Source organism: Turicimonas sp. TL08 (assembly GCF_054660695.1).
This window is the reverse complement of the sequence record NZ_BAAGDP010000017.1, coordinates 1-55,954: the sequence shown is the minus strand read 5'-3', so window position 1 is coordinate 55,954 and position 55,954 is coordinate 1. Positions and strand designations below refer to the sequence as shown.

Annotated in this window: 53 protein-coding genes, 1 tRNA gene, 1 rRNA gene and 1 pseudogene; 29 read left to right on the top strand and 27 right to left on the bottom strand. The window is 42.9% G+C overall.

Annotated elements, in window-relative coordinates; all coding sequences use genetic code 11:
* The first annotated feature begins 233 nt into the window (after nucleotides 1-233).
* Nucleotides 234-3,470, top strand: coding sequence for a hypothetical protein (locus ACYQ4O_RS09375; RefSeq protein ID WP_460175442.1), 3,237 nt, complete (start codon nucleotides 234-236; stop codon nucleotides 3,468-3,470).
* Between the two features lie 433 nt (nucleotides 3,471-3,903).
* Here the strand turns inward: ACYQ4O_RS09375 and ACYQ4O_RS09370 are convergent, their stop codons facing one another.
* The 13 genes from ACYQ4O_RS09370 to leuC all read right to left on the bottom strand — a co-directional run bounded on the left by ACYQ4O_RS09370 (nucleotide 3,904) and on the right by leuC (nucleotide 21,267).
* Nucleotides 3,904-5,418 carry an efflux transporter outer membrane subunit gene (locus ACYQ4O_RS09370; protein WP_460175441.1) on the bottom strand — a complete coding sequence of 505 codons (1,515 nt, stop codon included), beginning with the start codon at nucleotides 5,416-5,418 and terminating at the stop codon, nucleotides 3,904-3,906.
* Nucleotides 5,418-8,900: an efflux RND transporter permease subunit gene (locus ACYQ4O_RS09365; protein WP_460175440.1), complete on the bottom strand. Its 3,483-nt coding sequence runs from the start codon at nucleotides 8,898-8,900 to the stop codon at nucleotides 5,418-5,420. Before ACYQ4O_RS09365 ends, ACYQ4O_RS09370 begins: the two co-directional genes overlap by 1 nt.
* A gap of 15 nt (nucleotides 8,901-8,915) precedes the next feature.
* Nucleotides 8,916-10,217 carry an efflux RND transporter periplasmic adaptor subunit gene (locus ACYQ4O_RS09360; protein ID WP_460175439.1) on the bottom strand — a complete coding sequence of 434 codons (1,302 nt, stop codon included), beginning with the start codon at nucleotides 10,215-10,217 and terminating at the stop codon, nucleotides 8,916-8,918.
* A gap of 515 nt (nucleotides 10,218-10,732) precedes the next feature.
* A complete protein-coding gene (purF, locus tag ACYQ4O_RS09355) occupies nucleotides 10,733-12,244 on the bottom strand; it encodes an amidophosphoribosyltransferase (RefSeq protein ID WP_308514000.1) in 1,512 nt (503 codons plus the stop codon).
* 26 nt (nucleotides 12,245-12,270) lie between these two features.
* Nucleotides 12,271-12,759 (bottom strand): CvpA family protein, encoded by a 489-nt coding sequence (locus tag ACYQ4O_RS09350; RefSeq protein WP_308513999.1) that lies wholly within the window; start codon nucleotides 12,757-12,759, stop codon nucleotides 12,271-12,273.
* A 3-nt stretch (nucleotides 12,760-12,762) separates the two neighbouring features.
* Nucleotides 12,763-13,854 carry an SPOR domain-containing protein gene (locus tag ACYQ4O_RS09345; protein WP_460175438.1) on the bottom strand — a complete coding sequence of 364 codons (1,092 nt, stop codon included), beginning with the start codon at nucleotides 13,852-13,854 and terminating at the stop codon, nucleotides 12,763-12,765.
* A 23-nt stretch (nucleotides 13,855-13,877) separates the two neighbouring features.
* The gene (gene folC / locus ACYQ4O_RS09340) at nucleotides 13,878-15,149 is read right to left on the bottom strand and encodes a bifunctional tetrahydrofolate synthase/dihydrofolate synthase (protein ID WP_460175437.1); all 1,272 of its coding nucleotides are present in this window, start codon (nucleotides 15,147-15,149) and stop codon (nucleotides 13,878-13,880) included.
* 32 nt (nucleotides 15,150-15,181) lie between these two features.
* Nucleotides 15,182-16,057: an acetyl-CoA carboxylase, carboxyltransferase subunit beta gene (gene accD, locus ACYQ4O_RS09335; RefSeq protein WP_308513996.1), complete on the bottom strand. Its 876-nt coding sequence runs from the start codon at nucleotides 16,055-16,057 to the stop codon at nucleotides 15,182-15,184.
* 79 nt (nucleotides 16,058-16,136) lie between these two features.
* The gene (gene truA / locus ACYQ4O_RS09330) at nucleotides 16,137-16,910 is read right to left on the bottom strand and encodes a tRNA pseudouridine(38-40) synthase TruA (protein WP_460175436.1); all 774 of its coding nucleotides are present in this window, start codon (nucleotides 16,908-16,910) and stop codon (nucleotides 16,137-16,139) included.
* A gap of 2 nt (nucleotides 16,911-16,912) precedes the next feature.
* Entirely contained in the window at nucleotides 16,913-18,043 is a 1,131-nt protein-coding gene (gene asd, locus ACYQ4O_RS09325) for an aspartate-semialdehyde dehydrogenase (protein ID WP_460175444.1), read from the bottom strand.
* Nucleotides 18,044-18,084: 41 nt separating this feature from the next.
* Entirely contained in the window at nucleotides 18,085-19,161 is a 1,077-nt protein-coding gene (leuB, locus tag ACYQ4O_RS09320; protein ID WP_460175435.1) for a 3-isopropylmalate dehydrogenase, read from the bottom strand.
* Nucleotides 19,162-19,173: 12 nt separating this feature from the next.
* Nucleotides 19,174-19,821 (bottom strand): 3-isopropylmalate dehydratase small subunit, encoded by a 648-nt coding sequence (leuD, locus tag ACYQ4O_RS09315; RefSeq protein WP_460175434.1) that lies wholly within the window; start codon nucleotides 19,819-19,821, stop codon nucleotides 19,174-19,176.
* A 9-nt stretch (nucleotides 19,822-19,830) separates the two neighbouring features.
* Nucleotides 19,831-21,267 (bottom strand): 3-isopropylmalate dehydratase large subunit, encoded by a 1,437-nt coding sequence (gene leuC / locus ACYQ4O_RS09310; protein ID WP_460175433.1) that lies wholly within the window; start codon nucleotides 21,265-21,267, stop codon nucleotides 19,831-19,833.
* Between the two features lie 367 nt (nucleotides 21,268-21,634).
* On the opposite strand from leuC, the gene ACYQ4O_RS09305 reads away from it, so the two are divergent.
* From ACYQ4O_RS09305 to ACYQ4O_RS09200, 22 genes are all read left to right on the top strand, one after another.
* Nucleotides 21,635-22,009 carry a hypothetical protein gene (locus ACYQ4O_RS09305; protein ID WP_460175432.1) on the top strand — a complete coding sequence of 125 codons (375 nt, stop codon included), beginning with the start codon at nucleotides 21,635-21,637 and terminating at the stop codon, nucleotides 22,007-22,009.
* 203 nt (nucleotides 22,010-22,212) lie between these two features.
* A complete protein-coding gene (locus ACYQ4O_RS09300) occupies nucleotides 22,213-22,626 on the top strand; it encodes a hypothetical protein (RefSeq protein WP_460175431.1) in 414 nt (137 codons plus the stop codon).
* Between the two features lie 439 nt (nucleotides 22,627-23,065).
* Nucleotides 23,066-24,130, top strand: coding sequence for a methyltransferase (locus ACYQ4O_RS09295; protein ID WP_460175430.1), 1,065 nt, complete (start codon nucleotides 23,066-23,068; stop codon nucleotides 24,128-24,130).
* A gap of 170 nt (nucleotides 24,131-24,300) precedes the next feature.
* Nucleotides 24,301-24,984, top strand: coding sequence for a beta-ketoacyl synthase chain length factor (locus ACYQ4O_RS09290; RefSeq protein WP_308513988.1), 684 nt, complete (start codon nucleotides 24,301-24,303; stop codon nucleotides 24,982-24,984).
* A gap of 80 nt (nucleotides 24,985-25,064) precedes the next feature.
* The gene (locus ACYQ4O_RS09285; RefSeq protein ID WP_460175429.1) at nucleotides 25,065-25,775 is read left to right on the top strand and encodes a lysophospholipid acyltransferase family protein; all 711 of its coding nucleotides are present in this window, start codon (nucleotides 25,065-25,067) and stop codon (nucleotides 25,773-25,775) included.
* Nucleotides 25,776-25,789: 14 nt separating this feature from the next.
* The gene (locus ACYQ4O_RS09280; RefSeq protein WP_460175428.1) at nucleotides 25,790-26,056 is read left to right on the top strand and encodes a phosphopantetheine-binding protein; all 267 of its coding nucleotides are present in this window, start codon (nucleotides 25,790-25,792) and stop codon (nucleotides 26,054-26,056) included.
* Nucleotides 26,056-26,322 carry an acyl carrier protein gene (locus ACYQ4O_RS09275; RefSeq protein WP_308513986.1) on the top strand — a complete coding sequence of 89 codons (267 nt, stop codon included), beginning with the start codon at nucleotides 26,056-26,058 and terminating at the stop codon, nucleotides 26,320-26,322. The genes ACYQ4O_RS09280 and ACYQ4O_RS09275 overlap by 1 nt, the downstream gene beginning before the upstream one ends.
* A gap of 568 nt (nucleotides 26,323-26,890) precedes the next feature.
* Nucleotides 26,891-28,174 (top strand): AMP-binding protein, encoded by a 1,284-nt coding sequence (locus ACYQ4O_RS09270; RefSeq protein ID WP_460175427.1) that lies wholly within the window; start codon nucleotides 26,891-26,893, stop codon nucleotides 28,172-28,174.
* The gene (locus ACYQ4O_RS09265; protein ID WP_308513984.1) at nucleotides 28,167-28,514 is read left to right on the top strand and encodes an ApeI family dehydratase; all 348 of its coding nucleotides are present in this window, start codon (nucleotides 28,167-28,169) and stop codon (nucleotides 28,512-28,514) included. Before ACYQ4O_RS09270 ends, ACYQ4O_RS09265 begins: the two co-directional genes overlap by 8 nt.
* On the top strand, nucleotides 28,514-30,226 hold the full coding sequence (locus ACYQ4O_RS09260) for a glycosyltransferase family 2 protein (protein ID WP_460175426.1): 1,713 nt from the start codon (nucleotides 28,514-28,516) through the stop codon (nucleotides 30,224-30,226). The genes ACYQ4O_RS09265 and ACYQ4O_RS09260 overlap by 1 nt, the downstream gene beginning before the upstream one ends.
* Nucleotides 30,201-30,641 carry an acyl-CoA thioesterase gene (locus ACYQ4O_RS09255; protein ID WP_308513982.1) on the top strand — a complete coding sequence of 147 codons (441 nt, stop codon included), beginning with the start codon at nucleotides 30,201-30,203 and terminating at the stop codon, nucleotides 30,639-30,641. The genes ACYQ4O_RS09260 and ACYQ4O_RS09255 overlap by 26 nt, the downstream gene beginning before the upstream one ends.
* Entirely contained in the window at nucleotides 30,634-31,245 is a 612-nt protein-coding gene (locus tag ACYQ4O_RS09250) for an outer membrane lipoprotein carrier protein LolA (protein ID WP_460175425.1), read from the top strand. The genes ACYQ4O_RS09255 and ACYQ4O_RS09250 overlap by 8 nt, the downstream gene beginning before the upstream one ends.
* Nucleotides 31,205-33,502, top strand: a complete 2,298-nt coding sequence (locus ACYQ4O_RS09245) for an MMPL family transporter (RefSeq protein ID WP_460175424.1) — start codon at nucleotides 31,205-31,207, stop codon at nucleotides 33,500-33,502. The genes ACYQ4O_RS09250 and ACYQ4O_RS09245 overlap by 41 nt, the downstream gene beginning before the upstream one ends.
* The gene (locus ACYQ4O_RS09240; protein WP_460175423.1) at nucleotides 33,495-34,076 is read left to right on the top strand and encodes a DUF3261 domain-containing protein; all 582 of its coding nucleotides are present in this window, start codon (nucleotides 33,495-33,497) and stop codon (nucleotides 34,074-34,076) included. The genes ACYQ4O_RS09245 and ACYQ4O_RS09240 overlap by 8 nt, the downstream gene beginning before the upstream one ends.
* A gap of 74 nt (nucleotides 34,077-34,150) precedes the next feature.
* Nucleotides 34,151-34,537, top strand: a complete 387-nt coding sequence (locus ACYQ4O_RS09235; RefSeq protein WP_460175422.1) for a hypothetical protein — start codon at nucleotides 34,151-34,153, stop codon at nucleotides 34,535-34,537.
* Nucleotides 34,538-34,579: 42 nt separating this feature from the next.
* Nucleotides 34,580-35,329 (top strand): beta-ketoacyl synthase N-terminal-like domain-containing protein, encoded by a 750-nt coding sequence (locus tag ACYQ4O_RS09230; protein ID WP_460175421.1) that lies wholly within the window; start codon nucleotides 34,580-34,582, stop codon nucleotides 35,327-35,329.
* Nucleotides 35,316-35,777: an ApeP family dehydratase gene (locus ACYQ4O_RS09225; RefSeq protein ID WP_460175420.1), complete on the top strand. Its 462-nt coding sequence runs from the start codon at nucleotides 35,316-35,318 to the stop codon at nucleotides 35,775-35,777. Before ACYQ4O_RS09230 ends, ACYQ4O_RS09225 begins: the two co-directional genes overlap by 14 nt.
* A gap of 14 nt (nucleotides 35,778-35,791) precedes the next feature.
* Entirely contained in the window at nucleotides 35,792-36,532 is a 741-nt protein-coding gene (locus tag ACYQ4O_RS09220; RefSeq protein WP_460175419.1) for a 3-ketoacyl-ACP reductase FabG2, read from the top strand.
* Entirely contained in the window at nucleotides 36,532-37,764 is a 1,233-nt protein-coding gene (locus ACYQ4O_RS09215; protein ID WP_460175418.1) for a beta-ketoacyl-ACP synthase, read from the top strand. Before ACYQ4O_RS09220 ends, ACYQ4O_RS09215 begins: the two co-directional genes overlap by 1 nt.
* Before the next feature lie 123 nt (nucleotides 37,765-37,887).
* A complete protein-coding gene (locus tag ACYQ4O_RS09210; protein ID WP_460175417.1) occupies nucleotides 37,888-39,060 on the top strand; it encodes an alpha/beta hydrolase in 1,173 nt (390 codons plus the stop codon).
* Between the two features lie 436 nt (nucleotides 39,061-39,496).
* Nucleotides 39,497-39,868 carry a hypothetical protein gene (locus tag ACYQ4O_RS09205; protein WP_460175416.1) on the top strand — a complete coding sequence of 124 codons (372 nt, stop codon included), beginning with the start codon at nucleotides 39,497-39,499 and terminating at the stop codon, nucleotides 39,866-39,868.
* A 131-nt stretch (nucleotides 39,869-39,999) separates the two neighbouring features.
* A complete protein-coding gene (locus ACYQ4O_RS09200) occupies nucleotides 40,000-40,353 on the top strand; it encodes a hypothetical protein (protein WP_460175415.1) in 354 nt (117 codons plus the stop codon).
* 131 nt (nucleotides 40,354-40,484) lie between these two features.
* On the opposite strand, the gene ACYQ4O_RS09195 is transcribed toward ACYQ4O_RS09200, so the two are convergent.
* Nucleotides 40,485-40,904 (bottom strand): YolD-like family protein, encoded by a 420-nt coding sequence (locus tag ACYQ4O_RS09195; RefSeq protein WP_460175414.1) that lies wholly within the window; start codon nucleotides 40,902-40,904, stop codon nucleotides 40,485-40,487.
* On the bottom strand, nucleotides 40,901-42,412 hold the full coding sequence (locus tag ACYQ4O_RS09190) for a Y-family DNA polymerase (protein ID WP_460175413.1): 1,512 nt from the start codon (nucleotides 42,410-42,412) through the stop codon (nucleotides 40,901-40,903). The genes ACYQ4O_RS09195 and ACYQ4O_RS09190 overlap by 4 nt, the downstream gene beginning before the upstream one ends.
* A 414-nt stretch (nucleotides 42,413-42,826) precedes the next feature.
* Here ACYQ4O_RS09190 and ansB point away from each other — a divergent pair, with 414 nt between their 5' ends.
* On the top strand, nucleotides 42,827-43,870 hold the full coding sequence (gene ansB / locus ACYQ4O_RS09185) for an L-asparaginase 2 (RefSeq protein WP_308513969.1): 1,044 nt from the start codon (nucleotides 42,827-42,829) through the stop codon (nucleotides 43,868-43,870).
* Nucleotides 43,871-44,156: 286 nt separating this feature from the next.
* On the opposite strand, the gene ACYQ4O_RS09180 is transcribed toward ansB, so the two are convergent.
* Nucleotides 44,157-44,666: a Fic family protein gene (locus ACYQ4O_RS09180; protein ID WP_460175412.1), complete on the bottom strand. Its 510-nt coding sequence runs from the start codon at nucleotides 44,664-44,666 to the stop codon at nucleotides 44,157-44,159.
* Nucleotides 44,667-45,290: 624 nt separating this feature from the next.
* On the opposite strand from ACYQ4O_RS09180, the gene ACYQ4O_RS09175 reads away from it, so the two are divergent.
* The 3 genes and pseudogenes from ACYQ4O_RS09175 to ACYQ4O_RS09165 form a co-directional block, all read left to right on the top strand.
* Nucleotides 45,291-45,644: a hypothetical protein gene (locus tag ACYQ4O_RS09175; protein ID WP_460175411.1), complete on the top strand. Its 354-nt coding sequence runs from the start codon at nucleotides 45,291-45,293 to the stop codon at nucleotides 45,642-45,644.
* Between the two features lie 256 nt (nucleotides 45,645-45,900).
* Complete coding sequence (locus tag ACYQ4O_RS09170) at nucleotides 45,901-46,314, top strand: ATP-binding protein (protein WP_460175410.1); 414 nt, start codon at nucleotides 45,901-45,903, stop codon at nucleotides 46,312-46,314.
* A 58-nt stretch (nucleotides 46,315-46,372) separates the two neighbouring features.
* Nucleotides 46,373-46,558 (top strand): annotated as a pseudogene (locus ACYQ4O_RS09165) (tyrosine-type recombinase/integrase); the annotation flags it as partial.
* 5 nt (nucleotides 46,559-46,563) lie between these two features.
* Here ACYQ4O_RS09165 and ACYQ4O_RS09160 read toward each other — a convergent pair.
* From ACYQ4O_RS09160 to ACYQ4O_RS09140, 5 genes are all read right to left on the bottom strand, one after another.
* Nucleotides 46,564-47,166 (bottom strand): hypothetical protein, encoded by a 603-nt coding sequence (locus tag ACYQ4O_RS09160; RefSeq protein ID WP_460175409.1) that lies wholly within the window; start codon nucleotides 47,164-47,166, stop codon nucleotides 46,564-46,566.
* Nucleotides 47,159-47,392, bottom strand: a complete 234-nt coding sequence (locus tag ACYQ4O_RS09155) for a hypothetical protein (protein ID WP_460175408.1) — start codon at nucleotides 47,390-47,392, stop codon at nucleotides 47,159-47,161. The genes ACYQ4O_RS09160 and ACYQ4O_RS09155 overlap by 8 nt, the downstream gene beginning before the upstream one ends.
* Before the next feature lie 9 nt (nucleotides 47,393-47,401).
* A complete protein-coding gene (locus tag ACYQ4O_RS09150; RefSeq protein ID WP_460175443.1) occupies nucleotides 47,402-47,989 on the bottom strand; it encodes a recombinase family protein in 588 nt (195 codons plus the stop codon).
* Nucleotides 47,990-48,002: 13 nt separating this feature from the next.
* On the bottom strand, nucleotides 48,003-48,842 hold the full coding sequence (locus tag ACYQ4O_RS09145) for a Fic family protein (protein WP_460175407.1): 840 nt from the start codon (nucleotides 48,840-48,842) through the stop codon (nucleotides 48,003-48,005).
* Between the two features lie 194 nt (nucleotides 48,843-49,036).
* Nucleotides 49,037-49,128 (bottom strand) — tRNA-Ser (locus tag ACYQ4O_RS09140).
* A gap of 100 nt (nucleotides 49,129-49,228) precedes the next feature.
* On the opposite strand from ACYQ4O_RS09140, the gene paeA reads away from it, so the two are divergent.
* Nucleotides 49,229-50,575, top strand: a complete 1,347-nt coding sequence (gene paeA, locus ACYQ4O_RS09135) for a polyamine export protein PaeA (protein WP_460175406.1) — start codon at nucleotides 49,229-49,231, stop codon at nucleotides 50,573-50,575.
* Here paeA and ACYQ4O_RS09130 read toward each other — a convergent pair.
* From ACYQ4O_RS09130 to ACYQ4O_RS09110, 5 genes are all read right to left on the bottom strand, one after another.
* Entirely contained in the window at nucleotides 50,572-51,105 is a 534-nt protein-coding gene (locus tag ACYQ4O_RS09130; RefSeq protein ID WP_460175405.1) for a GNAT family N-acetyltransferase, read from the bottom strand. The genes paeA and ACYQ4O_RS09130 overlap by 4 nt on opposite strands.
* 48 nt (nucleotides 51,106-51,153) lie before the next feature.
* Nucleotides 51,154-51,855, bottom strand: coding sequence for a DUF4198 domain-containing protein (locus ACYQ4O_RS09125; protein WP_460175404.1), 702 nt, complete (start codon nucleotides 51,853-51,855; stop codon nucleotides 51,154-51,156).
* 409 nt (nucleotides 51,856-52,264) lie between these two features.
* Nucleotides 52,265-53,152 (bottom strand): aromatic amino acid DMT transporter YddG, encoded by an 888-nt coding sequence (yddG, locus tag ACYQ4O_RS09120; RefSeq protein ID WP_308515176.1) that lies wholly within the window; start codon nucleotides 53,150-53,152, stop codon nucleotides 52,265-52,267.
* 2 nt (nucleotides 53,153-53,154) lie between these two features.
* Nucleotides 53,155-53,973 (bottom strand): ABC transporter permease, encoded by an 819-nt coding sequence (locus ACYQ4O_RS09115; protein ID WP_460175403.1) that lies wholly within the window; start codon nucleotides 53,971-53,973, stop codon nucleotides 53,155-53,157.
* Between the two features lie 9 nt (nucleotides 53,974-53,982).
* The gene (locus ACYQ4O_RS09110; protein ID WP_460175402.1) at nucleotides 53,983-54,690 is read right to left on the bottom strand and encodes an ABC transporter ATP-binding protein; all 708 of its coding nucleotides are present in this window, start codon (nucleotides 54,688-54,690) and stop codon (nucleotides 53,983-53,985) included.
* 222 nt (nucleotides 54,691-54,912) lie between these two features.
* Here ACYQ4O_RS09110 and ACYQ4O_RS09105 point away from each other — a divergent pair, with 222 nt between their 5' ends.
* Nucleotides 54,913-55,713 (top strand): aspartate dehydrogenase domain-containing protein, encoded by an 801-nt coding sequence (locus ACYQ4O_RS09105; protein ID WP_308515170.1) that lies wholly within the window; start codon nucleotides 54,913-54,915, stop codon nucleotides 55,711-55,713.
* A gap of 117 nt (nucleotides 55,714-55,830) precedes the next feature.
* Here ACYQ4O_RS09105 and rrf read toward each other — a convergent pair.
* Nucleotides 55,831-55,945: ribosomal RNA gene (rrf, locus tag ACYQ4O_RS09100) — 5S ribosomal RNA — on the bottom strand.
* Between the last annotated feature and the right edge of the window lie 9 nt (nucleotides 55,946-55,954).

The window sequence follows — 55,954 nt, the reverse complement described above, 5'->3', positions numbered from 1 at the left end:
CGCCGTTTTGCCAGATTAGGGTTGTATTCTCTCCGCTTTATGGCGATTTGTTAGTGAAGCGCCCACTACGGAACCGTACGGTGGGTGCTGTGAGAGGGGGACGGGGCAACCCAACCCTCTACTCGATTTGAAAATCAGGCTTAACTTTTTGTTTTCATCCGTGAAATCCCTTTCAGGAAATTGGCTCCCAACGTGCTCTAGTACAATAAAAGCATTAATAGAAAGAGAAAAAAATGCACGCCTCTATCCAATTTGATAAAAAAGACAGAGAACTATTAAAAATGATTAATGACGTGTTGGACAACGGTCTTTCCACGTCTGCAGAAAAAGAAGTCTTGTCTACTTCTCTCCATCCTCACGGCATCCAAAACATGGTGGACACGCACGAGGTCAGAATGGCTTTGGCTGTGATTAATCTTTTGGAGAGATTGGGAAACAACGATGGTTCTAGAGAACGCCTGGCAGCATTAAAAACTTTGCATAACGAAGTTGTCTACAGTGCTCAGACTTCGTTTAAGTTCAATACCTCACGCGTACTCATCCAGATCATGAAAGATCTTGTGAGAGCTCGCGGAAATGATGAAGAACAGTTAAAACTAATCCATGACTTCCAAAAGGCAGCCGCTGGCAATCCAAGAATTGTCCGCCATTATCTGACCAAGTATTTCTTGTTGGAAATGCCGGAAGAATGGAACCAAAAGACGTTGGATGATCACGTCCACGATTCCTCAACCCGCGGCAGAAAAAATCCTACCTATCTCGTTATGGATGCCAGAGTTAAAGGCATCAGAAGATTGTCCGTTGTCTATTACAACTTTATTGATCCGAATGTCGCCTTTGAATTGATGGAAGCAGCTTCCATCATGGGAATTACCGTACGCATCGGCATCAAGCTCAAAGCCGTACATAACGGGAAATATGTTGAATTTATTTGGACGCCGAGAGGATTTACCGGGCCTCACAGCGTTATGGAGTTTTTGCAGGATCCTAAAACCAGAGTATTTCTTGAAAAAGGAAGAAAAGCGGAAGAATGGGCCTCCAAACAGGTTATCAAAACACTGCATCACTTCAATCAGGTCCATGTTCCTTCAATTTGCTCTGAATACAAACTACCTGAATTTGAGTTAGATGAACAGAACTTCATGAACTTCATTGCAAGTTCCCAAATATCCTTGGTGCACTTAGCAGAGTTTGCCCATATCTCTCTTCTTCCTTTGCTTACGGCAAAGGCAGATGCGATCAAGGAAGAAATGGAAACAGTTGACCAAGATAAAAAGGAACTGCTCCGGGAAGAATTAGATAAACTTGATGCCCTTTCTCCACAGACAATTTATCTGCGTTGGATACATCCTAAACAGAATCCCGATATTCCTAACTTGATTGTTCCTCAGGACGACGACAGGCCCGATTTTCTCAAATATACGATTGAGGAGTTCTTGTGCGCTCTCAAGAAGCTTAGGCCCAATTCACGAGTCACTCTCCTCACCAGCTTCTTAGAGGCTAAGGACGTACTTGAACTTTTATGGGATAACAAAGGATTAATTACACACTTAGAAGTCTTCAACCTTAAAGATTGGCTGAACGGCAGACTCACCCATCTAGAAGAGATCAATGACCTTCAAGCTGCCATCAATCAAAAAAATGTTTTAAAAATCAAGCATATTATTCTCAAACTTCTACAGAGAGAAGATATCAAGCATGATGCTCAGTTGTTTGCAAAGCTCAACGAAATCCTTCAAAACATCCCCAAACTGATTAACTTCTACAGCAAAGAAGCTCTCGGAAGCCGTTTCGGAACCGACTCCACAAACTCACTCGGGACCAGATTCGGCATGGGCTTGGCAGTGCCGGAGACTCTTCCCAGAAGTGCTCAAAAACTCATTGGAAAGAAAGGCAAACTCAACCCGATAAAACTTCCGTTGAGCGTCCCCCTCTCCTTCTCCGATATTTATGAGGAACCTCTTCATCAGTCCAAACTGCAAAAATGGATCAGACATTCTATGGGCTGGCTTTGTTTCGGGCTAAAAAGAAAAAGAGATTGGAAGGCCAGTTACGCAAATACTTATATTTCTGATGATGGCAACATCATCACATTAGGCGGAAGAACTGACCCCTTAAAAAATGGCTTTGTTCCTAATGAATCAAAAGAAGCCAAAAAAGAGACTCGCGCAGCTCCATTCGCGTATATGAATACAACTGTACTCAATGTAATTAAAGTTACTTTGGGGTTCCTACCGGCGTTTCTTACCTTTATGCTTACGCAGAACTGGTGGGTCTTGGCTTGGTTCGGGGCATTAATTTGGTTCAGCATCACGGGTATTCGGAATATTATCCAAGCAATTATCTCCGGAGGCGGATTCCAAAAAGGCGCTCGGATTGATTGGAGACAACTGATTAATTGGTCACGCATTAGTGATTCCCTAATGTATACCGGCCTGTCAGTCGTGCTGCTAGAAGGATTTACAAGAAATGTTCTGTTAGGCCATATTCTCGGCATTACGGTAGATAAAGCGCCGTTACTTGTTTTCTCAATCATTGCGCTTGCTAACGGACTTTATATTTCTTCGCACAATATATTCCGAGGTTTTCCTAAAACGGCTGTCGTCGGAAACCTTTTCCGCAGCATTTTGGCAATTCCGGTAGCCATGGTCTATAACGTGATCCTGGCCATGATTCTTCCTGTGATTACAGGTATGTCAGCTGCCGCTATCTTGGTTCCGGCTGCTGCCATCGTTTCCAAGTTCGCTTCAGATACCGTGGCAGGCGTCATCGAAAGCTTTGCCGACAGAAGAAATAACTACAGACTAAGAACAAGCGACTTTTCAATGGCCGTTAGTTCCTTATTCTCATGTTTCACTCATCTGGAGCTGTCTTTTCCGGAGAAAGACATTCTTCAGCTCATGAAGAAACCGTCAGAATTCGTCCGAATGCTATCAGCTAAAGCTCCTTCGCTGGAAATAGAGTGCTTCATCATCTCTCTGGACTTGATGTACATGTGGTACTACCAGCCATGTGCAAGACAGGCTTTCTTAACCCAGTTGAAAAGAATGACACCGGAAGAAAGATTGATTTACGTCCGATTCCAGCGGCTCTTGTCCGAGTATAAAGAAGTCTCTCGTCTCTTCCTCTCAGGAATGTTAGGCAACAATTTTTCTCATGCTCTAGCTTTCTATCTGGATAATTACAAAGATTACCTCCGCTCGATCGATGAAATCCGCTTAACTCTAGATAGCAAAGAAATATCCACCTCAGAAAGTTCAACTCAACAATTACTTTCTGAGAAGTCAAAAGCATTGTTAGCAGAAGTCAAAGCGACTTTTAACAGAGCCCTCTTCTTCATTAAAGATTGCCGTATTAAAGCAAACTATTTAATTCAGAAAGTCTCCAATAAGGAACCGTACAGAACAAGCCTGGAGACCGATAATGGTGAGATAGCTGAAATCAAAGATAAAGATTCGGCTACAAGATAACCATACTTTTTACATTGCGCCTCTTCTGCAAGTCCGAAGAGGCTTTTTTGTTGTCGAAAATTTCTCCTACACCCAACTATGAATGATAAATATTTAATTTATTTTCAAATAGTTATCAAAGAAATCCAAGTTAACAATTTTTGCAAATTTAGTTTGAATTACTTTCTCAAAAGGAATACTCTACCAAGGTCGTAGAAGCAGTTACTTATCGTCGTTTCAGAGAAGAGAAACGGCGTTTTGGCAAATCAAACGGTAGTGAGTCAAGAATTTTTTCCTCCTATGTCTATTTTGGCTCCTGGTCAACCGCATCTTGCCTCTCCGGATCTTTGACGGATCCGGAGAATTTTTTTATTCCACCTTCCTATTCCCAGTTGAGCTAAACAAAACAAAAAGGCCACGCCGCCAGCATGACCTCTTTTACTCTCGCTGAGTTTTACATCATTGAGTTTTCTTCTCTTTCTTCAGGAGATGCTTCTTGAATTTCTTTCTTCAGTTGCTCTTCTCTTTCCAAATCTGCAATTGCTTGTCTTTCCTCTTGAAGAGCTAAATCAATCCATCCGCCGCCTAAAGATTGATAAATCGATGCAATAGAGCTTAATGTATTGGCTCTAACTTGCGCGAGCTGAAGCTGCTGAGGAAGCAGAGATTGCTCAGCCTGCAATACAGTAAAGTAGCCGGTGTAGCCTTCTTGGTACTGAGCAGTTGCTAATCTCTTGTACTCCTTCAAACTAGCCACCAAGCCAGTTCTGTCTTTAAGCTCCTGCAGGGCCTTCTGGCGTTTACTCAGGGCATTATCAACATCGGCAAAGGCCTGAGACACTGCTAAACGATATGCAGCCACTAACCCTTTTTGCTGAGCTTCTGCCTGTTTTACACCTGCTTCCACAGCGCCCCAATGGAAAATAGGACCGGTTATGTTGCCGCCGACAGACCAAACCCTTGAAGGAGATTTAACCAAATCATGAAGTTCTTCACTAGAGAATCCCAAACCGCCGGAGAGAGATATTGACGGAAAATACATCGCCCTCGCGGCTCCGATATCAGCATTTGCCGCTTTCAGATTTTCTTCTGCCTCAACAATATCCGGCCGCTCAGTCAGCAGTTTGCTCGGAATTCCTTTCCCTATTGCCGGAACCTTCAAGGCTCTTAACCTTTTGAACTTAGGCATATCACCTACGTCTACTCCAGTCAGAATAGAAAGAGAGTTCATGAGCTCAACTCTGGACTGCTGCAAAACCGGAATCTCAACTTTAGCGCTCTGCCATTGACTCTTTGCTTGAGCAACTTCCATATCAGATACATTGCCGTGAGTAGCACGAACTTTGAACAAGCTATAGGTCTGATAATAACTGTTGGCTGTCTCTTTTGCGACTTCCAGCTGTTCGTCTACTGTCAAAATGCTGAGATAAGTGGTGACGACAGACGTAATGACCGAGGACAACGCAGCCTTATGTGCGGCTTCCATAGACCTTAGAGTTGCCGTAGCACTTTCAGTTTTTCTGCGGATTTTACCCCACAGGTCGATTTCCCATGATGCACTGGCCAAGACTTCTTTCGTGCTGAAAGGTTTCCCTTGGAGAGCTTCACCCATAGCAGTGTTGATACTCTGGCGCTGACGCATCGCATCGCCCTGATAATTCAACTGCGGGAACAAATCTGCTCTAGCAACGGTGACTGCTGCAGCCGCTTTCTCTACGTTCGACATAGTCTGCTGCAGCGTCCTGTTGTTTTTAATAGCGCTTGAAACAAGAGCATCAATCGCAGGATCCTGATACTGAGTCCACCAGCGTGCGGTGAGCCACTGAGCATTATCTTCAACTTCTTTACTGATCTGCCGATACTCAAGAGGAACATCCAACGTCGGTCTCTTGTAGTCCGGTCCAACCGTGCAACCGCTCAGCGCAATCACACCGGCCAATGACATCAATGCGATTAATCTAATTTTCATCATTTATCCTTGTTTTCCTGAACGGTTGATGAAGTTTTGCCCGCAGACTCTGGGTCTTTGAAAGAAGGTTCTTTTTTCTCAGAGTCTTCCGGCTTTTTCTCATCCTTAGCGGAAGTCTTTTCCGGAGTGGCAGGAACTGTGTCAACGTCTCCTCCCGGCACACCGTAATCCGCATCTCGAATAGTTGCTGGATTAAAGCCCGGAGAATTAGTAATCGTGACCTGTCCTTCCGGAGAAACAGCGACGGTAGCCTTCGGATCGTACAAGCTTCCGTCTCTTCTTAAGATGGCACGGCGTAGTTTTTCAGTCATAGAAATGCCGCGCTTAGACAGCTTAGCGGCCGTCTTAACAGCAGACTTTCCTCCTCTCTTTTCAGCCCACCCTTCAAACCAAATATAGAAAATTGGGACGAAGAGTAACGCCAAAGAGGAAACGCCAATCATGCCGCCGACAATACCCGTACCGATAGAGTGTCTTGAGGCAGCCCCTGCACCTGTAGCCAAAGCCAGAGGAAGCGTACCGCCGATAAAAGCTAGAGAGGTCATGATAATCGGGCGGAAACGAATCTCACCGGCGTCAATAGCTGCGGTCAAAAGATCCAACCCTTTGTTTCTCAGTTCAACAGCGAATTCAACAATCAAAATAGCGTTCTTCGCCGCCAAGCCAATCATGACCAGCATACCGATTTGGAAGTAAACGTCGTTGTCTAATCCTCGCATCCAAGTTGCAAGCAGAGCACCGATAACGCCGAATGGAACTGCCAAAATAACTGAGCCCGGAAGTGCCCAGCTTTCATACTGAGCTGCCAGCACTAAGAATACAAGAAGCAAACCGAAACCAAACACAATCGCAGACGATGAACCTGCAGATTGCTGTTCATAGCTGATGCCGGTCCACCCGTATTTGTATCCCATTGGAAGAACCTGATCGGCAACCTCTTCCATGGCAGCCATACCTTGTCCGGAAGAATACCCTGGGGCTGTATTACCGATAATCTGAGCTGCCGGGAAACCGTTGTAGTGAGGAAGCAGCGTCGGACCGTTAGTGTATTCAGTCGTTATGACTGAGGACAGCGGAATCATATCTCCGCTGGCATTTCTAACATAGAGTTTGCCGACGTCATCCGGTTTTACTCGGAATTCGGGAGCAGACTGGACAATAACGAACCATACCCGAGAATACTGACTGAACTGGCTGACAATGGCACTGCCGAACTGAGCCTGTAATGTATCGAACACATCAGCAGATGTCAGTCCAAGCAACTGCGCTTTGTCTCGGTCGTAGTTAATCTTAAGCTGCTGGTTAGATGCAGAATAAGTAGAGGTCAAACCTGTCAGTTCCGGACGTTTCTTGGCTTCTTGGAGGTACTTATCCAATACTTCCTGAAGCTGTTTAGCCGATCCACCCGCGGTATCGGAAATCCAGAATTCAAAACCGCCGGTATTGCCTAAGCCTGGAATAGCCGGAGGATTCAATGGAACTACCAAACCGTCAAGCTGTGAGGTCATACCGATTCTGGCAAGTTCCGCGACAATAGCATCCGAACTCTCTTTACGCGCTGTCTCAGAATTCTTATAACGGTCTGAGAACGGCTTCAAAGTCATGAAAAATGTACCGGCACTTGTTTTGAATCCGCCGTCAATCAAGGAGAATCCGGAAATGGCATTTGATGTTTGTACGCCCGGTACATCCTTAATATTGTTTTCTATCTTTTCCAGAACAGATGTAGTTCTTTCCAAGCTTGACGAATTCGGCATGATAATGGCAGCCATCACATAGCCCTGGTCTTCAGCCGGAACGAAACTTGTCGGCACTACACGGAACATCTGATAAATAGCCAAAAAGATGATGGCCATACATGCCAAAACAATCATAGTGTGACGGAACAAGGCTTTAGTCCATCTTCCATAAGCTTTGGTAATTCTGATGAAGAAATTATTGAACCAATGGAAGAAACCCTTTGTAGGAGGCTGTCTGTGAGTAAGCAAAGCAACACAAAGTGCAGGAGTCAGGGTCAAAGCCACAAAACCGGAAATCGTCACGGAGATGGCGATGGTAATAGCGAACTGTTTGTACAACATTCCGGTCGTCCCTCCCATAAAAGCAGCAGGAACGAACACACTGGCCAGCACTAACACGGTCGCTATGATAGGTCCGGAAACTTCGGCCATAGCGGTTTCGGTTGCGTCGATCGGGTTCATGGCGAAGTCGCTCATGTTACGTTCGACGTTTTCCACCACCACAATGGCATCGTCAACCACCAATCCAATCGCCAGCACCAACCCGAATAACGTCAGAATATTGATGGAGAAATCCAGAAGCAGCATACCGATAAATGTTCCGGTCAAAGCCACTACGATAGCGGAACATGCAATAGCAGTAGATTTGAAGCTCTGAAGGAACAAATAAATAACGGCGACAACGAGCAAAACCGCTTCGAACAAGGTCTTAATAACTTCGTCGATAGAAATTCTGACGAAATCGGTGGTATCTACAGCGATCTTATAGTCGATACCGTCGGGGAACTGACTCTTCAGATTTTCGAGTGCTTTGTACACACCATCAGCCACATCCAAAGCATTAGCGCCAGGCTGTGAGTAAATAGCAATAAAGGTAGTCGGCAAGCCATTCATGTTAGTGTTGACTTGATAACTCTTCATGCCTAAAGAGACATCCGCTACGTCTTTAACTCTAACAATTGCGCTTCCTTCGCTTTCGCTTCTGACAACGATGTTTTCATAGCCGGAAACATCGGTTGAAGGAGAAGGAGCAATAATAGGGAAAGTTTGAACTGTTCCCGGTTCTGATGGAGATGCACCAACGTTGCCGGCTGCAAATCTTTGGTTTTCCGTTCTGACTGCATTCGCAACATCTGTAGTTGTAATGCCTAAAGAAGCCATTCTGTCCGGATTCAGCCAAATTCTCATGGCCTGATCAGCAGTACCCATCACCTGGGACTGACCCGCACCCGGCACTCTCTTCAGAGCATCGAGAACATAGACATTGGCATAGTTGTTAATGTAGTCACGGGTATAACGGCCGTCGGTGCCGTAAATACCGACCAACATCAAAATAGAATCAGAACGCTTTTCAACCGTCAAACCGTTGGTGATAACGCTTTCCGGCAAATTCGGCTGTGCGATATTGACGCGGTTCTGAACTTGAACCTGAGCCATGTCCGGATCGGTTCCGATAGCAAAATAAACGGTAATGGCACATGCACCTGAGGACGAGCTTGAACTCGTCATATAAATCATGTTATCCACACCGTTAATCTGCGTCTCGATTGGGGCAGCAACCGTCTGTGCAACAGTTTCCGCATCGGCTCCCGGATAAACACCGGTAACCATAATTTGGACCGGACTCATATTCGGGTATTGTTCAACCGGCAGCTCTTTCATCGAAAGCAAACCGGCCAGCACAATCACGATCGAAACGACGATCGCAAATATCGGCCGTTTAATAAAGAAATTAGAAAACATACTCTCCTCCTAGGTTTACTTCTTGGTTGGAGAAGGAGCTGCTTTTTCCTCGATTTCTTTTTCAGGAGCAGCTTTCACAGGATTCTTAGATGCCGTACTGGATGAAGATGTCAAATTACCGGTTAAAGGATCCGTTTGAATCAACTGGTCTGGATCCTGAACGAATTCAGGCATATTCTTTGCAACCTGATCCTGTACGGGGCGACTGATTTTTTCTTGCTTCGTGCTTTGGACGATAGTGACTGGAGCATCCGGGCCAAGAGTCAAGACGCCCTCGGTAACCACCTTGTCTCCGGCTTCAAGACCGTTTGTAATTAACCAGTTACTGCCAATCCAAGAACCGACGGTAACAGGACGGTATTGTGCTCTGCCTTCTGAATTAATGACCCAAACAAAATGTCCTTTGCCGCCTTGCTGGACGGCAATTTGAGGAACAATGATAGAGTTTGGATACGTGGCACCTTTTACGATCAACCGGACATACTGTTGAGGTTTCAAGATATTATCCGGATTTGGAAAAGATGCTCTAATTTCAAAAGTCCCGGTATTTGGATTATAGTCAGGGCTCGCAAATGTTAAACGGCCCGGATATTTGTAAATCTGACCTCCTGCCAATTCAACTTCTGCAATGAACCTGTCATTTGCAGGAACCTTCATGATCCCATCGGCGACTTCCTTACTCAATTTTGCCTCTTGGTTTTCTGACATTGAAAATGTCACCCACATCGGCGACATAGCATACACAGTGGTCAAATGTGAATTGCCAGTGTTGATATACGTTCCGTCGGTCTGCAGAGCGGATCCCGCGTAACCGCTTACCGGTGAAGTAATGGTACAGTAGGAAAGATTGAGCTTCGCAGACTCAACTTGTGCCTGAGCATTTGAAATCTGAGCAAGTGTCGTTTGGAACTGGCCTTCAGCGCTGTCTAAATCGGACTGGCTCAGAGCTTTTAACTTAGCCAAAGGACGAATACGGTCTAAGTTCTGCTTTGCCACTAAATGGGCAGCTTTGCTGGAATCCAAGGCTGCTTCAGCTTCTTTCAGCTGTACTTCAAACGGCTGTTTATCCAGAACAAAAAGAACCTGACCTTTCTGAACCATTCCGCCTTCACGATAAAGTCTCTTATCTAAAAAACCGGAAACACGGCTGTAAATCTCTACGGCACGAGAGCTTTCCGTCTTCGCAACGAAGGTTAGATCCGCGGGTACATCCTGCCGGATTACTTCTAAAACTTGCACCGGGGATGCTCTATGAGTTTCTGTTTGAGCTTTTTTGTCATCGCATCCGACCAGGCTGGCTGCAACGAGTACCGTCATTCCAAAAAGAGCGAGTTGTCTTCTATATTCTTTCACAATAACACCGCCTTTAAACGTAGGGCCCTTCTGCCCCGTTTGTAACAATTATGTTAATTATTTCTCATAATGTCCTTCCTTCCATTGGAGGTACACCATAATGGTCAACACAGAATTCCATTCAGTCATTAATTATTTGAAAAATAACGCTTTATTCACAGCGCAAGTACGCGCCTAAAAAAGAGTTTCTGAACTTTAAAAAGTGTAGAACGCGAACTTTTTTCCCGATCAAAAACACTAAAAGGTTTTGCTGCTTTATAAAGAAATAAAAATCAAGATATTCAGATCTAAGTGTTTTTTGGACAAAAGAACTGACCTCAGAACTCGTGAGAACTTTGACGCACTCTTCTGAAAAATAGATGTCCAGCAGCCTCTGGCTAGGAGAACGGACTTTGTCTCCATGCTTAATCAGAGCTTTCCGTGAAAAGAAAAGGCGTCGGATTTTCTCCAAACGCCTTCATTAAATATTTTATGGAAGTCTATTCTTCTTTTTCGGCTTCTTTTTCAGCTTTCTTCTTTGCTTCTTTAGCTGCTTTTCTCTGTCCTTCGATGAAGTTCAGATAAGCAGGAGAGACATCACCGGTAACGTATCTTCCATCAAAACAAGAGCAATCAAAGTCAGGAACTGCAGGATTCAAACCGCCGACGGCTTCCCTCATTCCTTCAATTGTCTGATAAACCAAAGCATCCGCTCCGATTTCTTTTCTGATGGATTCAACATCTTTGCCATTGCCGGCGATCAGCTCATTTGTGGTCGGCATGTCAATGCCGTATACGTTCGGGAAACGAACCGGTGGCGCACCGCTGGCAACATAAACCTTTCTTGCACCGCTCTGACGGGCCATTTTCACAATTTCAGTGATTGTCGTTCCGCGTACGATGGAATCATCAACAAGAAGAACTCTCTTATCTTTGAATTCAACCGGCATTGCATTGAGCTTCTGACGAACGCTCTTCTTGCGGATAGCCTGACCAGGCATAATGAAGGTGCGGCCAACATAACGGTTCTTAATGAAGCCTTCACGATATTCCAGTCCTAAAACCTTAGCTAACTGGGCAGCTGCAGGTCTGGAAGAGTCCGGAATCGGCATTACAACGTCGATTTCGTCCAATGGAATCGTTTTCTTGATTTCTTCCGCTAATTTTTCTCCCAGACGAAGTCTTGCTGCATAAACGGAAATACCGTCAATCGTAGAGTCAGGACGGGCAAGATAAACATACTCAAAAATGCACGGAGCCATATTGACGTCTTCGGCACACTGTCTGGAATGAAAGTTTCCTTTTTCATCAATCCAAATAGCTTCGCCCGGTTCAACGTCGCGAAGAAGCTTAAATTCGCTGCCTTCGAGGGCAACGGATTCACTGGCTACCATATATTCCGTGGTTCCGTCTTCGGCTGTGTTAGTGCCGATGCATAAAGGACGCAGACCGTGTGGATCACGGAAGGCAACCAACCCATGACCGGAAATCATGCATACAACGGCATAAGAACCTTTAAGTCTCTTGTGCATGGACTTAATTGCATCAAAAAGACAATCTTCATCAAGGTGCTTGCCTTGAGTTGCTAATTGAAGTTCATTGGCAAAAACATTGAGCAATACTTCCGAATCGCTGGTGGTGTTGATATGACGGCGATCGTGATCGTAAAGCTCCCACAGCAGGGTCTCTGCGTTGGTGAGATTGCCGTTATGAGCCATCACCAGGCCATATGGAGCGTTCACATAGAATGGCTGAGATTCGTTGTTAGAACCTGCATTGCCTTGCGTAGGATAGCGAACCTGACCGATACCGCAGTTGCCGAGCAAATCACGCATGTTTCTGGTTCTAAATACATCACGAACCAGACCCATGGCTTTATGCATATGAAATGTTCGGCCATCAACAGTACAAATACCGGCCGCATCCTGTCCTCTATGCTGTAAGAGCAGTAATGCATCGTAAAGTCTCTGATTAACAGGACTTGATGAATACAGGGCAACAATGCCGCACATACTTTTCTCCGAGATTAAGGATTAAATTATTTCTGTAAATTAAACAATTCTTTAGGGATATACGGAGAGAAAAGAACAATACCTTTCTCTACGTAGGGAACCAAGTTCGAGTCTTTCCACCAAATCTGTTTGGATACGAACTCCGTCGAACCTCCCAGATAGACTAGCAATCCTACGATCAAGAGTCCCCTTAAAAAACCGAACAGACACCCTAAAAGTCTGTCCTCTGCCCCAATTGAAATTGAGGACAAAATATGTCTCAGAAGCTTACCAATCAGGCCTGCAGCAAAAACGCAGGCAATGACAATAAGAACCACTGCTAAAAACATCTTCAGCATCGGTCCGACCGTCTCCAATGGCAGCATCTGTGCAACGTCTCCTGCATAATACAAAGAGACAAAAAATGCAGCGACCCAACCAATCAGTGCAAAAATTTCCCGCACCATTCCGCGGGAAACTCCGATGATCGTCGAGATGAGAATAATTACGGCTAAAACCCAGTCGAGTTCACTCATAGATTATTTAATTTGACCAACTTTTCCTGTTAATCCTAACAGACCAACACGAGCTCTTGCATCCTCAGCAGCTTTGCTGGTCGGGAAGTTACCAGCTCGAACACGCCAAATTTTACCGTTCTTAACAGCAACCGGCTCAACATATCCCGGAATTCCTGCCCCTTGAATCTTCTTAAGCAATTCTTTGGCTCGTGCTTCATTAGAAATAGCTGCAACCTGAACATAATAACTGCCCTTCGCTGCAGCTGCAGGTTTTGCAGTTTCTTGAGACTTAGCCTTCGGCTGATCTTTCTTAGCATCCTGTTTTTTAGCTTCACTCTTTTCAGGTTTCTGCTGACCCTTATCTGCTTTTTGTGGAGTTTTCTCGTCCTTCTTACTTGCTTGAGCAGGAGGATTTTGCTTAGAAGAAGCAGGTTTCGCAGTCCCAGCATCAGTTGGAACAGCAGGCTTGGCCGCCTTGTCCTCAGAAGAAGGAACAACAGCGGATGTTACTGCAGCTGAACTGCCGGGAACCTGAATGCTGGCCACATCCACACTATTTTGGCTCGGTATTCTAAGTGGAATAGTTACTGTCGGGGGTGGAGGCTCCTTATCAAATAAGAAAGGAACTGTAACCACAACTAAAGCTAAAAGCATTACCGCACCGATGAGTCTGCGGCGGGCCCGAATTCTTTTAATCTGTCTGTACTGTTCTTGAGAAGAATTGATTTGTTCAGTTGTCTCTTTGCTCGGCTTCTGTTCAGGGAAAACCTTTCTTGGAGTCGGGACGAATTCTTTAGGTGCTGACAAAGGTACTTCCTGAGAGGGAGAAGCCGGCGGAACGGGAGGCTGCCCGGCATCTCCTCTGGGGCCGGAAGAAAGAAAACTGGTCTCGGATTTGGATTCAGAAAAAGCAGGCTGATTTTGAGTTTCAGCCGGACTGGTTCTCAGAATCTGAGTAGTTGAATTTAGGGGATTTTTGGGCTGGTTAAAACCAGGCTCCCTACCTGCGAATTCTTTATTGACAGCATCGCTGTTAAGACTTCCGCTCATCCCCGGTTCTTCATGAGTTTGCGGCTCATCGGGCTTTTTGCTGAATTTAGAAAACAGACCCATTTAACTTCTTTCCATTGACCTTCTTACAACACAGGAACTTTTAAGGCGGTAAGCGCTGCACTAACCGTCACAAAAGAACCAAACACGAGTATTCTATCAGCGCTCCGGGCAGTCTTAAGCGCATTTTGGAGACCATCTTCAACATTTGCAAAAATTTTTATTTGATCGTCCGTAACTCCTTCTTTTATCAAATATTTTTGCAAATCTTCCGCTTTTCCTCCTCGTTCTCCAGGCAAATCGCAAACCATCCAACAGTCGGCACAAGTTCCCATAATGGCGCAAACCTTTTCTCTGTCTTTGTCGGAAAGCATTCCAAAGACTGCATAGGTTTTCCCTCCAATCGGATTGGCTTTTAAAGTCTCGGCAAGCTGAACAGCAGCATGCGGGTTATGTCCCACGTCAACAATAATTTCCGGTTTGCTCTGAATTTTCTGGAATCGACCGGACAAAAGGGCTGTTTTCAAGCCGGTTTCGATACTGCTTCGATCAACTTTAATTTGATCTTCAACGGCTTCAAGGGCTGCCAAAGCAGCTGATGCATTATTAATCTGGTATATACCCTTCATAGAGGGAAGAGGCAAATTATTAAGCTTCCATTTGGGACCGACATAGTTCCAGGAATTATCACCGGTCTTGGTTCCTTCAAAATCTTTACCGTTAATTTCCAGCAATGCGCCTACTTCTTTTGCATAAGAAATCAAAGTCTCCGGAGGATTTTTGTCTCCGCAAATCGCAGGTTTGTCATGACGATAGATGTGAGCTTTGTCCCAAGCTATTTCTTCACGGGTATTTCCTAGATATGCTGTGTGGTCTATGCCTATGCTGGCAATAATTGAAACAGTCGGATCAACAGTATTAACAGCGTCCAAACGACCGCCCAAGCCAATCTCCAAAATTACCGCATCGAGATGTTTTTCTTGAAAAAGCTTCAGAATAGCCAACAAGGTGTATTCGAAGTAAGAAAGCGTCAATTTGCCTCTGGCTTTTTCAACTTCTTCAAAGTATTTGCAGAATTCTTCATCTGCAACGTATTGTCCGTTGACTTTAGCTCTTTCATTAAAACGAATTAAATGGGGAGAAGTGTGAACCCCGACTTTGTAACCCTGTGCTTGAAGGATATGTTCGAGGTAAGAACAGATCGATCCTTTGCCGTTGGTACCTCCGACCGTAAAAACCGGAACATCAAACTTGATGTCCATTTTCTTAATCATCTTATTCATTCGTTCCAATCCCATATCTATGGTCTTGGAATGAAGATGCTCAATGAACGAGAGCCATTGTTCTAATGTTTGCATAAATAAAAAACCGCCTACAAGGCGGCATAAAATTATTCCAATACGTCTATAGACTCTTTTTGCAAAAGAGCGATAAGCTTAGAAATCTCTTCTTTTAAATCTTTACGGTGAACAATCATATCGATTGCACCTTTTTCTTGTAAGAATTCGGAACGCTGGAAGCCCTCCGGAAGTTTTTCTCTGACAGTCTGTTCAATAACACGCGGCCCTGCAAAACCAATCAAAGCCTTCGGTTCAGCCATGACGATATCGCCCATGAAAGCAAAACTTGCTGATACGCCGCCCATGGTTGGGTCGGTTAAAACTGAAATAAAAGGCAGTTTTTCATTGGCCAGACGGGCAATCATGTCAGTTGTCTTAGCCATCTGCATCAGAGAGAACAAACCTTCCTGCATGCGGGCACCCCCGGTTGCAGTAAAGCAGACGAAAGCACACTTACGGCGAATGGCTTCCTGTACGCCTCGGACAAATCTTTCTCCAACAACGGAACCCATAGAGCCGGCCATGAAATCAAATTCAAAAACCGCAGCAACAACGGGAATGTTGTTCATATAACCGCTCATGACAACCAAAGCATCCGTCTCATTGCTCTTAGCCTTAGCCTGTTTTACACGATCTGTATATTTCTTGCTGTCATTGAAACGAAGCGGATCTAAAGGCTGAACCTCTGAGCCAATCTCAGTTCTTCCCTCTTTGTCCAACAGGAAATCCAAGCGCTCTCTGGCGTTAATGCGCATGTGATGATTGCACTTCGGGCAAACATTGAGATTTTCTTTTAATTCTTGAGCGTACAAAGTGGCTCCGCAGTCCGAACACTTAATCCAGACGCCGGTAGGCATGTCTTTCTTACCGGTTTCTCCGTCGGTACGCTTAATCTTTGGAGGAAGAAATTTATCAATCCAACTCATGTTCAAATCCAAAACAATTTCCCGAATTTTATCGCAAGCAGGCAAGCTGTGCTTTGCGTTTTTTGCTTACTTTCTTAACTTAGAATGGGGAAGCGCCGTACTGAGGAAGCTTAAACTCTTCGGGATATCCGACACCGGTCAGATATAAACCGGATGGAAAAAATGTAGGCGCGGCTTTTTCTCTTTTTTTGGCGGCAAGCACTTCTGCCATCCATTCAGGATTTCTAGCGCCAGACCCGATGTATACCAAACAACCAACAATGTTTCTAACCATATGGTAGAGGAAGGCATTGGCTTGGAGTTCAACTTTAATAAACCGTCCTCTTCTCTCAATGTTTATAAAGTTGACTGTTTTAATAGGAGTTTTGGACTGACATCCTGCAGCTCTGAAACTAGAAAAATCATGTTCGCCTAGAAGGTAATTAGCTCCCTCCTGCATTTTTTCTTCATCAAGCGGACGGAAAACCCATCCTGTTCTTCCCGCCAATAAAGGAGAACGGACAGGCTCATTAGAAATCCAATATTGGTAGGTGCGGGAAACGGCAGAAAATCTCGCATGAAAACTTTCCGGCACATATTGTGCCCAACGCACCGCTACAGTAGGTTCTAAATAAGAATTGAGACCCCGAACCCAAGAGAAATCATTTCTCTTGCATTCGGTGTCAATATGAACAACCTGACCGGAAGCATGTACTTTCGCATCAGTTCTTCCGGCACAGACGGCATTTACCTTTTCACCGGTAAATTTAAAAATGGCTTCCTGGAGATGGTCTTGGACTGTTCTTCCTGAAGGTTGGGTTTGCCAACCTTCGAAGAATCTCCCGTCATACTCCAGCCCCAGGGCAACTCTCATGTTTAGGCTTTCTTGAAGTCAACAAGAATTCTCAGCATGCGGCGGAGCGGTTCAGCAGCACCCCACAAGAGCTGGTCGCCGACAGTAAAAGCGGTAACATACTCAGGTCCGATGTTGAGCTTATGGATACGGCCGATTGGAACGGAAAGCGTTCCGGAGACTTTAGCCGGCGTAAGTTCGTGAATAGTTTCTTCCTTATGATTAGGAATAACTTTAACCCACTGATTGGCACCGGCCAGAATCTTTTCAATTTCTTCGCAGGAGATGTCTTTCTTCAACTTAATTGTTAAAGCCTGAGAGTGGCAACGCATGGAACCAACGCGAACGCAAAGACCGTCGATTGGCAAGCAGCCTTTTTCGCCGATAGCCGGAAGACCTAAAATCTTGTTGGCTTCAGCTCCGCCCTTCCATTCTTCACGGCTCTGACCATGTTCTACTTCTCTGTCAATCCATGGAATCAAGCTTCCGGCAAGAGGAACTCCGAAGGCCTTAACCGGAAATTCCGGGCTTCTCATTTCTTCAGTGACTTTTCTGTCGATAGCCAAAATGGCAGAACGCGGATCCTGCAAATCGTCAGCTACGACTCCGTACAAATCTCCCATCTGTTTGAGAAGTTCACGCATGTTCGGAGCACCTGCACCGCTGGCGGCCTGATATGTCATGGATGTAATCCATTCGATCAAATCAGCTTGAATAAGACCATCCAAAGCCATCAAAAGCAAGCTAACTGTGCAATTGCCGCCGACATAATTTTTAACACCGGACTCCAAGCCTTTTTGGATAACGTCCATATTGACAGGATCAAGAACAATGATGGCGTCTTTTTCCATGCGGAGTGTGCTTGCAGCATCAATCCAGTAGCCGTTCCAGCCTTTTTCTCTCAGCTTGCCGAAGTGCTCTTTTGTCCAATCACCGCCTTGGCATGTGATAACCACGTCACATGCTGCCAAAGCGTCCAAATCACCGGCATCTTTCAAAACAGGATCAGCATTAGGTACATCCGGAGCTTTGCCGCCTGCATTACTTGTTGAGAAGAATGTTGTGCTGACATAGTCAAAGTCTTTTTCAGCCATCATTCTGTCCATGAGGACGGAACCAACCATTCCTCGCCAACCTACCATCCCTAATTTCAACATCGATAACCTCCGAGAGATTTACTAATTTGAGTTTTTAATTACTGTAAAGCAGCCACTACTGCATCACCCATTTCGGAACAAGTAACTTTCTTGCAGCCTTCGCTCCAAATATCACCTGTACGATAGCCCTCGGCCAACACCTTCTTAACGGCGTTTTCAATCTTGTCGGCAGCTTCAGGCATATCTAAAGAATAGCGGAGCATCATGGCCGCTGACAAAATTTGAGCTAGAGGATTTGCAATATTCTGGCCGGCAATATCCGGTGCCGAACCATGAGAAGGCTCAAACAAACCCTGTTTCTTTTCATTTAAAGCTGCAGAAGCGAGCATGCCGATAGAACCGGTAAGCATGGCAGCCTCATCAGACAGAATGTCGCCGAACAAGTTGCCTGTCACCAATACATCGAGCTTCTTAGGAGCTCGAACCAACTGCATAGCGGCATTATCTACATACATATGCTCCAAAGTGACGTCCGGATATTCTTTAGCAACACGGTTCATTGTGTCGCGCCAAAGCTGGCTGGTTTCCAATACGTTGGCTTTATCAACACTGGTTAAGTGCTTGCTGCGGCCTTGAGCAGCCTTGAAAGCAACATGAGCGATTCTTTCGACTTCAGGCTCGGAGTAGCGCATTGTGTCGAAGCCCTCTTCGCTTCCTGCGAACAATCCGTCGGGGCTCTTTCTTCTGCCTCTTGGTTGACCGAAATAAACGTCTCCGGTCAGTTCTCTGACGATCAAAAGATCAAGGCCGGAAACCAGTTCAGGTTTCAGACTGGAAGCGTAGGTCAATTCTTTATAGCAAACGGCAGGACGTAGATTAACGAAAAGTCCGAGGGCTTTTCTTAAACCAAGAATGGCTTGCTCCGGTCTTAAATGACGTTCGAGGTTATCGTATTTGAAATCCCCGACAGCACCGAACAATACCGCATCGCTCTCTTTGGCAAGTTTCAATGTGGATTCCGGAAGCGGATGACCGTAAGCTGCGTAAGCTACGCCTCCAACCAAAGCCTCTTCATAGGTTAAATCCAGATCAAGAGCTTTCAGCACTTTTAAGGCCTGCGCCATGATTTCACTGCCGATACCGTCACCGGCTAAAACAGCAACTTTTTTTGTCATTTGAATCCCTTATTAATAAATAGACTTCACTAACCAAGGCTTAGAAGTAAGCCTTCTGTTTTCAAAAGCTTCAATTTCATCCTTATGCTGCAAGGTGATGCCGATGTCATCTAGCCCGTTAAGCAGACAGAATTTTCTGAATTCAGGAACTTCAAAATCATGGGCCGTACCATTTGGCTCAATGACCTTCTGTTCTGCGAGGTTAATCGTCAGCTCATAACCGTTATTGGCATTGACTTCGTGGAAAAGAGCGTCAACGGTAAATTCCGGAAGAATGACCGGAAGCAAACCGTTCTTGAAGCTGTTGTTGTAGAAAATATCCGCAAAGCTTGGAGCTATAACGGCTCTGAAACCATATTGCGTCAACGCCCAGGCTGCGTGTTCTCTGGAAGAACCGCATCCGAAGTTCTTGCGGGCTAAAAGAATACTCGCACCCTGATATCGCGGTTGGTTTAAAACAAAATCAGGGTTAAGTGTTCTTTCACTAATTGGTTTCCCAGGCTCTCCTTTATCCAAATATCTCCATTCGTCAAAAAGGTTCGGGCCGTAACCAGTGCGATAAATAGATTTCAAGAATTGCTTAGGAATGATTGCGTCTGTATCGACATTGGAGCGATCTAAAGGAGCAACAATGCCTTTTAAAACTGTGAATTTTTCCATAATTACTCCTTAAAAGATCTTGCGTACGTCTACGAAGTGACCTTCAATAGCGGCAGCAGCGGCCATTGCGGGAGAACACAAGTGGGTACGGCTCTTATTACCCTGTCTTCCTTCAAAGTTACGGTTACTTGTAGAAGCGCAGCGATCTCCTTCGGAGAGCTTGTCCGCATTCATAGCCAAACACATGGAGCATCCCGGACGTCTCCACTCGAAGCCGGCTTGAATGAAGATCTGATCCAGCCCTTCCTTCTCAGCAATTTCTCTTACCAAACCGGATCCCGGAACAACCAGAGCTAATTTGATATTTGGAGCAACCTTTTTGCCTAACTTCTTAACAACATAAGCAGCAGCCCTAAGGTCTTCAATTCGTCCGTTAGTACAGGAACCGATAAAAATTGAATTCGGATAGATTTCGGTCATCGGAGTTCCCGGTTCCAAGCCCATGTATTTATAGGCACGTTCCCATCCTTCTCTCTTGACCGGATCCGGTTGGTTTTCAGGAAGAGGAGTTGAGCCGGTAATCGGAGCGACCATTTCCGGGGAAGTGCCCCAAGTAACCATTGGAACTATTTCGGAAGCATTGATTTCAATAACAGTATCGAAATTAGCTCCTTCATCTGAATGAAGCGTCTTCCAATATTCAACTGCATGATCCCATTGCTTACCTTCCGGAGCAAGGGGCCTGCCCTTCATATACTCGATTGTCTTCTCGTCGACGGCAACAATACCGCATCGTGCTCCGGCTTCAATTGCCATGTTGCACAGGGTCATTCTTCCTTCCATCGATAGTTCGCGGATTGCGCTTCCTGCAAATTCAATAGCGTAGCCTGTTCCGCCGGCTGTACCGATTTTTCCAATGACTGCCAAAGCTAAATCTTTACCAAAGACACCGGGCTTTAATTTTCCGTCAACCTTGACCAACATATTTTTCATTTTCTTGGTCAGAAGCGTCTGGGTAGCCATCACGTGCTCTACTTCACTGGTACCAATACCGAAAGCAATAGCAGCGCAAGCTCCGTGAGTACTTGTATGAGAGTCCCCGCAAACAACAGTCATTCCAGGGAGGATAGCACCCTCTTCCGGCCCCATGACGTGAATCACGCCTTGTCCTCTGCTAAGGAATGGGAAGTATGCGGCACACCCGTTTTCCGCCAAATTCTTATCTAACGTGCTGACCTGAAGATGAGCAATTGGATCGGTAATACCGTCCATGCCCTTTTCCCAACCGATTGTCGGAGTGTTATGGTCGGCAGTAGCAACGATGGAGGTGTTGCGCCAAAGTTTTCTTCCGGCCAAACGCAATCCTTCAAAGGCTTGAGCACTGGTCACCTCATGGACTAGATGGCGATCAATATAAAGAGTTGATGTCCCGTCTTTCTCGGTTCTGACGACATGCTCATCGAAGATTTTGTCGTATAGGGTTTTTGGATTGGTAGTCTCTTGCATTCTTTTTCAAAAAATTACATTCAGCTAATTTTTTGAGTATGCCATTAATTGTTGAAAGAATTCTTAGATTGAGCATAAAAATCTATTCCATAGTCCTATAGGCAAAAAGAAGACATCAAAATGAAAGTTTTACATTTTGAAATTGTCTGTAAGAAAGCGACATCAGTTTCGGATTAACAACTAGAGATGCCTGAAACTCCTTCAGGTACTTTTCAATGTTCGGTAATGCATTAACTATTTAATTTTCTTTCCTTTGATATCTTTTGGATAAGACGTTAGTTATTTTTAAAAATATTACTGTCGGCCTTAAATATAGATAGAGACAAAAAGAATCATTACACTTTGAAGAAAAATGAGGTCCCAAGATATGAAGAAAATTTTATTGACAGCATGCCTTTTTTCTTTTTTCATCGCCGTTCCATTTGCTCAAGCCATGGATCACTACCGAAGCGATGGTAGAGGGGGATACTACACCAACGATGGAAAACACATCCGAAGCGATGGCAGAGGTGGATACTATCATCCGGATGGCAGCCATACCCGCAGTGACGGCCGGGGCGGTTACTATGATCAGCGCGGCAACCATACCAGAAGCGACGGCAGAGGCGGTTACTACACTCCTGACGGAAATCATATCCGTAGCGATGGCAGAGGCGGCTATTACGATCAGCATGACAACCATATGAGAAGTGACGGCAGAGGCGGACATTACGTGCCTGATCACTTTGGACAAAAACACTGATTTTGAAAGCCGAATACTTTTCTCAATTGGAGCCTCTCATCGATTAAAGGCTCCTACTTTTTACTTAGCTTTTGCTTCTATTTCTGCAATCCGCCTCTTCGGTTCTTTCTAGTATGCCGAAGAAGAAACAATTATTTACAGAAGTCATCTATACTTCCAATTCTTACACCTCACCTCTTCATAAATTTTATTTTGATAGAAAAATGAAAAGACGTATTCTTATTACAGCGTTAGGTTCTGTGGCATTCTTAACAGCGTGCGGCACATCTCAACCTCTGATTGCTACTGGGAATAGCAATCCGACAGGTTCAAGTAAACATGCCCCCACATTAAAAGAAATTAAAAAAGCAATCTACCTTGCCGGCTCTTCTCGCGGCTGGGTAATGAAAGAAGTCAATTCCAAAACTATCCAAGCTACTTACGTTAAAGGACAACATACCGGTGTAGTGGACATCGAATACGACAGAGAAACCTACACAATTACTCCAAATAAAAAATCAACTTTGATGCGACCTGACGGAACTGTTGATAGACACTTGAATAACTGGATTCGAAATTTAGACCTGTCCATCAGGAAAGAACTCGTTCGTCTTACCATCAACAACGAAGCTAAGTAAAACTAGCAACTCATAGGCTGTTCTCCTCCTCCCAAGTCTGCGCTCGTTTTTTTCCTTTTACAAACTCGGGAGGAGTATGATTTCTGGTCCGTTTACGCTATACGAACTCAATCAAAACCCGATGTAATCCAGTCATTTGCTAAGTTGACTTATCCCTTTGTTTGAAGTCCAAAAAAAAAGAAATACTATTTTTTATTTCAATAGTTGCTTATCCAAATCATTGCCTCTCGCTGCACTGATGGCAAGTTTTAAACGCTCGTACAATTTAAGTATCCAAACTTAAAGTATAAGTTCTTGATTGAAATCACCACTTGTCAATCCAACTCTTTTATACTTCTCGGTTAAGAAAAATTAGACTCAAATGTCCTCTGAGCTAGGAGTGCATAGGGGTCAATAAAAAAAGCATCACAAGAAAAAACTCAATCCTTAAAAGCAAACAATGAAATGTAGTAAGAAAATAAATTCATTAGAAGCTCTTAATAATGCTCATGCCTTAGCCGTTGCTCCTTTTCTTTTTCAAGCATCGTCGTGCTTATTAAAGTTCGGGATTTTGTCATTCCTCGAAGATTCCGGAAAAAACGGGGCTTCGCTCGCTGCCGTTGTTGAACATACCAAGTTGACTGAATATGCTGTTGAGACTCTGCTTCAAATTGCTTTGGCTTTAAACCTGGTTGAACACAAGGAAGGTAATTATTATTTAGCCAAAACCGGTTGGTTTCTTTTGAATGATCCTCTCGTCAAAGTTAATTTCGCATTTACCCGAGACGTCTGTTACAGAGGCCTGGAAAATTTAGATAAATCTTTCTTGGAGCAGCGCCCGGCAGGTCTAGAGTCACTTGGAAACTGGCCGACCATTTATCCGGCCCTCACTACGCTTCCCGAGCCGGCAAGAAAAAGTTGGTTCGACTTTGACCACTTCTATTCCGATGCCGCTTTCAAAGATCTTGCAAAATATGTTTTAGAGCATTTTGCCCCAAAGAAAATCTTTGACGTCGGAGGAAACACGGGAAAATGGTCGATGCTTTATGCCTCTATGGATCCGACAGTCGAAATCAAAATTCATGATCTTCCCGAACAATGCCTTGTTGCTAAAAAAAATATTCAACAGCATGGATTGTCGTCCCAAATCAGCACTGTCGCCCTAGATGTTCTGAAAATAAAAAGCTTTCCATATTCAGACGCCGATGTTTGGTTAATGAGCCAATTTCTTGACTGCTTTCATAAGGATGAAATCACCTCCATTCTTAAAAAAGTTCGCATGAATTTAGCGCCTAATTCTCGGTTGCTGATTCTTGAGCCTTTTATCGGAAACCAGCCCTTCGAGATCGGAGACTTGTGTCTAGCGGCCATGTCCTTGTATTTCACAGCTATTGCTAACGGCACGAGCCGCTTTTACCAAGTTTCTGAATTTGAAAAGTGCATCGAGGATGCTGGTTTAGTTATCGAGGAGGAAGTCGGCCCGTTAGGAACCGGACATACCTTATTAATTTGCCGAACAAAATAAAAATAATCAAAACTTGTGAAGCGTCTCAAAGGAACTTAATCTTCATCGCTTTCAATAGGTGGGTATTTTCCCCACTATGTACGGCTTTAACGAGAATTTAATATCCAGGCAATGGCCTTTACATATAATAAAAAGAAAAACTCAGTCCCGTTCCAAGGGAGGATAACTAATTGATTAAGCGTAATATTGACATATCTGACTGGTTAATTCTGGACTCACAAACCCAGTCTATCAACGGAACGCTTGCGCAAGAAGAAGTACAGAAAATTCCAATGATGTCGGCTCGAAGAATGAGCAAAGGCTGCAGGGCCGCGGTAGAAGTCGCAACCTCATTAATGAAAAAGCATTCTGTCGATTCTCTGGTATTTTCTTCAAGACACGGCGAATTAAATCGCAGTGAGAAAATTTTCTCGAACCTAGCTAACAACGCTGATATTTCTCCGACTGACTTCAGCATGTCTGTTCATAATGCTGCCTCGGCCATGACCAGTATTCAACAGAAATTCCATGGCCCTGTTACCTCAATTGCAGCAGGAACGGATTCACTGCATTCTGCGCTGATAGAGGCTTTGTCTCTCTTAGATGCTGGAAAGAAAAAAGTTCTTGTCGTAGACTTCGAATCCTCGCTTCCTGAGATTCTGGGAGGGGCTCTTGAAGAAGAGGCACGTACGGATCCTTACGCACTTGGCTTGGTACTCTCAAATGGCAACGGATTAAACGTTTCAATTGAATTCATCCTCAACGAAACCGCAAAAAGGAATCCTGCCTTTTCTTTAGCTGCCGGCCTCCTCTCTCCGGAAAATGTATTCCAAACGAAAACCGACCGTTCGACAATAACCTGGGCAAAGCTATGAGAGAAAAAGACTCATTTGTAAAATTCCAACTCAGAAGATTGTCTTCAGGTTTTTGTTGGTCAGTTTTTGGAATCGGTGCTTTGGCACTTACTTCAACTTATTTCCCTCTTTTGAATGTTTTCGTCAAAGATTCTGAAAAAAGAACAACAATGGCTCGTAAGGCCATCTCGAGCAGTTTCAGACTGTTCGTAACTTGCGTTAGAACACTCAAAATTGCAGATATCGATACCGAAAACATCAAAAAACTTCGGGAGGAGAAAGGCTGCATTATTATTGCTAACCACCCGACCCTTTTAGATTATGTTTTTATTGCCTCTGAGCTGCCGGAGGTTGACTGTTTAGTCAAGGCTCAGCTTACAAAAAACTTCTTTCTAAAAGGAGTTGTTAGGGCAGCCGACTACCTACTAAATAACGCCTCTGAAGAAATTCTTGAGGACTGCAGAGAAAGACTGAAAAAAGGACACAGTATCCTTATCTTTCCGGAAGGCACGAGAACCGTCCCGGGTCAGCCCATGAAGTTAAAAAGAGGAGTTGCGCATATAGCCTTGCGTTGTAACGCTCCTATCCAAGCTATTGGGATTAAATGCACTGAAAAATGGCTTGATAAGTCAAGCGAATGGTATCAGATACCTGAAGCCCGCCCCTCCGTCCGGCTTGAACTCATTGAAAAAATAGACCCGGAACGTTTTATTAAACCTCAGGAAGAAGGTTTCTCGTTAGCCAGCAGACGTTTGACAAGAAAGATTGGTGATGAATTAAGACCTTTTACAAAACTATCAACTGACTATTAATTATTGGCATAAAAATGGAAATTGAACAATTAAAAAACGAAGTTAAAGAGGTCATTATTGACTCTCTTAATCTCGAGGATTTAACACCGGCAGACATCGATTCAGATGCTCCTCTTTTTGGCGAAGGCCTAGGGCTTGATTCTATCGATGCTCTGGAATTGGGAATTGCGGTTAAAAACCATTTCAAAATCCAGCTAACCGAACCTACAGATGACATCAAACAGCACTTTGCCTCTGTAACTAAACTTGCCGAATTTATTAAAAAACAACAGGAAAAATAATGAAAAACCAAGAAGAACTCTTCTTAGAAGTAAGAAACTCAATGGCTGAGCTGTTTGAGTTAAATCCGGAGGATATCAAGCCGGACAGCCGCTTAGTCGAGGATCTAGACCTCGATAGTATCGATGCCGTAGATATGATTGTCAGTCTCCAAAAGAAGACCGGGAAACGAATTAAACCTGAAGAATTCCAGGCTGTCAAAACTGTCCAAGACGTTGTTGACGTCCTGGAACGTTTAATGGCTGAGCAACAGAAAGAGCAAAAATAACTGCAAATGTGGAAAAATCGATTGTTGTTCTGTGCCAGGGCTGTCACTTCCATCGTCGTCACTTTGTTTCCGTTGTTGGTTTTGTTTCTGGCCCGGCATAACGACTTTCGATTCTTCTTCGGAATTGCCCTGCTTTTTTTCTTGATGCAATGTGTTTTTGCCTTAAGGAATAAAGGAGCAGTTAACTTTTCTCTTTTTCCCGGTCTGATAGGCCTTGCCTTAGGCGTGTTAAGTTTAATTTTAGACAAGGTGCAAGTTTTTCTCTGGTATCCGGTATTCGTAAATCTTGCCCTTTTGTCTATATTCGGTTTTTCCTTGGTTAATGGTCCTTCTGCAATTGAACGGATAGCCAGGCTAATGACAAAGGATCTTCCGGCCAAAGCAATTCCGTATCTAAAAAAAGTCACAAAAATTTGGTGTTTCTTCTTTATTTTTAACGGGTTAATCGCAGCCTGGACGGCTTCGCAAGATAACCTCGTTTTATGGTCTCTTTGGAACGGCTGCTTTTCTTACATTTGCATAGGTGCCCTCCTTCTTGGAGAATGGGTTTATCGAAAATTGGTGTTAAATGTCTGAAGTTTTAACGTTTAATAATTGGCTTTCAGGGCCTCCTGAAGATTTCGTAACTATCAACCCGAAACGAACCCGTAAAGAGTTAAGTCTGGATGTCCGTAGGGTATACAAGCATTTTTCTGAGGTTTCCGGAGCCAGAATCCTGATTACGACGGAAAGCAACTATAGTTTTTTATGCCTTTTCATGGGCATTGTTCTTTCGGGTAATGTTCCGGTTCTTATTCCCCAAAATGCCATTCTCGAAAAGGAAAGACATGCCTTGGCAGAATTATGCGTAAGGGAAGAAGACCTGCGTGAGATTCTGACTGATAGCTCTTCTGAAACTCCAACTCAGTCCGATTTTAGAAACAGCATTGTTGAACTGTTTACTTCAGGTTCAAGCGGTGCTCCGAAAAAAATTACCAAAACCATAGGCCAACTTGATTTAGAAGCCGCTCAAACGACTCGTTTACTTCCGAAGTCAGAAGTTCAAGCGGTCGCTTCTACAGCAGATTCCGAACATCAATATGGTCTTACATTCAATATATGGCTTGCCATGTCTCACGGGTTAGCTATTTATGACAAGAGAATAAAAGTACCCGAAGATTGTTCAAAGATTAAGGTTAATTCTTTTTTTATTTCCACTCCCTCATTTCTTTCGAATCTGGATCCGGCCCTTCTTCCACCCCCTGTAAAAAGAGTGGTTTCAGCCGGCGCTCCTCTCACGCAAAAGGCCGCCTCCCTAGTGAAGACTTGGCTAGGATGCGAGATTACGGAAATTTATGGAAGTACAGAGGCCGGCGTCATTGCTTATCGATTTACTCACGATGGAAAACTGAGTTCTTTGTGGACTCTTTTCTCGGATCTCTCTATCGTTGGGATCCGTTTGGTTTCAACCGGTCGTGTCTTGCCTTCTCTTATTCTTGAGGACGAATATGACTTTCATACCCCTCGGCAATTTCTATTAAAAGGAAGAAAAGACAATATTCTGAAAATCGGAGAAGAAAGAATAAATCTGACTAATGTTGAAAAAACAATCACTCAGTTTTATTCCATGCCCTGTAAAGTAGTTCCTTTGGAAAGGGATGGTAGAACATTCTTAGGTGCCGTATTGCTTGACCCAATAGTCAAAGAGGTCACAAGACTTCCTGCAGCTAAAATCTTGTCTCTAAGAAATGAGTTGAAAGATAAGATTCCTCTTTTAGCTTTGCCTCGTTTCTGGCGCATTACACCATCATGGCCTCAAAATAATCAAGGGAAAATTTTGATACGAGAACTCAGGAGATTTTTTGATGAATAGCCTTATCCCGGCAGATGTCGCTGTTATAGAAAAAACTGAGAATTCAATTGTCTTGGAATTTGTTCTTGCCCCTACTCTTCTTTGGTTTAAGGGACATTTTCCCGTTCAGCCGATCTTGCCTGGTGTTGCTCAACTAGATTGGGTCACTCGGTTTGCTCGGGCTTACGGACTTTGCGAACGAACAGTGAAGAACATTCGCCAAATTAAATTTACCGTCCCAATGATCCCTCGGGATTTAATCCGCCTTCATTTATCTTTTGATGAAAAATATTTATCCTTCACTTATAAATCTTTTAAGAACAATGAATGGATAACTGTCAGTCAAGGAAAAGTCTCTTAATGCCCTCGAACGCAGTAAAATTTTGCGCCGTTGTCCCATGCTATGGGCATTCAAGAGTGCTTGCGAACGTTCTTGCAAGAATTCAGCCCTTTATTAAAGTTTGTGTTGTTGTAGATGATGGAAGTCCAAGCGCCGAAGCTGAAGAAATCAAATCAGCGGTCAGGAGCTTTCCGAACGTTACACTAGTCACACTGGAGAAAAATAAAGGAAAAGGAGGGGCTGTTATCGCAGGCTTGCATAAGGCCGCAGAGCTCGGCTTTACCCACGCAGCCCAAATCGATGCTGACGGTCAACATGCCATAGAAGACCTTCCCTCTTTTTTGGGCAAGTCCGAAAGCCATCCTGAGGATTGTGTATGCGGCTACCCTATTTATGATCAATCGGTCCCAAAGAGCCGAGAACTTGGACGAAAAATTACTGACTTTTGGGTAGCTGTCGAAACGCTGTCTTTCTCTCTAAAGGACAGTATGTGCGGGTTTCGCATATATCCCATCCGTAAAACCTTAGAAGTTGCGCAATCTTCCAAAATCGGGATGGGAATGGATTTCGATACCGACATCCTAGTTCGTCTCTACTGGTCAGGGATGGAAATGATCTTTCTGCCCGTCCGTGTTACGTATCCGCAGGACGGAGTAAGCAACTTCAAAGTTCTTAGAGATAACTGGCTAATCAGTAAGATGCACACCAGGTTATTTTTCGAGTCTCTTACGCACGTTAGAAGTAATCTTGCTCGCCGCTCGGAGAAGAGTCCTTCTCTTCACTGGGCGAAAATTCAAGAAAGAAAAGGAGTCCTGGGAGTCAATTTTCTCCTGGCTGTCTATAAATTAGGTGGAAGGCAGATTTTTCGACTCTTTTGTGCCCCTGTGGTTACCTGCTTTTGGGCATTTGGCAAAAATCAAAGAAAAGCAAGCCAAGATTTTCAACAACGAGTCTTCGATTATTCTCATCCGTCGCATCAGAAAAAGCCCTTTTCTTCTTTAAATCACTTTTTGTCTTTCGCAGATGCCCTGCTCGACAAGATCATTGTGTGGACAGAAGGAGCCAAGCTGAACACTCCTGTGAAGTTTGCAGATGAGGATACCGTCAACAACCTGCTCACTCATCAAAAACGCGAAGGCCGTTTATTATTAGTTTCTCACTTGGGATCTGTAGAAGCTATGCGTGCAATAGGAGAGATTGATTATCATGAAAAAATCTACATCTTGTTGTTTGATAAAAACGCTAAAAACTTTAAAAATTTTATGAAAAAAAGTGCTCCGAAAAGTCAATTAAATATGATAGAAATCGATGAGATTGACTTGAGCACCATTATTTCCTTAAAAGAGAAAATAGAAGACGGGGCCTGGATTGCAATCGCTGCCGACAGAATCCCTTTAGGTTTGAAAGAAAGCGATGATAAGCGCGTAATAGAAGAGACCTTCTTAGGAAGGAAAGCTCTTTTCCCCATCGGTCCCTACGTGCTTGCCTCTCTTCTTGGATGTCCCGTATACACAATGTTTGCCGTTAAAGACAAAGATAGTATTCTCATCTCGGCCCATCGCTTAACCGATAAAGTTAGCCTTCCAAGAAAAGATAGAATCAATGCCGTCCATCAGTATTCTTCTATGTATGTTAAAGAATTAGAAGAAAAGGCAGTCTCTTATCCGCTTCAATGGTTTAATTTCTATGATTTTTGGGATCTGCACAATGACAATAAACAAAACCCAAATTAGTCTTAAAAAAGAAATAATTATTAACCCATCCTTCCATGAAGTAGATCCGATGGGAGTGGTTTGGCACGGGAATTACTTAAAATTTTTTGAAAAGGCCAGAGAAGCCCTTTTTAAAGATCTTCACTTTGGCTATACCGAAATGAAGCAAAGCGGATATGTCTGGCCGATTATCGAAGTCAAAATCAAATACCGGCGACCGGCCGTGCTGGAAAGCTCTCTTCTGGTATCGGCAGAAATCGTCGAATACGAAAACGAAATAAAAATTGAATACCTCATCAGAGACCAGGAGACAAATAAGATCCTCACCACAGGAATGTCGCGGCAAATGGCCTTTGACTTAAAGAAAAAGCAAGGCTGCTTGACAAGTCCTAAGGTTTTATTTGAAGTATTAGGAAAGGAAAGTCCTTATGCTTAAAAAATTTATTGCGGCCATTGGCCTTACGATGAGTTCTCTGGTTTTTGCCTCAAATTTGCTCCCTCCATACGTCATGGATGCCTTTGAGCATTTGCGTCAAGGTTCTGCGGATTTTTTTCAGACGAAAACCCTTTCTCAAGGACTGATTCTCAAATCCTCCGGCCATCTCTCTTTATCGGACTCCAAAGGATTGGCTTGGATTCAGACCAAGCCTTTCCTTCAAAAGACTTTAATTACTGACAAGTCTGTCCTTCTACAAACTCAATCTGAAGAGCCCAGAGAAATCACTGCTTCTGAGAATCCGGAGGTTTATAAGATGGTTTCGACGCTGAAATCACTTTTTGAGGGTAATCAGGCCAATTTGGAGAAAAACTTTTCCGTGACGGTCTCGGGAAACTCACAGATTTGGAAAATGACTTTAATTCCCAAAATTGAGCCTTTATCGAAAATAGTCAAAGAGATTTCCGTTGATGGAGGAAAACAATTAAAAGATATTCAAATTGAAGAAATTTCAGGAGCCAAGACACTGATTACATTCGGAACCGTAACCCCGATAGGTAAAAATGAACGAGAAGACTTCAACCTTGCAAAGCCAGTTCCATAAACGGAAATTTGTTGCTTTATTGTGGTTAGCGCTTTCGCTTGTTGCCTTCATTTATACAGCCCTGTGTGTACACGATCGAAATCTTTCTTCAAATATTTTCGATCTGCTCCCGCAGCAGGAGAATTCCACCGAGCTCAAACAAATTCACTCTGCCCTGCAAGACTCACTTGCGAGGACGGTTATTTTTGCGGTTAAAGATAATAAAGACTTCACGCTCTCTTTAGATAATTTCTTAAAATCAAGTCCTGTTGTTGAATCCGTCTCCTCCTCCGTGACAGAACAAGAGAAGGCAGATTTTCTTAGCTTCTTTATCAAGCACAGGCTAGCCTTCTTATCTGCTCCCGATAAAAAATTCTATTTAACCGCTTCTGCAGACCAGATTAGTCAAAGAATCCTCAGCGAACTATTCTCTGCGTTTGCCGCGCCATCCTTAAAAGAGCTGACTGAAGACCCTTTTCTTCTTACTAGAGCAGCCGCTAAAAATAATCCGTCCTCAAAGCTCACTCCGCAAGAAGGCTTTCTAACTTCTGTTGACTCACAAAACGTTCCTTGGGCCGTTCTGAATGTCCGCTTGAAATCCTCATTAAGCGAAAAAGAAATTAGCCGATGGATCTCATCCATTAACGAATTAATTAAAGAAAAACAGAGCGTTGACCCGAATCTTGAGGTTTGTTTTCTCGGGAGTATCTTTCATCAAGAGGAAGCTAAAAATACTGCTAAGACAGACGTTCAAACCTTAAGCATTGTATCCGTCCTTCTTCTCTCGGCCCTCTTTTTGTTTGTTTTCAGAACACTCAAACCTATCCTCTTGTGCCTGCTTTCAGTTGGTATCGGCACGATTTTCGGACTAGCTGCAACCTTTACTTTCTTTGAGTCGGTACACGCCATAACTTTAGTCATGTGCATAAGCTTAATCGGAATTTCTACCGATTACACAACTCACTACCTCCTAGCCAGACAAAACGCCTCTGCAAAAGAATCTCCTTTATCAATCTTAAAAAAATTAAAGAAGCCTCTCTTACAGGCATTGATAACCACAGTTCTTGCTTACGGATTAATGGTAATTTCTCCGTTTAGCAGTCTCCGCCAGTTAGGTGTATTTGCTGTCTTCGGACTGATTGGTTCATTTTTAACAGTTTGGCTCTGGTTTCCGCTCTTCTCTATAAAGCCGGCAGCCAATTCGAAAACTTCTGAAGCTACTAACTCATTTTTCTTGTTTTGCTCTTCCAGCAATTCCATTAAAGCCTTCGTCGGGATTGTGTTCATCTTCTTATTGGCTCTAGGTTTACCAAAATTATCAGTTGATGATGATTTAATCAGACTTTATCAAAGCTCCCAATTTTTATCTGAGTCGGAAAACAAAATTAAAGAGCTCACCGGAGCGAACTTCTCACAAAAAGGAATTGTTGTAACCGCCCCATCCGAAGATGCACTTATACAACAAATTGAAAAAGCGGCCTTGGTGATTAATGAGAGCAAACTTTCTCGCCGTCAATTCATCTACCCGGCTCTCCTCTCTTTAGAAAGCCAGCTTCAGGTTAGAGATCGGCTGGAGAAGCTTTTTCCTGAAGTAGCTCAAAAACTTCAGGACACAGGAGTTGAGTTATCTCAATTTCCACTTCCCGATACCCTCGATGCAAAAGGCTGGCTCAATTCTCATTTAGGACAAGTATGGAAGCCGTTCCTCTTAAGTTTAAAAAATGAACAGACGTTTTATATTCCTATAGAGACATCTAAGGAAAGGTTACAAACTATATGCTCCAAGCTCTCGTCTTGTTTTCCAATCACTCAAAGAGAGGATATTCAGACATGGCTAGGAACCCAAAGGATGGTCCTCTCTTGGTTTATCTGCTTTTTAGTTTTTGGATTTATGGCTCTGTTTTGGTACTTCTTTGGGTGGAAAAAATCCATTATCCAAACGGGAATAATTGTTTTATCAGGAGCTGCGGCCCTCGCAACTTTGGGATTGACAGGAATGCCCTTCAATCTCTTCTCCGTTTTTGCCTTAATTCTTATTTTAGGAATTGGGGCCGACTATCAGATTTTTTCGGCTAACAGAGAAAGAGTGAATCGATCCACCTACTTAGCCATTTCTGTATCTGCAGCTACTACATTAATATCTTTAGGCGTTTTAGTACTCAGTAAAACAGAAGCAATCAAAAACTTTGGTTTAATTGTTTGTGTAGGAATTGCAACCTCATACTTAATGGTCTTATTGTCTGCGCAACATAGACTGAATGGTAAAAATAATGAATAAAAAATATCTTTTGTCTTGTGCTTTTCTATTGCTTCCTTTTTTATTTTCTGCCGGATGCTCGACGACCAATAATTCTTTGGAGCTTCAGCATCGCTTAACAAAGGACATCTCCTCAGCGCTTCCTTCGGCAACTTGTTCTACGGACTTTCTAAAGCATTCTTTATTAAAGTTCAAATGGGGACAAGAAAAAGGAACATTAATGGTGGTAGAAAAATGCTCAAACGGAATTCTTACTTTAGATGGCTTGATGCCTACCGGATTAGAACTTTTCCAAATAATCTACAACGGCCAAAAAGTACAGTACCAAGAAAAAGTCCCGATGGTGCATTCTTTACCCATCATGGAAATTCTCTTTGACTCCATCGCTGTAAGGATTCAGCCGAAAGTGTTGGAGAGCAGCCTTCCTAAACATTGGACGGTCAAAGAAGATAAAAACGAAATGGTTATCTTTGACAGTGACAAAAATCCGATTGAGACATTTAATTGGCCTAAAGGAAGAAAAGGAGAAATCGTCAGGATTTCCAATCATTCTTTTTCATATGAAATTGAAATACAAGACCTGCCTATTAATTAACTTGAAAGTTCTTGATAGTTCAATGTAACCTTAGGCTCTCGAATAATTTCCTATCTCTTTAGAAGTTATTTTTAATGATTTTTATAAATTACTACTCCTCTGTAAATGCCCTTGGAAACTCAATTCCAGACATTTTGAAAAATTTGTCTGATAATCACGCCCCGGGGATGAGAGAAAGCACCCATTGGTTAGGAAGCAATAAGAATGCTTTTTATGGGAATGTTCTTGGAGAACTTCCTGTCATTGCCGATGAATTTAAGCGTCACAATTCCAGAAATAACCGCCTTATTCTTGCGGCCTTACTACATGACTCTGACAAGTTTCATTCTCTAGTTGGTAAGTTCTCTAAAAATCGGGTTGCTGTCATTATGGGAACCAGTACCTCCGGTTCCAACGAAGCAAACGAATATGTAAATGCCGTCATTTCAAAGCAGCAGACGCCTTCAGATTTCCAAGGTTAGGCACAAGAATTAGGAGATCCTTCAAGATTTCTTTCGGCGTATTTGGGACTCTCGGGACCGGCCTACACGATCAGCACAGCCTGTACTTCCAGCGCACGTTCTATTATTTCCGGAGCTCGATTAATACAATCGGGAATGGCAGACGCTGCTATTGTAGGAGGGGCTGACAGCTTAGCCAAACTTCCGATTCATGGATTTACTTCTCTGGAAGTAATGTCGCGCCAAAAATGCCGTCCTTTCTCATCAAAACGTGCGGGAATCACTATCGGAGAAGGGGCGGGAGTTCTCGTTCTTTCAAAAGAGCCCTCCAACCTTGTATTGGCCGGATGGGGAGAGACTTCCGACGCCTATCACATTTCATCTCCTCACCCTCAGGGAGCCGGGATAGAAACAGCTATGCGAGAAGCCTTAGCAATGGCTCAGCTGCAAACTTCTGACATTGCGTACGTGAATCTTCATGGGACGGCCACAAGGTTAAATGACTCTGCAGAAGGAGCTGCGGTTAGAAATCTTTTTGGTTCTGTTCGGTGCAGTTCTACAAAAAACCTTACCGGTCACACTTTGGGAGCTGCCGGAATTACTGAAGCAGCCCTACTTTGTGCGCTTTTAGACAACCCTCAAACAGTGTTGCCTTCGCAATTTGAGGATAAAAGCGAAATGGACGAAGCCTTCAGCGGACTCGGCCTTCTTCAAAATCCAACTAAGCTCCGAGGCCATTACATGATGTCCAACAATATCGCTTTCGGAGGAAACAATACTTCTCTAATATTGGGCCATTATGACGGAAAATGAACTTGATAATTGGCTTCCTCATCGTCTCCCCATGAGATTTATCGATGAGCTCGTGGAAATAGACGAAGAGCATGCGGAGTGCCGCTGCGATTGTAAAAAAGCAGAAAGACTCGAACTTTTCAGAGACGAGAATGGAATTATTCCCAATGTTTTTCTTATCGAAATGATGGCTCAAGCAATAGGAGTGTGGGCCGGCTACTATAGAAAAAACGACATGCAACTATCCGATGTTGGATTTTTGTTAAGTGTTAGAGGTGCCGAACTTCTCGTCGATAAAACGCCGGCGAATGAAGTTCTGACCATCAAAATCCAAAAGATTATTCAAGATAAAAATCTTGCTTCCTTTGACGGTTCTGTCCTCTCTGAAAAAGGCGAAACCTTGGCCCATGGGAAAATCACTGTATACCAACCCACAAAAATTGAATACGATAAGCTGTTCAGTAACTAAATTTATATCCGAAAATGACTAAGAAAAAAAGAATACTGATTACCGGGTCGACGGGAGGAATTGGGAGTGCAATTGCAGGGGAACTAGCTAATAATCCGGACTATGAATTAGTTCTTCATTTCAACTCTTCTCAAGAAAAAGCTCGACAACTCCAAGAAAAATTTGCTTCTATGGGCTGCCCTGCTTCTACTCTTGGATTCAACGTCGGTGATCGTGAGGCCGCAAAAAAAGCTCTGGAAAAAGATATTGAAGAAAATGGAGCTTATTGGGGAATCATTCACAGTGCCGGAACAAAAAAGGATGCCGCCTTCCCTGCCCTTGAAAATGAAGATTGGGACAATGTCATCAACACCGATCTGAACAGTTTCTACAATGTCATCCATCCCTGTGTAATGCCGATGATTCGCCTGAGAAACGGAGGCCGCATTGTTGTTATTAGTTCAGTATCAGGCGTAACAGGTAATCGCGGACAAGTTAACTATAGTGCTGCGAAGGCCGGTCTGATTGGAGCAAGCAAAGCCCTTGCAGTTGAGTTAGCCTCAAGAAAAATTACGGTAAATTGCGTAGCACCTGGGTTGATTGATACAGATATGATCGACATGGATCCGCGGGCTATTGAACATGCCATGAAGCTTATTCCTATGCAGCGGATGGGGAAACCGGAAGAAGTTGCAGGCCTTGTCTCTTATCTTTTGAGCAACTCCGCAGCTTATGTCACAAGACAAGTCATCAGTGTTAATGGAGGAATGATCTAATGGCTAGACGGGTTGTTGTTACCGGTGCTGGCGGTATTACTGCATTCGGAGAAGACTGGAACACCATAAAAGAACGGTTTCTTGAGGGAAAAAATGCCGTCAAATATATGGAGGAGTGGGAGTACTTTAAAGGTTTAAATACAAAGCTTGCTGTTCCAATCGAAAACTTTGAACTTCCGGCCCATTACACCCGAAAAAAGATTCGTTCAATGGGACGAGTTTCTTTGTTAGCCACTCGCGCAACCGAAAAAGCCCTGGAAAATGCAGGCTTACTCGGCAATGAAGTTATTACCAACGGACAAACAGGAATTGCTTTTGGTTCATGTTTTGGCAGTACCCAACCGGTAGTGGCTTACGCAAAAATGCTTGACGGAGGAGATACATCCCGCATCTCAGGAACTACCTATGTCCAGCTTATGCCGCATACCACCGCAGTAAACGCCGGTCTGTTCTTCGGTGTAACCGGCAGAGTGATTCCTACCTCCAGCGCTTGTACATCCGGGAGCCAAGCTATTGGATATGCCTATGAAGCCATTAAATTCGGAATGCAGGATCTAATGATCGCCGGCGGAGCGGAAGAGCTCTGCCCGTCCATGGCTGCATCCTTTGACACTTTATTTGCCACCAGCACCTTGAATGAAAAACCTGAAGAAACTCCAAAGCCCTTTGATAAAAACCGCGATGGATTAGTTGTCGGTGAGGGAGCCGGTGCACTCATTCTTGAAGAGCTTGAACATGCAAAAAACAGAGGAGCGAATATTCTTGCTGAAGTAGTTGGCTTTGCTTCCAACTGTGACGCCACCCATATCACTCAGCCGAAGAAAGAAACAATTCAAATTTGTATTGCCAACGCTTTGAAGAATGCTCAACTTAAAGCTGAAGAAATTGGCTACATTTCTGCCCATGGCACCTCTACGTCCAGAGGAGATATTGCCGAATCATTAGCCACTGAAGCAATTTTTGGCGCTGGGACTCCCATTTCTTCTATAAAGAGTTATCTGGGTCATACGTTGGGTGCTTGCGGTGCGTTAGAAGCATGGTTTGCTATTCAAATGATGAATGAAGGTTGGTTCGCCCACACTGCCAATCTGAAAGAACCAGATGAAAATTGCGGCAAGCTTGACTACATCATGAATGAGCCGCGCCGTTTGGACACTGATTACATAATGAGCAACAATTTTGCCTTCGGAGGAGTTAACACTTCCCTCATTTTCAAACGCTTTTATGCCTAAGGCTCTTCACTTTTATTAAGGTTCTTGCCCTTTTCGGACATTGTTTACATACTAAGGGTTTTCTCTTATTTATGATTTAAGTAATCCTTTTTCATAAATAAGAAGAACCTTTAGGTATTGCGAATGAAAGATGTCCGCCCTTTTCTGAACAAACTTATTAGTTTCACTTTTCTATTTTTTACGCTGGCGGGCTGTTCGGTCAATCCGCCGAACGAAGCAAAATTGCCTTACTCGGGAACTTCCTTTGCCGATTATCAAAAACAGTGCAAAGAGTTTATTTCCCAAAACCGCCACTTTGTATTGAAAGATAAGCAATTTGAACTGACTGCTAATGCTCCTTTTGAATTTAAGCCATTGAAAAGTAATGAGGAAGCAATCCTGTTTGTTCATGGTCTCGGAGATTCGCCATGGACTTTTAGAGATATCGGCCGAGAATTGGCACGCAACGGATATTTAGTCAGAGCCATCCTTCTTCCGGGAAATGGAACCAAGCCTGCCGATATGCTGGACACTGATTATGAGGATTGGAGGAAAACGGTTGAGGCACAATTAAATCTTCTTTCCAAATCTTCAAAAAAAGTATGGTTAGGCGGTTTTTCTACCGGTTGTAATTTAGTAACAAAATTAGCTTTCGAACGGCCGGAAGTTAAAGGTTTGGTGTTATTTTCTCCGGCTTTCGAGATTCAAACGGAGATGATTGCTTTCATCCCTCTCATTAACTTATTCACAGACTGGTATAAAGAACCTGACAACGATACTCAAGGCGTGGCGCCATTCCGTTATGAAACTGTTCCGTTAGAAGCAATAGAAGCTTTTCGTCAATCCATGGTCAACGTCCAGGAATCAATGAAAGATAAAACCTATTCGAAGCCGGTTATTGTCATGATGACGGAACACGACTCTGTAATTAACGCCAAGGAACTTATTCATATTCTTCCCAAAGTATTTACTAATCCAAAGAGCCGCTTCATTTGGTACGGTACTGAAGGAGACGGGAGCGATCCGAGAATTATTTATAAAAGCGACTACATTCCTGAGGAAAGAATTGCAAGCTTCTCGCATATGTCCTTGGCCTACTCCCCCAAAAATCCTTGGTACGGTAGACACGGAAAGTCCAGAGTATGCAGAGATGACCTTTCCGATAAGGAAATAGCGAAGTGTGAAAAAGCCAAGAATGTCTGGTATTCGACCTGGGAAAGCGCACCGGACGGCAAAATTACAGCTAGATTGATGTACAACCCTTACTTTAATTGGCAGAAGGGAGTTATCTTAAGTGTGATGAGAGAAGGAAAATAACTTAGTCGTCATAAGGTTTTTCGGCTCATCGCTTCCAATTAGCAAAAGAGCCTTCAGAAAAATTTGGCATCCTTATCGAGGCACCGAGAAAGGATGCCAATTTATTTTCTGGGTTAATTAGAACATAAGCGCAGACTTATCGGCGCCTCCTCCCATAAAGGATCCTTCTCTAAGCTCTGATTTCACATCAACAGCACTTCCGGATGAATTAACCGAAGCTTCTTGTTCTTCACTCTGATAATTTGATTGTAGGAGCTGGACAAATTTCTGAGCCTCTAAACCATTCTTTTACCAAGCTCATTGAAAATCGTATAAAGGAAACTTCTTCCATTAATTTTCTTGTTGTGATCTCTAATTTTGGAAAAAGGCTGGTCTGAAAAGTAAGACCACTTGATAAGATCTTCCTTTATATTTTGGTCTTTCAATTAGGATTGCCGTGCTTCCAAAACCCACTTCCTTTCAGACACTTCTTGCAGCAACCGTTGGAGCTTTTTTATTTTCTGTCGCCTGTTGTCCAGCCCATGCCTCTCCTTCAGACTGCAAACCGGTTTATTCCGATTCTTTTGGAACAATTTTCGTCGAAGGTTCTCCATTCTCAATCGGAAAGTCTTCATGCAATACCAAAGGAGTCCTTCATGTGGATGTATTTGGAAACGTCTATTGCGGTGATTCTCCTTTTTCAATTGGACAGCTTAAACAACCTCCTTCCGGGAAAGGGCCCATTTGTCGAGGAGTTTTCGGCGACTTTTACGTAAAAGATCAACCGTTCAAAATCAACTTATCAGACGTGATTAAGTTAACCGATTAGCTATTATCCGGTTTACAAGATTTAAAAAAGTTTTTATTAATTGGATGGAAATGAACTGACGTCAACTATGATAGAACTGCAGTCAAAGACTAACTGAATTAAGATGCTTCACTATGTTCTCAAAATCCTTGATGTCCAAAATAGCTTCTCTGACAGTCGGTCTCCTTCTATCCTCCATACCGCTGGAGTCCTCCTATGCTTCCTCTCAATTCTGCAGACTCATTTATGCAAACCTCTGGGGTGAAGTTTGGACAGAACATCCAAGTGAATTCATCGGAACCATCTCAAAAGAATGTCAAGGCTACCTCAGCATAGATACTTTCGGAAATGTCTATTGCGGAAACTTTATGATTAAGATCGGAGAGACAGGGAAATTTTCACCTGCCGAAGGTCGGATCTGCAAAGAATATGCCGGTGGCTTTTTTATCATTGACCCGGATTTTTCCTTTGAAGTTAACCTGTCCAATGTCATCGAAATGAAATAGTAATCTTGAAAATAAAAGGTTTCTCAGCGGTCTCTCCGCTAATGGTGCTGTACCATAAAGAGAGGTCGATCAATCATTAAGGAGCTCTGGATAAAAGCATCCACTTATTCTTCATCCTCGAAGAAACGTGATTACCAAGGCACCTGATCAAGAGAAGAGTCCTCGGTTTTGATGCCGACTATGTTCTCTAAAATGATCTGTCTGCCGTTCTCAAGCACCAGTTTCCGCTCAGTCTCATCTATTTTTTTTATGCGGGACGTTACTCTGCTGACTCTTCCCCCGGATTTGTGTGAGTCCGGTTCAAAAATAATTAGATCCACCGCATCGTCAAATTCGATGGCATCCCTCAGGGTCTGATTTATTCTTTCTATTTCCTGGTCGTCCAGAAGAGGTTTTTCTGCGACAAAGCGTGAGGCTTCTTTAACAGCCTCTTCATAACCCGTCAAAGCCGCAAACGGTGCGAATTGTGCTGCCCTTGCCTGCCGAGACATTTTTGGAAAGCGCGAAACCGGACGCTCAAGGTCAATAATGTCACTATAGTCTTTGATCATGCTTTGTGTCCGCCGATCTGATTGTTGCGCAGAATGCCGGTCGCGCCTTCTTCCAAGTTCATTCCTTTGACAATAGCATTCTTTCCAAATTTGTCTCGTAAAGCTAATATTGCCTCGTTCATCTTTCTCTCCTTCGCTGCCCTCTTATCGTCTTGATGGTCGAAGAGTTCTGCCATTTCCGTGCCGTCGAACAAATCTAACTGAGCCGTATCCTCCGACTCCTCACAAACCGATTTCTTAGGACATACCGCCGCAGACATCGTTATTCTGCGAATCAAAAGACTAGGATTCACAATATGTTTGAAAAGCTTCTCCATTTCTTTTCTGATTTCCGAAGAAGATGAGGTTGCTCGGGAAAGAGATACTGTTCCATGGGCCGGCTTGGGCACTTTCCGGCCGTAAGAATCTACTTTAATTGGGCCTTGATATCCGCTGCCTTTTTCGGCTTCATTCAAATTCTCTACATCGTAACCGATCGTCAAAACTATTTTTGTGGCTACATAATCTTTGGAAAAAAGATCTAAACCTAAAGCATCTGCCATTTCTTTGGTTACTAACAAGGCCTTTTCAAAAGAATATGGCTCCTGAAGAACCTGACCTGAACCAATACTTTTTCCATCGGGTTCAAATGACTTAATGTCCTTCATTGCGCAAGACTCTAGTCCCCATGCGTGGTCAATTAGAAGTTCTGCATTCACTCCGAACAATTCAAACAAATTTTTCTCGTTTTTAATAGAAAACCGAGCAACATCTCCCATTGTCCTTAAACCAATTTTCTCAAGAGAATCCGCATAACCTTTTCCGACTCTCCAGAAATCCGTGATTGGCTCATGGCTCCAAAGATTACGTCTGTAGGTCGTCTCATTCAATTCTGCAATCCGAACACCATCCTTATCCGGTTCACATTTTTTTGCCTCAATATCCATGGCCACTTTGGCCAAATACAAATTCGGCCCAATGCCGGCGGTAGCAGTAATTCCGGTCTTTTTTAATACTCGTCTAATTAATTCACGAGTCAAATTATGGGCCGTTGTCTTATAGGTTTCCAGATAAGGCGTGATGTCGATAAAAACTTCATCAATTGAATAAACGTGAATATCTTCGGGTGCAATAAGTTCCAGGTAGGTTTCGTAGATCTTCACGCTGGTGGCCATGTAGTGAAACATCTGCGGAGGAGCGATAACGAAATCCAATTTACTCTTCTCATTTGCTTCATACTCTTTTTTATCAAAAGCCGTGCTTTCAAATTCGGAAAAACCAGCTTTGCATTTTCGTGCCTTGTTGATTTCTTCGACCTTTTTCTGAACCTCGAATAAACGTGGTCTTCCGGGAATCCCAAAAGCTTTCAAGGCCGGAGAAACGGCTAAGCAGATTGTTTTTGAAGTTCTGGAAGGATCTGCTACAACCAAAAAACTCGTCAATGGATCTAAATTTCTTTCATAGCACTCGACCGATGCATAAAAAGACTTAAGGTCTATAGCGACATAAGTTCTCTGGCTTTCTTTCATTTCGCAGGCTCTCTTAACTTGTCCGAAAAAATATGCTCTAAATTTTAGACGTAACCACAAAGTGCAGGAAAAATACAGCAATCGGCGGAAAAACCGTCTTCTATATTTCTGAGGTTTAGAAGGAAATTCTTTAATCTTTGCGACAAAACAACAAAGTAAAAAGAAGCTTTGACCTCAAGAAGAATCTCGAAACTAACAATATATAGACCTTGAGCGGCAAGCCTTTGAAAGAACAGAACTTCTAAGGAAATATCCAACAATTGTCCTTTTTATTTGTTCGTATATACCGTATTTATGTGATTTTATTTCAGATTTGTACGTAATAAACTTTAAAAAAATATACAAATATTCACGTTTCGCATTCGTGACCACTTAGACGAATGAGAAATTATTTCCACATAGAGGAGGACTACGATGTTCACAAAGGCACTTATTGCCGCTTCTTTATCTCTTGTTTTCGGTGCAGCTTACGCTGCTCAACCTAATGTTGCTGTTTATGCAACAGGCGGTACTATTGCCGGTCAATCCAAAGCTGCAGATCAGACAAACTATTCCGCTGCTAAGGTAGGCGTCAATGCTTTAGTCCAGGCTGTTCCTGAATTAGCTAACATCGCCAACGTTTCAAGCGAACAAGTTGCTCAAATCGGCTCTCAAGATATGAGCGATGAAGTTTGGCTGACATTGGCCAAGAAAATTAATGCAGAATGCGGTAAGAAAGACGGTTTCGTAATCACCCATGGAACTGACACCATGGAAGAAACTGCCTACTTCCTTCAGCTGACAGCTAAATGCGATAAGCCTATCGTTCTCGTCGGCGCAATGCGTCCGTCAAACGCTCTCTCTGCTGACGGTCCTGCCAACTTGTACAACGCCGTAGCAGTTGCAGGTGATCCAACTGCCCGTGGCAAAGGCGTTATGGTTGTAATGAATGACCGCGTTCTCGGTGCCCGTGATGTGACTAAGACCAATACAACCGGCGTTGAAACTTTCCAGAGCCCGAATGCCGGCCAACTTGCTACTATCCATAACGGCAAAGTCCTTTGGGATGCAGCTCCGGTTAAAGCCCACACAACAGCCACTCCGTTCAATGTAGATAAATTGGAAAAACTGCCTAAGGTCGGTATCGTTTATCAGCACGCCGGAGTCGAAGGCATCCAGGCTCAAGCTTTGGTAGATGCTAAGTATGACGGTATCGTCACCGCCGGTGTCGGTAACGGCAACCTCCATAAGTCTACTTTCCCAATCATCGAAAAAGCAGCTAAAGACGGCATCGCTGTAGTTCGTTCTTCTCGTGTTCCAACCGGTTCCACAACTAAGGACGCAGAAGTAGATGACGCCAAGTACGGCTTTGTTTCTTCCGGTTCTTTGAATCCTCAGAAAGCACGTGTTCTCTTGATGCTCTCCTTAACACAAACAAAAGATCCTAAAGAAATTCAAAAGAATTTTGACCAATACTAATATTGTCTAATTTCTAACAAAAGCAGAAAAAGGTGGTTCACAAGACCGCCTTTTTCTTCATTCTCATCGAGTATCGAATGGTTTCTTAGGTTTATTCTTACTTAGGAAGCAGGACGTTCCAACTGTTTTCTCCGGAGGCGCTCTTGAATTTTTATGTTTATACCGTTCTTTTGCCAGGATGATTTGGGTTGAAAGAGAGACTCTTGCAAGAAGATTATTGTTTCACAGCAACTATAGAACTTTAACGAAAAAACGACGAGGTCATTTTAACGTCTCTGATTTCTGGCTATTCTCTAGATTTTTTAAAGGCAAAAATTTCTGACTTAAGATTCTTTATGTGATTTTTCATCATAAAAGAAGAAAAGATGGCTTTATCCTCTTTCTCTCCAGAGTCTACTAATGCTTGGATGTATTCAGCTTTATCCTCTTTTAAAATTTTTGTAGGGAAAAGACGTAACTTGTTTTGCAGGTGGTTCATTACTAGCCGGGAAGTTCTTCCGTTTCCATCTGCCCAAGGATGTATTGTGATTAAATCGAAATGAGCTTCAAACGTGAATAAATATTTTTCATAGATTTGTGAGCCTCTCTCAAAAGAATTCCTTCTGACGTTTACCTCTTGGCACCAGTTATTAAGTCTATCCTCGTTGTTTAAGAAACTTAAATAAGAACGGCCTCCCGTTCCAGCACTAATATTTAACCTTCTGAAATCACCGCAAGATGAATCAAAGGAACCTTGAAGAGTGTTGTAAATGCTGCCGGTATTTTTCATAACAGCAGCACTTAATTCTCTGAGCATTGGAAGAGAAAAGTCTTTTTTTCTTGAATAAACCTGTTTGTCCTTTCCTGAAATTGGTTGACTCTTCTTTGGTTTAAAAACTGTTTTTTGTTGACTACGCTTGCCTATTACTGTTTTAGGTTGACTTTGGTTTTACCTCCCTTTGAATTCTATGTCAACTTTTCTTAGTTTTAAGTTGTTCTTCGTCGGGGTTCGGCTTGAAGCGTAGCGTAAAGCCGAACCCCTTCCGAATACATCTGAACTACAACCTTCAAAAGTTTTTTCTTCTTATCCGACCACTCCTGGGGCTTGGGTTTTAGAGATCCATCTTCCTTAAATTGTTTAATCCAACGATATATCGAAGAACTTGAAATCGACGGAAATGACGAAACAAGCACCGGAAGGGACAGACTATTTTCATATACTTCAATTACAGGGGTCCGCTCTATGTTTCTCTTCTTGGCTTTGACCATATTGACTCCTTAGAGAGTCAACTTATTTCAGTCTGAGACTGTTAAAGAATTCAATCTAAGGCCTTACTCCGAAAGACCGAATTTAAACCGGACCGCACGGTTTGAATCTGAAGAGAAGCATTTGTTGCGGCCTTTGCCCTTAATTGAATACCATCCGAATTGCATAACTTTTATGAGCACGGTTCAAAAAAATAATGTTGTCCGCTACCAAGACAAAAGATATCCCGTTAGATACGGATTTGTGGGACGGAAGGTCCAAGTATTTCTTGATTACACCAAGAATTTAGTCACGGTTCATCTGCCGGAGACCGGTGAGTGTATCGGCAAGAAGTGTATCGACGATATCGGCTCAAGCTTAACGGCACCCACGATGCTCGAAGATCTTCCGGAACCTCTTAAAAGATATGTTCAAAGCAAAGAGGAGCTTCTCGAAAGAATCGAAAAGAGATTTGGGCCGGAGCTTCACAAAGTTGGTGTACACATTGCAAAGTTAAACAACAGCTTTGCTAGGCGTCATCTAAATTGATTGTTGGTCCTTGGGGCTAAATTTGAAATGGACATCCTCAACAAAATTTGTCAGTAAGTCCTGAAGAGCCGAGTTGTTACCTTCCAGCGCTTCAAAGCAATAGTAGACGGCTTCCGGCCCACGGCTGATCTCAAAAAGGAAATTAGACATATCTCAACCGAAACGATCCAAGCCTCAGAGATAAGAGGGACGGATCACTATAAGGAATTAATCGAGCGTAAACGCAAAGACTCTAATCAGAGCCAGGAGAATACAGATGACTAAAAGAACAAGTGCTACATTTGCAAAAAAGGATCAGTTGGAACTAGCCGTTATAGAGTGCTGGGACGCATTGAAGCACCCCACTGCAAGAGATGTTTTCATCGCCCAGTCCAAAGATCCAAAGTATTACGGCATGGATTTCTCTGGACGTCTAAGCCTTATTTTACAGGCTGAGATAACTAAAAGAAAGGAAAGAAGAACCGAGAGATTGCTTAAAGAATCGAAAATCGACGATAAAACTGTGAGTGTTCAAAACATAGTCTACTCAGAAGAGCGCAATGCAAATGCTGCCGTTATTAAAGAATTGGCGAAAGGAAGGTGGCTGGAAAATCCAGGCAAAGACTGGATCATCGTTACCAGAAAACTCTTACCTGGCTACCAGAGAAGCATCGTGAAAAAATGCAAGTGACGATGAGACTGGAACCAATGACGACGCCAGCAAGAATTCTACAAATCAAGCAGATTTTGCCGACTTGGGAAAAATCCCCCCGCATGATTTACGCCGGACTTTTGCCACACGGATGCTGGAAGCTGGTAGCGATCTCTTTTTATTGCAGAAAGCGATGAGCCCCTCTTCAGTAGCTACCACCGCTTTCTATGACTACCGCAACGAACAAAGCCGACGCAAGGTAAGTAAAGAACTTACTTTCTGAAACTTTTATCTTTCTAGCTCCTCTTTTTTTATTTTTGTCACATCTATGAACTCTTGTATCCACTTTTGGTTAATCCTCCCACGTATGAGTTTTTGTTTTTTTATAAGTAGAGAAAGAAATGGTTTTCCTCTGCTGTTATCCACTACATAGAGCCTATCGCACAAATTAACGATCTTTATGTAGTTAGCAGTAAGTCTTGATACTCTTCTCTCAACATCTGCCGGAGGTACAAAATGACCACCCAAAGAAACTCTCTGTAGGATTCTTTGGACATTGATACTAGAATCGCTTACACCAACTAGAACTCCGTTGATCTTATAGCCTCGGTTTTTAGCCTCTTCCAATAATCGAAATTCTGACTTACCTGAAAAAGTACTTTCAAATACAAAAGGTATATTTAACGAAACCAGTTTTCTTCGTTTTTCAAGAGCCTCTTTTGCTCCAACAAAGAAGTTGCCATGATTTTTCTCAGTTAAGAGATCAGGATTAATGTACTGCATATAGGACAGAGATGGAATCTTCCTTTTAGCAACCTCGTAGATAGTAGATTTTCCAGCTCCATTTACGCCGGCAAAGAAAACGAGTTGAGGCTTGGGCAAGTTAGACATATTTAACCACTTTTTTCCCATTAGGGTACTCGGTTATTACTTTATTAGGATCTTTTGAATCTTGATAAGTAATAGGAACTCCTTTTGCAAAATGTTTCTCCCTAATCATTTTTTCAAATGAGCCATCCGAAGTCAATTCTTCCAACGTCTTCTCAAATTGCACCTCCATGATGTTATCCAATATTCGATTTTGAATATCAACAGATTTTTTAGTTTGTTCATCCATAACTTTTTCCTATTTCTCTTCTGTCCATCTAAACCTTCCACTCATAACCTGACGGCTTTTTCTTTGCGTACTTTTACAAAGTACTTTGGACGACCTCCAACTGTTTAGCTGCTTATCCCATAGGCAACCGTTCTCAACCAGAACCTTTGCGCTTTTCAAAATTTCAGAATCTATAGTTTTTCGCCCTTTAAAAGTTCCTCTTTCCTTTGCCTTTGCAATTCCCTCTTTTTGTCGCTCAAGAATAAGCGAACGTTCAAATTGCACAACGACTCCCAGCAGATGAAGAAGCGGCACCGACATAGGATTCTTTTCCTTGTCTGGGCTGAATTCAATAGACTCCTTCGTAAACTTTACGGTCTCTCCTCTTTTATTGAAAGTTTCAACCAGAGTAAGAAGATCTTGTAAGTTGCGTGCGAGGCGATACATGCTATGGACATAAACAACATCACCGGCAGAAACTTTTTCTAGAAGACAATGCAGTTGGGGCCGATCAGGGTTCTTTCCGGACACTTTATCAATGAGGGTCTGATCTATGGCGATTCCATCCAATTGCCGGGCGGTATTTTGATCAACTGAACTTGCCCGAATGTAACCCATATTTGCCAAAGCTTTACCTTTCTAGTTCGATTGATGGTCTAGGGAAATCTTTTCTTTGTTGAGGAGTATAGAGCTCCTTCACGTTATTTTCAAAGAACTTAAACATACCGTTAGCATCACGGGTTTCACAGAATTTCTCAAGTTCGTTATGAAATAGTTCAGCTTCACGATTAAAGACAGTTATAAGAAAATAACCATCTTTCATTAAGCAGCCGTTCATCATCAAAGAGGCAGTTCTTTTATTGGCATCATAAAAAGGTTGAGTTCTTGCCATGAACAAAAAAGTTGCAATAGTTCTTTCCGCAGGAGATTTAATTTGCTTAGTCAGGTGATTAAACCCTCCCTCCAAAATCTGGGACAGATTTTCAGTCGGCGGTACGCACTTAACGTGATGGAGAGATACTGGTTTATTTCTGATTACTCCCCATTCAAGAGCATCTTCCGTTGCAACAAAAGAATATATGAGACAAGGAGATTTAATACTTAAAGAAAATTCATTGTTAAACAGTTGCCAAATTAAATTTTTACAACCGTCTCCATAATTTTTCACTTGCATTAAATCAAAAATACTTATCCCTCCAACGGATTGGCCTTCGAGAATTGAAGCTGTCTGTGGTAGAGTCGTCGGGTTGTTTTCAAGACTTCTTATGCAATTCCAAGTAATTTCAACCAGATTCTTCTTGAATATTGCACAGGCCTTTTTTGTATCTCCAATGTACGGCAGATTGCAAAATCCACTATTTTCCGACTGGCATTCCACTTTTTTCGGGAGCGCGTCCCCAGGGTAGCCTTTTCTGGCATGGCGTTCACTATTCTTCCGGCATCTAACCACATTAAGTCTGAGTTTTTTCACTCTTAAAAAATGGCGACTAGGGTTTTCCTTAAGACGTTCTATGTCACCAAAATGTCACCACTTGGTGACCTTATGCAACAGAACTTATTTGATAAACTTTGATAACGCAAAAAATTTAATACCTTGAAAATCAATAAGTTTGGAAGGGATTTTAAGGTTTCTGGGAAGTTATTTGATAAAGTTTGATATCAGGATGGCGGAGAAAGAGAGATTTGAACTCTCGATACGGGGAGACCCGTATACCGGATTTCGAGTCCGGCGCATTCGACCACTCTGCCATTTCTCCGCACAAGGTCGTTATCTTATCAGATCAAAACCGCTTTAAGCTGAGTAAATTCTTTTTTTACTTATTTTTGCCATAATAGTCCACTGTTGCGGAGAAAAAAATGGAATTAGATCTAACAACAAGACTCATTATTATCGTGGCATTGATCCTTTCTAGTGCTTATTTCTCAATTGCCGAAATTTCATTAGCTGCCTCAAGCAAAATCCGAATGCAGCAATTAATTGAACAAGGAAACAAGAGAGCAAAACAAGTTCTAGATCTTCAAATCAAACCTGGACCGTTTTTTTCAGTTATCCAAATCGGAGTTAACGCGATTGCAATTCTCGGCGGTATCGTAGGTGAAACAGTATTTTCCCCCTTTTTCGAACAATTTTTTCTTTATTTCTGCGCTCCGGATTTGGCCGCCTCTTTAGGCTTTTTCTGCTCTTTCTTTGCGGTCACAATGATTTTCGTTTTGTTCGCAGACTTAATTCCCAAAAGAATTGGTTTGAACAAGCCCGAAAAATATGCATTGCTTTTAATCGGCTCAATGCGATTCTTGATTCTTATCTTGAAGCCTTTCGTTATTGCATTGACGGGCCTCTCAAATTTCTTCTTAAAAGTTATGGGTGTTCCGACAAAGAATGAGGCCACAATTACGAGCGAAGATCTTTTAGCCACTGTTGGTGCCGGGGCAGAAGCTGGTTTGCTTGATAATGATGAAAAGCAAGCCATTGAAAATGTTATTAAATTAGAAGATCGTTTTGTCACTAGCGCAATGACTCCAAGAGATTCTGTTACTTACTTCACTCTTGGAAATTCTCTCGAGGATATTAAGAAGAAGATTGAATCGGATCCTCATAGTAAATATTTAGTCTGCGACAAGAACATCGACAGAGTTATTGGTTATGTTGATTCCAAAGATCTACTCTGCAGGGCCTTGGAAAATGAGAGTCTTTCACTTCATGAAAAGAGCCTCTTAAAGAGTATTCCTTGTCTGCCGGATACATTATCTCTCTCGGAAGTTTTGGAAGTCTTCAAGCAGCAGGGAAAAGATATTGCTGTTGTGTTGAACGAATATGCTCTTACGGTGGGAATAATCACTCTAGGAGATGTCATGAGTACGGTGATGGGTAACCTGGTACAAACCGAGGATGATTCCTATATCGTACAAAGAGAAGATGGGACTTGGCTGATTGACGGGGCAACCCCTATCGAAGATCTTGAAAGAACCTTAGAGCTAGATAAAATGCCCGATGATGAAAGTTATGAGACCGTTGCCGGATTCATGATGTATATGCTGAGAAAGATTCCAAAGCTAACGGACAAGGTAATTTACAGCGGATATAAATTTGAAGTCATCGACGTGGATATGAACCGGATTGATCAAATCTTAGTCAGCAAAATTGAGACAGAGAAAACGAACAAAGAGGAGAAACAAGGTTTAGAGGAAAAGCCCGAGAATTAATCTTCATCACTCCAAAGAGGGTCAAATCGTTCCCAAAACTTTTTGACCTTTTCTTCATTCCAGTTTCCAATTACCATCGTTTGAAAAAGTTCTCCTCTCCACTCGTGCTCTTTGCCAACTTTTTTAAATCCTAGGCGTTTATAGAAATTCAAGCGTTTTAGTCGAGTCTGCAAACGCTCAGGTGCGCTTTCTAGTGGGACTTCGCAGTGAAGGAAAAGAAGGTCGCTGGGATACGCTTCCTTAACGAAGTTCACAAGCCTTGAGCCTACTCCTTTGCCTTGGTGTGCCGAATCGGTAGCGAGGTAAAAGATATAACTTATGGGAGGAAGCGTAAGAAGAGTAACGAAGCCTAAGACTTTGTCTCCTTCAGCAAGAACCCAGGCATCGGCACCCTCGACAGAAGGATCGAAAAAAGGCTCTAAAGAAACTCTCTCGTGGACCGGAAATTGATGCATGAATACGATCTTTATTTCTTCCACAAATTTAGATCCGGCATCAACCTTAGTAATCTTAGGCTCTAACTCTTTCATTCCTTAGAATTCAAAACAAATCCCTTGTATTCTAAAGGATAACGCCTACTATTGTTTTACAAATTTAGTCCATAAAACACTTCCCAGTTCGATTGGAGAACCATCCTTGCTGACTGTCAGAGAATTTGCATTGTTAAGAGCTACAAAGCCCCACCATCCTTCCCAGGGGATCGTAAAGTCAATTACGCCGTCTTTGTTCGTTCTCAGAAGAGTAATGATCTTGGTGGTTGCTGACGCACCTTTATAGTTATCAGCCCCGTAGTATTCCACTGCGACTACGGTATTGACAGCTGGCTTGCCATTCAGAACTACTAGCGCTGAGAACTTGCCTCCCGCAGCCTGTCCAAAGGCAGGAGTCATCGGAAAGATTTGATTCTGCATTTCTTGATATTTCGGCCAATCACCGTTTTGTCCATAAACCGGTTCCATCAATCTTCTGACCTGTGGGCTGAAAGGATTATCAGAGCCTTTTGGATAGACAATGAATTGATAGAGACCTGGTCTCATTATTTGGAAATTTGTGGTCCAGCCGAATTTGTCCTGTGCTAATTGGTTGTTGAATTGGGCCATGTAAGTAATGGCTTTACCATTGACTACGATAGTTTCAGGTTTTGCCTGATTCAAAAACCATGCGGGGCTTGAATTGTCAATTAGATAGCTTGCTCCGATTGATTGGGAGAGACAGGGTGTGCTAAGAGACACACTGGCTGCCAGTAAGGAGATTGCAATCGTTCTTTTTAAACAATACATCTGTGTTCCCTTCTTTCATAAGGATAATTATCGGTTTGAGTGTAGGGGATATTGTTAAAAGGAGTAATTGTTTTTGCTTAGATAGGGCAGAGAGAGGGCGTAATTTCAAGCAAGAAGAAAAGATCTATTCCCATTTAGGTTAGAAGTCCAGTCCTTCCTTTAACTGTTATAAGGTTCGATACTGTTTCGAAGTAGTTCTTAAAATACTACTGACATGAAACCATCTCAAAAATACATAGAGTTGCCGAATTCAAACAAGGTGGCCCCACAGTCTCTATTCTTGTTCCGAACTCTCTTTTTAGCATTATTAAAAGCTGTTATTTAAATCTTCGGCAATATGTATAAAAAAGCTCAAACTCTAGGTTCCTATAACCCCATCGTCTAAATTCCGGAGGCTTCGCCTAAGTTGTTATATAGTGGCTCTCCAGCAAATAAAAGAAGCAACAACTACCATACCTACCCCAATCCAGAAAGCTCCTGTTAGCTGAGCCCCGATAAAAATGGATGCAAATACGCATGAGAGGACCGGTGTGAAATAGGAAACAATCGACAGAATAGTAATGTTTCCTTTCTGAACACCAATAGTCCAAAAGCCATAAGCAAAGCCTAAAACCAATGCTGCTAAAACTGCGATGCCTAAGCCGAACCAGGTAAAGTCTTTGGGAACTTCAACACCGGATAAGTTCAGCACATTAAAAATAATAACGTCAGCGGCAAAAACTAAGACGGTAGGATTTTCCCCTCTAGACCACGCTTTTGTAAAATTGGAATATGCCGCCCATGAAATAGCAGCCGTCAACCCGAGAAAATAACTCAAAGGATTTTCGAGAATATGGAAATACATTCCTTTGAAGTCAACCAATACATTTCCGCTGAGAACAATACATATACCGTAGATAGCACCGACCATGCCGATCCCTAACCACCATTTAGCCTTTTGATGGTTAAAAATAACCGCAAAAAGAATAGTTAACGAGGGCCAAAGATAGTTAATCATTCCGACTTCCATGGCCTGAGTACCGCCCTGAGAAAGAGCTAAAGAAAAAGCAAAACTCATAGAGCAGGTTATCGCACTTCCTAATCCGCACAAGTAGTATTTCCAAGGAATCTTCTGTAGGTTAGGAAGTCCGAATAGAAAGAACACGATAATAAAGGAAAGCGTATAAGTTATCGCTAAGCCTCTCCCTACCCCCAGATAGTCGGTAATTCCTTTGATAAATGAAACAGAAAGGCCCCAGGTAATTGGGGCTGTACATCCAAGCAATGTGGCCTTTTTAGCCGATAAATTAAACTGCATTTCTAATTTTGTAAGCTTTCTAATCGAATGAATTGATCGTCACGAGTAAAAAACAGGCTTCGAACCATTCTAATTGAAAGCCAAGATACTAAAGCCGCTGACGCAGCAATACAGAAGAAAATTAATAATTGATATCTGACTGCCAATAACGGAGAAACACCAGCAAGAATCTGACCGCTCATCATCCCAGGCAAAGCGACAATACCGAGAACCATCATGGAGTTAATAATCGGCATCAAGGCTGCTGTCATAGCCACTTTCACAGATTCTCTACTTGCTTCCGCTGAAGTTGCTCCTAAAGCCAATAAAGTTTCTATTTCATCAGCACGAGCTTCAAATTCGCTTCTCAATCTCTCAACAGCCAAAGATCCGGCAACCATGGATTGAGCAATAAGCATTCCTCCCAAAGGAATAATGTACTTACCCTCCCAAAGAGGCTCAGGTCTCACGACAACAAACTGTAGATAACATAAGACTGATAAAGCACCTAGGGCAATAGATACGAAGAGGATCTTAATAATCTTAAATTTGATTTTTTTTGAAGCTATCCCTTTTAGGGCCCTTTCGGATGCCTGTGAAGCGAACGCCACCATAATAATGAGCAGCAGAGAAATTACCCAAGGGTTGTCTTGAGCAAATACCCATACCAAGAGATATCCCATGATTCCTAATTGAATGCATGCTCTAACTACCGCGATTACTAAAGATTTGATGAGTTCTAATCTATAAACTGCAGACAAGAGAATAACAATTCCAAGAGGAAGCATGCCAATTGCCATTTGAGCGTATGAGATCTCAATTGAACCTAATGTGGTAGACATATTCCCTCCTTACAATTTATAAGCCTTAAGAAAGTTCGCAACTCTCTCATTAGAAGGATTATTGAAGAACTCATTCACGGGCAAAAAGGCAACAACTTTACCTTCTTCTAACATCAAAACTTTATCAGCAAGGAAAGATGCCTCTTCAAGCCGATGCGTAATCATCAGACTTGCAGATCTCTTTTCTTTAAGATGCTCTTTTAATACCTTGAGAGTCTTGCAAAATTTATTAGATGTTTCTACGTCTAACGATGCAGTAGGTTCATCGAACAGTAATACAACCGGATCGAGCATCAAGGTTCTGGCAATCCCTATCCTTTGTTGTTGTCCGCCCGACAACTCTGAAGCTTCTACAGGCAACATTTCTGAGGTTATGCCCGCCTCCTGAATGGCTCTAGCGAACCTTTTCTCAAGTTCTTGTTGGGTAACCTTCGATTCATACTGTGCGCCCATCTTGATATTCTTTTCTGCATTCCCAGGGAACATTACGGCTTTCTGAAAAATATAGGCCACCTGTTCACGAAGAATATGAACGTCATACTCTTCTAAGTTTTTACCATTCCAAAGAATCTGACCGCCAGTACGACCGTAATCAAGACGATTTAACTGTCTCAACAGCGTGGACTTCCCAGCCCCGCTCGGACCAACGATGCAGACAAATTCTCCTTCTTGAACATCAAAAGAAACGGAATCGAGAATTTTTTTTCCACCTTTCACAACAGTGAGATTTTGTATACTGAACGCTGTCATTTTTTATATGTTTCTCAACGTAACTCACGGAACAATCTAAACTTATATTGTAAAAAAGTAAAAGGAATAACTCTAATACGGGTCATCCTCATAGTGGATGGACTGATTTTTAAAGATTTTTTCTGGTTTTTCTGTATTTTCTTTTTACAATTAATACGAAATAAACAATAGGAATGAAAGGAAGAATTTATGAAAAAGATTGCAGTTCTGGGATGTGGAGCTTTAAGTCAAACATTCTGTATGAATGTTAGTCGTCTTTTAGAAGATGACTACTTCATTACAGCTGTTTTGGCAAAGCATCATGAACACGCCGTTGATTTGTCGATGAAGATTGGGAGCTTTGCCTGTCACAACCTCAGGGAATTGCTCTCTTTAAGACCGGACATAGTCGTAGAATTTGCCGGGGTAGAGGCTGTAGAAAAATATGCTGAAGATATTCTTTCATCCGGATGCGATTTAGTCATCGCCTCTGTGGGAGCTTTGGATGACAAAGACTTCAGAGAACACATTATTAAGGTCGCAAAAGATCATGAACGTCATATCTATGTCACCAGCGGCGCAATCGGCGGCATGGATATCATGTCAACTTTCGCAGCTTACGGCAATCCTGAAGTCAGCATTGTCAGCGTAAAACCACCTCAGGTCTATGACAACTCTCCGTATTTGGCCAATAAGCCGGTACGCAGAGATCAAGAAGTGGTTGTGTTTGAAGGTGACGTACACGCGGCTATAAGAGGCTTTCCAAGAAACGTTAACGTTTCCGTAGCTACTGCCTTGGCCTCACATGCACATGATATGAAAGTCAAATTGATCAGCGATCCAAGTGCAACAAGAAATACTCATACAGTAACTTTGCATAATCCGATTATGGACGCACAGCTTACCTTCTCTGCTGAACCGGATCATGAAAACGAAAGAGCCAGTATGTCAGCAGCGTGGAGCGTTATAGCTCTCCTGAAGAATTTATCTTCTCCGCTTTCCTTCTTCTAGCTCGACAGCCTTCTTTGATAGAAAGCCTCGCCCAAATGCGAGGCTTTCTAATTGTGAGCAAAAAAGACAAAACCCTCGGAGCCGCAATGACTTCGAGGGCCTGTTTTAAATAATTGAGCCCGGAGGCTACCTACTTTCGCAAGAAATACAACTCACTATCATCGGCGTGGAGGCGTTTCACTGTCCTGTTCGGGATGGGAAGGAGTGGTTCCACCCTGCTATGGCCTCCGGGCTTTAACTT

What these genes read in the sequence shown, in the direction of transcription:
- ACYQ4O_RS09375 (WP_460175442.1), top strand. Translation starts at nt 234, where the DNA reads ATGCACGCCTCTATCCAATTTGATAAAAAAGACAGAGAACTATTAAAA.
- ACYQ4O_RS09370 (WP_460175441.1), bottom strand. Translation starts at nt 5,418, where the DNA reads ATGAAAATTAGATTAATCGCATTGATGTCATTGGCCGGTGTGATTGCG.
- ACYQ4O_RS09365 (WP_460175440.1), bottom strand. Translation starts at nt 8,900, where the DNA reads ATGTTTTCTAATTTCTTTATTAAACGGCCGATATTTGCGATCGTCGTT.
- ACYQ4O_RS09360 (WP_460175439.1), bottom strand. Translation starts at nt 10,217, where the DNA reads ATGACGGTACTCGTTGCAGCCAGCCTGGTCGGATGCGATGACAAAAAA.
- purF (WP_308514000.1), bottom strand. Translation starts at nt 12,244, where the DNA reads ATGTGCGGCATTGTTGCCCTGTATTCATCAAGTCCTGTTAATCAGAGA.
- ACYQ4O_RS09350 (WP_308513999.1), bottom strand. Translation starts at nt 12,759, where the DNA reads ATGAGTGAACTCGACTGGGTTTTAGCCGTAATTATTCTCATCTCGACG.
- ACYQ4O_RS09345 (WP_460175438.1), bottom strand. Translation starts at nt 13,854, where the DNA reads ATGGGTCTGTTTTCTAAATTCAGCAAAAAGCCCGATGAGCCGCAAACT.
- folC (WP_460175437.1), bottom strand. Translation starts at nt 15,149, where the DNA reads ATGCAAACATTAGAACAATGGCTCTCGTTCATTGAGCATCTTCATTCC.
- accD (WP_308513996.1), bottom strand. Translation starts at nt 16,057, where the DNA reads ATGAGTTGGATTGATAAATTTCTTCCTCCAAAGATTAAGCGTACCGAC.
- truA (WP_460175436.1), bottom strand. Translation starts at nt 16,910, where the DNA reads ATGAGAGTTGCCCTGGGGCTGGAGTATGACGGGAGATTCTTCGAAGGT.
- leuB (WP_460175435.1), bottom strand. Translation starts at nt 19,161, where the DNA reads ATGACAAAAAAAGTTGCTGTTTTAGCCGGTGACGGTATCGGCAGTGAA.
- leuD (WP_460175434.1), bottom strand. Translation starts at nt 19,821, where the DNA reads ATGGAAAAATTCACAGTTTTAAAAGGCATTGTTGCTCCTTTAGATCGC.
- leuC (WP_460175433.1), bottom strand. Translation starts at nt 21,267, where the DNA reads ATGCAAGAGACTACCAATCCAAAAACCCTATACGACAAAATCTTCGAT.
- ACYQ4O_RS09305 (WP_460175432.1), top strand. Translation starts at nt 21,635, where the DNA reads ATGAAGAAAATTTTATTGACAGCATGCCTTTTTTCTTTTTTCATCGCC.
- ACYQ4O_RS09300 (WP_460175431.1), top strand. Translation starts at nt 22,213, where the DNA reads ATGAAAAGACGTATTCTTATTACAGCGTTAGGTTCTGTGGCATTCTTA.
- ACYQ4O_RS09295 (WP_460175430.1), top strand. Translation starts at nt 23,066, where the DNA reads ATGAAATGTAGTAAGAAAATAAATTCATTAGAAGCTCTTAATAATGCT.
- ACYQ4O_RS09280 (WP_460175428.1), top strand. Translation starts at nt 25,790, where the DNA reads ATGGAAATTGAACAATTAAAAAACGAAGTTAAAGAGGTCATTATTGAC.
- ACYQ4O_RS09275 (WP_308513986.1), top strand. Translation starts at nt 26,056, where the DNA reads ATGAAAAACCAAGAAGAACTCTTCTTAGAAGTAAGAAACTCAATGGCT.
- ACYQ4O_RS09270 (WP_460175427.1), top strand. Translation starts at nt 26,891, where the DNA reads ATGTCTGAAGTTTTAACGTTTAATAATTGGCTTTCAGGGCCTCCTGAA.
- ACYQ4O_RS09265 (WP_308513984.1), top strand. Translation starts at nt 28,167, where the DNA reads ATGAATAGCCTTATCCCGGCAGATGTCGCTGTTATAGAAAAAACTGAG.
- ACYQ4O_RS09260 (WP_460175426.1), top strand. Translation starts at nt 28,514, where the DNA reads ATGCCCTCGAACGCAGTAAAATTTTGCGCCGTTGTCCCATGCTATGGG.
- ACYQ4O_RS09255 (WP_308513982.1), top strand. Translation starts at nt 30,201, where the DNA reads ATGACAATAAACAAAACCCAAATTAGTCTTAAAAAAGAAATAATTATT.
- ACYQ4O_RS09250 (WP_460175425.1), top strand. Translation starts at nt 30,634, where the DNA reads ATGCTTAAAAAATTTATTGCGGCCATTGGCCTTACGATGAGTTCTCTG.
- ACYQ4O_RS09245 (WP_460175424.1), top strand. Translation starts at nt 31,205, where the DNA reads ATGAACGAGAAGACTTCAACCTTGCAAAGCCAGTTCCATAAACGGAAA.
- ACYQ4O_RS09240 (WP_460175423.1), top strand. Translation starts at nt 33,495, where the DNA reads ATGAATAAAAAATATCTTTTGTCTTGTGCTTTTCTATTGCTTCCTTTT.
- ACYQ4O_RS09235 (WP_460175422.1), top strand. Translation starts at nt 34,151, where the DNA reads ATGATTTTTATAAATTACTACTCCTCTGTAAATGCCCTTGGAAACTCA.
- ACYQ4O_RS09225 (WP_460175420.1), top strand. Translation starts at nt 35,316, where the DNA reads ATGACGGAAAATGAACTTGATAATTGGCTTCCTCATCGTCTCCCCATG.
- ACYQ4O_RS09220 (WP_460175419.1), top strand. Translation starts at nt 35,792, where the DNA reads ATGACTAAGAAAAAAAGAATACTGATTACCGGGTCGACGGGAGGAATT.
- ACYQ4O_RS09215 (WP_460175418.1), top strand. Translation starts at nt 36,532, where the DNA reads ATGGCTAGACGGGTTGTTGTTACCGGTGCTGGCGGTATTACTGCATTC.
- ACYQ4O_RS09210 (WP_460175417.1), top strand. Translation starts at nt 37,888, where the DNA reads ATGAAAGATGTCCGCCCTTTTCTGAACAAACTTATTAGTTTCACTTTT.
- ACYQ4O_RS09200 (WP_460175415.1), top strand. Translation starts at nt 40,000, where the DNA reads ATGTCCAAAATAGCTTCTCTGACAGTCGGTCTCCTTCTATCCTCCATA.
- ACYQ4O_RS09195 (WP_460175414.1), bottom strand. Translation starts at nt 40,904, where the DNA reads ATGATCAAAGACTATAGTGACATTATTGACCTTGAGCGTCCGGTTTCG.
- ACYQ4O_RS09190 (WP_460175413.1), bottom strand. Translation starts at nt 42,412, where the DNA reads ATGAAAGAAAGCCAGAGAACTTATGTCGCTATAGACCTTAAGTCTTTT.
- ansB (WP_308513969.1), top strand. Translation starts at nt 42,827, where the DNA reads ATGTTCACAAAGGCACTTATTGCCGCTTCTTTATCTCTTGTTTTCGGT.
- ACYQ4O_RS09180 (WP_460175412.1), bottom strand. Translation starts at nt 44,666, where the DNA reads ATGCTCAGAGAATTAAGTGCTGCTGTTATGAAAAATACCGGCAGCATT.
- ACYQ4O_RS09175 (WP_460175411.1), top strand. Translation starts at nt 45,291, where the DNA reads ATGAGCACGGTTCAAAAAAATAATGTTGTCCGCTACCAAGACAAAAGA.
- ACYQ4O_RS09170 (WP_460175410.1), top strand. Translation starts at nt 45,901, where the DNA reads ATGACTAAAAGAACAAGTGCTACATTTGCAAAAAAGGATCAGTTGGAA.
- ACYQ4O_RS09160 (WP_460175409.1), bottom strand. Translation starts at nt 47,166, where the DNA reads ATGTCTAACTTGCCCAAGCCTCAACTCGTTTTCTTTGCCGGCGTAAAT.
- ACYQ4O_RS09155 (WP_460175408.1), bottom strand. Translation starts at nt 47,392, where the DNA reads ATGGATGAACAAACTAAAAAATCTGTTGATATTCAAAATCGAATATTG.
- ACYQ4O_RS09150 (WP_460175443.1), bottom strand. Translation starts at nt 47,989, where the DNA reads ATGGGTTACATTCGGGCAAGTTCAGTTGATCAAAATACCGCCCGGCAA.
- paeA (WP_460175406.1), top strand. Translation starts at nt 49,229, where the DNA reads ATGGAATTAGATCTAACAACAAGACTCATTATTATCGTGGCATTGATC.
- ACYQ4O_RS09130 (WP_460175405.1), bottom strand. Translation starts at nt 51,105, where the DNA reads ATGAAAGAGTTAGAGCCTAAGATTACTAAGGTTGATGCCGGATCTAAA.
- ACYQ4O_RS09125 (WP_460175404.1), bottom strand. Translation starts at nt 51,855, where the DNA reads ATGTATTGTTTAAAAAGAACGATTGCAATCTCCTTACTGGCAGCCAGT.
- yddG (WP_308515176.1), bottom strand. Translation starts at nt 53,152, where the DNA reads ATGCAGTTTAATTTATCGGCTAAAAAGGCCACATTGCTTGGATGTACA.
- ACYQ4O_RS09115 (WP_460175403.1), bottom strand. Translation starts at nt 53,973, where the DNA reads ATGTCTACCACATTAGGTTCAATTGAGATCTCATACGCTCAAATGGCA.
- ACYQ4O_RS09105 (WP_308515170.1), top strand. Translation starts at nt 54,913, where the DNA reads ATGAAAAAGATTGCAGTTCTGGGATGTGGAGCTTTAAGTCAAACATTC.